This is a genomic window from Pseudomonas sp. B13(2017), assembly GCF_002113245.1.
Classification (GTDB): Bacteria; Pseudomonadota; Gammaproteobacteria; order Pseudomonadales; family Pseudomonadaceae; genus Aquipseudomonas; species Aquipseudomonas putida_Z.
Map to the genome: position 1 here is coordinate 342,382 of NZ_NEJX01000003.1, position 55,792 is coordinate 398,173.

50 protein-coding genes, 1 pseudogene and 1 riboswitch (2 of these 52 running past the window's edge) are annotated in these 55,792 nt (G+C 64.0%); of the genes and pseudogenes, 20 read left to right on the forward strand and 31 right to left on the reverse strand.

Annotation, left to right across the window (positions count from 1 at the left end; translation table 11 throughout):
- On the reverse strand, nucleotides 1-2,793 hold the 5' portion of the coding sequence (gene ptsP / locus CAG44_RS06860) for a phosphoenolpyruvate--protein phosphotransferase (RefSeq protein WP_085691832.1). The gene continues 60 nt to the left of window position 1, outside the view; only the first 2,793 of its 2,853 coding nucleotides appear in the window; the start codon lies at nucleotides 2,791-2,793; the stop codon falls past the left edge of the window.
- A gap of 284 nt (nucleotides 2,794-3,077) precedes the next feature.
- On the opposite strand from ptsP, the gene cra reads away from it, so the two are divergent.
- Together cra and CAG44_RS06870 are read left to right on the forward strand one after the other, a co-directional pair.
- The gene (gene cra / locus CAG44_RS06865; RefSeq protein ID WP_085691833.1) at nucleotides 3,078-4,073 is read left to right on the forward strand and encodes a catabolite repressor/activator; all 996 of its coding nucleotides are present in this window, start codon (nucleotides 3,078-3,080) and stop codon (nucleotides 4,071-4,073) included.
- A 2-nt stretch (nucleotides 4,074-4,075) separates the two neighbouring features.
- On the forward strand, nucleotides 4,076-4,852 hold the full coding sequence (locus CAG44_RS06870) for a TatD family hydrolase (protein WP_085691834.1): 777 nt from the start codon (nucleotides 4,076-4,078) through the stop codon (nucleotides 4,850-4,852).
- Nucleotides 4,853-4,978: 126 nt separating this feature from the next.
- Here CAG44_RS06870 and ampE read toward each other — a convergent pair whose 3' ends face one another.
- The 3 genes from ampE to CAG44_RS06885 all read right to left on the reverse strand — a co-directional run bounded on the left by ampE (nucleotide 4,979) and on the right by CAG44_RS06885 (nucleotide 8,734).
- A complete protein-coding gene (ampE, locus tag CAG44_RS06875) occupies nucleotides 4,979-5,809 on the reverse strand; it encodes a regulatory signaling modulator protein AmpE (RefSeq protein ID WP_085691835.1) in 831 nt (276 codons plus the stop codon).
- Nucleotides 5,806-6,378: a 1,6-anhydro-N-acetylmuramyl-L-alanine amidase AmpD gene (gene ampD / locus CAG44_RS06880; protein ID WP_025337723.1), complete on the reverse strand. Its 573-nt coding sequence runs from the start codon at nucleotides 6,376-6,378 to the stop codon at nucleotides 5,806-5,808. Before ampD ends, ampE begins: the two co-directional genes overlap by 4 nt.
- Before the next feature lie 208 nt (nucleotides 6,379-6,586).
- Nucleotides 6,587-8,734: a DUF1631 domain-containing protein gene (locus CAG44_RS06885; protein WP_085691836.1), complete on the reverse strand. Its 2,148-nt coding sequence runs from the start codon at nucleotides 8,732-8,734 to the stop codon at nucleotides 6,587-6,589.
- 242 nt (nucleotides 8,735-8,976) lie between these two features.
- Between CAG44_RS06885 and nadC the strand changes: the two genes are divergently transcribed.
- On the forward strand, nucleotides 8,977-9,825 hold the full coding sequence (gene nadC, locus CAG44_RS06890; protein ID WP_025337721.1) for a carboxylating nicotinate-nucleotide diphosphorylase: 849 nt from the start codon (nucleotides 8,977-8,979) through the stop codon (nucleotides 9,823-9,825).
- 162 nt (nucleotides 9,826-9,987) lie between these two features.
- Here the strand turns inward: nadC and trxB are convergent, their stop codons facing one another.
- Nucleotides 9,988-10,950: a thioredoxin-disulfide reductase gene (gene trxB, locus CAG44_RS06895; protein WP_025337720.1), complete on the reverse strand. Its 963-nt coding sequence runs from the start codon at nucleotides 10,948-10,950 to the stop codon at nucleotides 9,988-9,990.
- 327 nt (nucleotides 10,951-11,277) lie between these two features.
- On the opposite strand from trxB, the gene cysZ reads away from it, so the two are divergent.
- Nucleotides 11,278-12,006 carry a sulfate transporter CysZ gene (gene cysZ, locus CAG44_RS06900; RefSeq protein WP_085587379.1) on the forward strand — a complete coding sequence of 243 codons (729 nt, stop codon included), beginning with the start codon at nucleotides 11,278-11,280 and terminating at the stop codon, nucleotides 12,004-12,006.
- A gap of 123 nt (nucleotides 12,007-12,129) precedes the next feature.
- Here the strand turns inward: cysZ and CAG44_RS29265 are convergent, their stop codons facing one another.
- Complete coding sequence (locus tag CAG44_RS29265) at nucleotides 12,130-12,561, reverse strand: methyl-accepting chemotaxis protein (RefSeq protein WP_371262304.1); 432 nt, start codon at nucleotides 12,559-12,561, stop codon at nucleotides 12,130-12,132.
- A 156-nt stretch (nucleotides 12,562-12,717) separates the two neighbouring features.
- Nucleotides 12,718-13,563: pseudogene (locus CAG44_RS29270) on the reverse strand (PAS domain-containing protein); the annotation flags it as partial.
- Nucleotides 13,564-13,619: 56 nt separating this feature from the next.
- On the opposite strand from CAG44_RS29270, the gene CAG44_RS06910 reads away from it, so the two are divergent.
- Entirely contained in the window at nucleotides 13,620-14,810 is a 1,191-nt protein-coding gene (locus CAG44_RS06910) for a glycosyltransferase family 1 protein (RefSeq protein WP_085587377.1), read from the forward strand.
- A gap of 132 nt (nucleotides 14,811-14,942) precedes the next feature.
- Here CAG44_RS06910 and CAG44_RS06915 read toward each other — a convergent pair whose 3' ends face one another.
- Entirely contained in the window at nucleotides 14,943-15,425 is a 483-nt protein-coding gene (locus CAG44_RS06915) for a glutathione peroxidase (RefSeq protein ID WP_025337716.1), read from the reverse strand.
- Nucleotides 15,426-15,569: 144 nt separating this feature from the next.
- Nucleotides 15,570-16,055 (reverse strand): peptidylprolyl isomerase, encoded by a 486-nt coding sequence (locus CAG44_RS06920; RefSeq protein WP_085691837.1) that lies wholly within the window; start codon nucleotides 16,053-16,055, stop codon nucleotides 15,570-15,572.
- On the opposite strand from CAG44_RS06920, the gene CAG44_RS06925 reads away from it, so the two are divergent.
- Both CAG44_RS06925 and pta read left to right on the forward strand, forming a co-directional pair.
- Nucleotides 16,054-16,356 (forward strand): DUF3565 domain-containing protein, encoded by a 303-nt coding sequence (locus CAG44_RS06925; protein WP_015268965.1) that lies wholly within the window; start codon nucleotides 16,054-16,056, stop codon nucleotides 16,354-16,356. The genes CAG44_RS06920 and CAG44_RS06925 overlap by 2 nt on opposite strands.
- Before the next feature lie 31 nt (nucleotides 16,357-16,387).
- Nucleotides 16,388-18,475, forward strand: a complete 2,088-nt coding sequence (gene pta / locus CAG44_RS06930) for a phosphate acetyltransferase (protein ID WP_075043779.1) — start codon at nucleotides 16,388-16,390, stop codon at nucleotides 18,473-18,475.
- Between the two features lie 135 nt (nucleotides 18,476-18,610).
- On the opposite strand, the gene CAG44_RS06935 is transcribed toward pta, so the two are convergent.
- From CAG44_RS06935 to CAG44_RS06985, 8 genes are all read right to left on the reverse strand, one after another.
- The gene (locus CAG44_RS06935; RefSeq protein WP_085691838.1) at nucleotides 18,611-19,321 is read right to left on the reverse strand and encodes an OmpA family protein; all 711 of its coding nucleotides are present in this window, start codon (nucleotides 19,319-19,321) and stop codon (nucleotides 18,611-18,613) included.
- 108 nt (nucleotides 19,322-19,429) lie between these two features.
- Nucleotides 19,430-20,074: an MBL fold metallo-hydrolase gene (locus CAG44_RS06940; RefSeq protein WP_085691839.1), complete on the reverse strand. Its 645-nt coding sequence runs from the start codon at nucleotides 20,072-20,074 to the stop codon at nucleotides 19,430-19,432.
- Between the two features lie 1,343 nt (nucleotides 20,075-21,417).
- Nucleotides 21,418-22,110: a sensor histidine kinase KdpD gene (locus CAG44_RS06955; protein ID WP_025337711.1), complete on the reverse strand. Its 693-nt coding sequence runs from the start codon at nucleotides 22,108-22,110 to the stop codon at nucleotides 21,418-21,420.
- Nucleotides 22,107-23,714, reverse strand: a complete 1,608-nt coding sequence (locus CAG44_RS06960) for a response regulator (protein ID WP_025337710.1) — start codon at nucleotides 23,712-23,714, stop codon at nucleotides 22,107-22,109. The genes CAG44_RS06955 and CAG44_RS06960 overlap by 4 nt, the downstream gene beginning before the upstream one ends.
- Before the next feature lie 159 nt (nucleotides 23,715-23,873).
- Nucleotides 23,874-26,591: a LuxR C-terminal-related transcriptional regulator gene (locus CAG44_RS06965; protein ID WP_085691840.1), complete on the reverse strand. Its 2,718-nt coding sequence runs from the start codon at nucleotides 26,589-26,591 to the stop codon at nucleotides 23,874-23,876.
- 339 nt (nucleotides 26,592-26,930) lie between these two features.
- Nucleotides 26,931-28,295, reverse strand: a complete 1,365-nt coding sequence (locus tag CAG44_RS06975; RefSeq protein WP_075043774.1) for a DUF1329 domain-containing protein — start codon at nucleotides 28,293-28,295, stop codon at nucleotides 26,931-26,933.
- A gap of 25 nt (nucleotides 28,296-28,320) precedes the next feature.
- Nucleotides 28,321-30,240 (reverse strand): DUF1302 domain-containing protein, encoded by a 1,920-nt coding sequence (locus CAG44_RS06980; protein ID WP_025337707.1) that lies wholly within the window; start codon nucleotides 30,238-30,240, stop codon nucleotides 28,321-28,323.
- A gap of 331 nt (nucleotides 30,241-30,571) precedes the next feature.
- Entirely contained in the window at nucleotides 30,572-32,254 is a 1,683-nt protein-coding gene (locus CAG44_RS06985; protein ID WP_085587360.1) for a fatty acid--CoA ligase, read from the reverse strand.
- Between the two features lie 310 nt (nucleotides 32,255-32,564).
- On the opposite strand from CAG44_RS06985, the gene CAG44_RS06995 reads away from it, so the two are divergent.
- The 3 genes from CAG44_RS06995 (at nucleotide 32,565) to CAG44_RS07005 (ending at nucleotide 35,435) form a co-directional block, all read left to right on the forward strand.
- Entirely contained in the window at nucleotides 32,565-33,530 is a 966-nt protein-coding gene (locus tag CAG44_RS06995) for a 2-hydroxyacid dehydrogenase (RefSeq protein ID WP_085587358.1), read from the forward strand.
- 54 nt (nucleotides 33,531-33,584) lie between these two features.
- Nucleotides 33,585-34,583, forward strand: a complete 999-nt coding sequence (locus tag CAG44_RS07000; RefSeq protein WP_085587356.1) for a class I SAM-dependent methyltransferase — start codon at nucleotides 33,585-33,587, stop codon at nucleotides 34,581-34,583.
- Nucleotides 34,584-34,622: 39 nt separating this feature from the next.
- Nucleotides 34,623-34,762, forward strand: a riboswitch (yybP-ykoY riboswitch).
- A gap of 88 nt (nucleotides 34,763-34,850) precedes the next feature.
- Entirely contained in the window at nucleotides 34,851-35,435 is a 585-nt protein-coding gene (locus tag CAG44_RS07005) for a TMEM165/GDT1 family protein (RefSeq protein WP_013970934.1), read from the forward strand.
- 138 nt (nucleotides 35,436-35,573) lie between these two features.
- Here CAG44_RS07005 and CAG44_RS07010 read toward each other — a convergent pair whose 3' ends face one another.
- The 4 genes from CAG44_RS07010 to CAG44_RS07025 form a co-directional block, all read right to left on the reverse strand.
- Nucleotides 35,574-36,389 (reverse strand): M48 family metallopeptidase, encoded by an 816-nt coding sequence (locus CAG44_RS07010; RefSeq protein ID WP_025337703.1) that lies wholly within the window; start codon nucleotides 36,387-36,389, stop codon nucleotides 35,574-35,576.
- Nucleotides 36,390-36,588: 199 nt separating this feature from the next.
- Entirely contained in the window at nucleotides 36,589-37,209 is a 621-nt protein-coding gene (locus CAG44_RS07015; RefSeq protein WP_085587354.1) for an SOS response-associated peptidase, read from the reverse strand.
- A 15-nt stretch (nucleotides 37,210-37,224) separates the two neighbouring features.
- Nucleotides 37,225-37,485 (reverse strand): putative signal transducing protein, encoded by a 261-nt coding sequence (locus tag CAG44_RS07020; protein WP_025337701.1) that lies wholly within the window; start codon nucleotides 37,483-37,485, stop codon nucleotides 37,225-37,227.
- Nucleotides 37,485-37,667: a CPXCG motif-containing cysteine-rich protein gene (locus tag CAG44_RS07025; RefSeq protein ID WP_012270508.1), complete on the reverse strand. Its 183-nt coding sequence runs from the start codon at nucleotides 37,665-37,667 to the stop codon at nucleotides 37,485-37,487. The genes CAG44_RS07020 and CAG44_RS07025 overlap by 1 nt, the downstream gene beginning before the upstream one ends.
- A 125-nt stretch (nucleotides 37,668-37,792) precedes the next feature.
- Here CAG44_RS07025 and CAG44_RS07030 point away from each other — a divergent pair, with 125 nt between their 5' ends.
- Nucleotides 37,793-38,959 (forward strand): 1-acyl-sn-glycerol-3-phosphate acyltransferase, encoded by a 1,167-nt coding sequence (locus CAG44_RS07030; RefSeq protein ID WP_025337700.1) that lies wholly within the window; start codon nucleotides 37,793-37,795, stop codon nucleotides 38,957-38,959.
- Between the two features lie 131 nt (nucleotides 38,960-39,090).
- Here the strand turns inward: CAG44_RS07030 and CAG44_RS07035 are convergent, their stop codons facing one another.
- Together CAG44_RS07035 and CAG44_RS07040 are read right to left on the reverse strand one after the other, a co-directional pair.
- Complete coding sequence (locus CAG44_RS07035; RefSeq protein ID WP_012270506.1) at nucleotides 39,091-39,351, reverse strand: hypothetical protein; 261 nt, start codon at nucleotides 39,349-39,351, stop codon at nucleotides 39,091-39,093.
- Between the two features lie 197 nt (nucleotides 39,352-39,548).
- Entirely contained in the window at nucleotides 39,549-40,133 is a 585-nt protein-coding gene (locus tag CAG44_RS07040) for a YajG family lipoprotein (RefSeq protein WP_013970929.1), read from the reverse strand.
- A gap of 145 nt (nucleotides 40,134-40,278) precedes the next feature.
- Here CAG44_RS07040 and CAG44_RS07045 point away from each other — a divergent pair, with 145 nt between their 5' ends.
- Entirely contained in the window at nucleotides 40,279-40,512 is a 234-nt protein-coding gene (locus CAG44_RS07045) for a hypothetical protein (RefSeq protein WP_085587352.1), read from the forward strand.
- A 600-nt stretch (nucleotides 40,513-41,112) separates the two neighbouring features.
- Nucleotides 41,113-42,621 carry a malate dehydrogenase (quinone) gene (gene mqo, locus CAG44_RS07050; RefSeq protein WP_025337698.1) on the forward strand — a complete coding sequence of 503 codons (1,509 nt, stop codon included), beginning with the start codon at nucleotides 41,113-41,115 and terminating at the stop codon, nucleotides 42,619-42,621.
- Between the two features lie 113 nt (nucleotides 42,622-42,734).
- Here the strand turns inward: mqo and CAG44_RS07055 are convergent, their stop codons facing one another.
- The 4 genes from CAG44_RS07055 to CAG44_RS07070 form a co-directional block, all read right to left on the reverse strand.
- The gene (locus tag CAG44_RS07055; RefSeq protein WP_015268954.1) at nucleotides 42,735-43,025 is read right to left on the reverse strand and encodes a PA4642 family protein; all 291 of its coding nucleotides are present in this window, start codon (nucleotides 43,023-43,025) and stop codon (nucleotides 42,735-42,737) included.
- A gap of 68 nt (nucleotides 43,026-43,093) precedes the next feature.
- The gene (locus tag CAG44_RS07060; protein ID WP_025337696.1) at nucleotides 43,094-43,564 is read right to left on the reverse strand and encodes a hypothetical protein; all 471 of its coding nucleotides are present in this window, start codon (nucleotides 43,562-43,564) and stop codon (nucleotides 43,094-43,096) included.
- Nucleotides 43,565-43,751: 187 nt separating this feature from the next.
- Nucleotides 43,752-44,225, reverse strand: a complete 474-nt coding sequence (locus tag CAG44_RS07065) for a WbuC family cupin fold metalloprotein (RefSeq protein WP_085691841.1) — start codon at nucleotides 44,223-44,225, stop codon at nucleotides 43,752-43,754.
- A gap of 2 nt (nucleotides 44,226-44,227) precedes the next feature.
- Nucleotides 44,228-44,785: a hypoxanthine-guanine phosphoribosyltransferase gene (locus tag CAG44_RS07070; RefSeq protein ID WP_003256346.1), complete on the reverse strand. Its 558-nt coding sequence runs from the start codon at nucleotides 44,783-44,785 to the stop codon at nucleotides 44,228-44,230.
- Nucleotides 44,786-44,946: 161 nt separating this feature from the next.
- Between CAG44_RS07070 and upp the strand changes: the two genes are divergently transcribed.
- Together upp and CAG44_RS07080 are read left to right on the forward strand one after the other, a co-directional pair.
- On the forward strand, nucleotides 44,947-45,585 hold the full coding sequence (gene upp / locus CAG44_RS07075) for a uracil phosphoribosyltransferase (protein ID WP_011532223.1): 639 nt from the start codon (nucleotides 44,947-44,949) through the stop codon (nucleotides 45,583-45,585).
- Nucleotides 45,586-45,587: 2 nt separating this feature from the next.
- Nucleotides 45,588-46,862 (forward strand): uracil-xanthine permease family protein, encoded by a 1,275-nt coding sequence (locus tag CAG44_RS07080; protein WP_025337694.1) that lies wholly within the window; start codon nucleotides 45,588-45,590, stop codon nucleotides 46,860-46,862.
- Between the two features lie 132 nt (nucleotides 46,863-46,994).
- Here the strand turns inward: CAG44_RS07080 and hemH are convergent, their stop codons facing one another.
- Both hemH and CAG44_RS07090 read right to left on the reverse strand, forming a co-directional pair.
- Nucleotides 46,995-48,008, reverse strand: coding sequence for a ferrochelatase (gene hemH, locus CAG44_RS07085; RefSeq protein WP_085691842.1), 1,014 nt, complete (start codon nucleotides 48,006-48,008; stop codon nucleotides 46,995-46,997).
- Between the two features lie 13 nt (nucleotides 48,009-48,021).
- Nucleotides 48,022-48,927, reverse strand: coding sequence for a TIGR01777 family oxidoreductase (locus CAG44_RS07090; RefSeq protein ID WP_085587346.1), 906 nt, complete (start codon nucleotides 48,925-48,927; stop codon nucleotides 48,022-48,024).
- A 187-nt stretch (nucleotides 48,928-49,114) separates the two neighbouring features.
- Between CAG44_RS07090 and CAG44_RS07095 the strand changes: the two genes are divergently transcribed.
- From CAG44_RS07095 to CAG44_RS07115, 5 genes are all read left to right on the forward strand, one after another.
- Nucleotides 49,115-50,101, forward strand: coding sequence for an NAD(P)/FAD-dependent oxidoreductase (locus tag CAG44_RS07095; RefSeq protein ID WP_075043761.1), 987 nt, complete (start codon nucleotides 49,115-49,117; stop codon nucleotides 50,099-50,101).
- A gap of 100 nt (nucleotides 50,102-50,201) precedes the next feature.
- A complete protein-coding gene (locus CAG44_RS07100; RefSeq protein ID WP_085691843.1) occupies nucleotides 50,202-51,170 on the forward strand; it encodes a DUF523 and DUF1722 domain-containing protein in 969 nt (322 codons plus the stop codon).
- Nucleotides 51,160-52,059: a MerR family transcriptional regulator gene (locus tag CAG44_RS07105; RefSeq protein ID WP_085691844.1), complete on the forward strand. Its 900-nt coding sequence runs from the start codon at nucleotides 51,160-51,162 to the stop codon at nucleotides 52,057-52,059. The genes CAG44_RS07100 and CAG44_RS07105 overlap by 11 nt, the downstream gene beginning before the upstream one ends.
- Nucleotides 52,050-53,492 (forward strand): deoxyribodipyrimidine photo-lyase, encoded by a 1,443-nt coding sequence (gene phrB, locus CAG44_RS07110; RefSeq protein ID WP_085691845.1) that lies wholly within the window; start codon nucleotides 52,050-52,052, stop codon nucleotides 53,490-53,492. The genes CAG44_RS07105 and phrB overlap by 10 nt, the downstream gene beginning before the upstream one ends.
- Complete coding sequence (locus tag CAG44_RS07115; RefSeq protein ID WP_025337687.1) at nucleotides 53,489-54,190, forward strand: SDR family oxidoreductase; 702 nt, start codon at nucleotides 53,489-53,491, stop codon at nucleotides 54,188-54,190. Before phrB ends, CAG44_RS07115 begins: the two co-directional genes overlap by 4 nt.
- Nucleotides 54,191-54,490: 300 nt before the next feature.
- Here the strand turns inward: CAG44_RS07115 and CAG44_RS07120 are convergent, their stop codons facing one another.
- Both CAG44_RS07120 and murI read right to left on the reverse strand, forming a co-directional pair.
- Nucleotides 54,491-55,009, reverse strand: a complete 519-nt coding sequence (locus tag CAG44_RS07120; RefSeq protein WP_025337686.1) for an acyloxyacyl hydrolase — start codon at nucleotides 55,007-55,009, stop codon at nucleotides 54,491-54,493.
- 101 nt (nucleotides 55,010-55,110) lie between these two features.
- On the reverse strand, nucleotides 55,111-55,792 hold the 3' portion of the coding sequence (gene murI, locus CAG44_RS07125) for a glutamate racemase (RefSeq protein ID WP_085587334.1). It continues 116 nt past the right edge of the window; only the last 682 of its 798 coding nucleotides appear in the window; its start codon lies beyond the right edge, outside the window — the gene reads right to left on this strand; its stop codon occupies nucleotides 55,111-55,113.

Sequence of the window (55,792 nt, forward strand, 5' to 3'; positions counted from 1 at the left end):
CGCCAGGGCGCGGGCAGTCTGGTGATCGGCCTGGCGGACCAGGGCCTTGACTTCGGCAATGCTGCGCGCGGCGACGCTGAGTTCGTCCACGTCCAGGCCCAGCAGCACGGCCACCGCCTGCGGGTCGGCCGCCAGCTCGCCGCACACGCCCACCCACTTGCCATGGGCATGGGCGGCGCGCACGGTCATGTCGATCAGGCTGAGCACCGCAGGGTGCAGGCCGTCGGCCTGGGCCGAGAGGCTGGGGTGACCACGGTCGATGGCCAGGGTGTACTGGGTCAGGTCGTTGGTGCCGATGCTGAAGAAGTCCACTTCGCGCGCCAGCTGTGGTGCCAGCAGCGCTGCCGAGGGCACCTCGACCATGATGCCCAGCTGCAGGTCGGCTACCGGGATCTCGGCGCGCAGGCGCTCGACCATGGCACGCGCCTCGCGCCATTCATGCACCTGCCCGACCATCGGGAACATGATGCGCAGCGGGCGCTGGTCGGCCGCGCGCAGCAAGGCGCGCAACTGGTCCTCCATCACCTGCGGGCGCTGCAGGGTCAGGCGTACGCCGCGCACACCGAGGAACGGGTTTTCTTCGGCAGCGATCGGCCAGTACGGCAGCGGTTTGTCACCGCCGACATCAAGGGTGCGCACCACCAGCGGGCGCCCGTCGAGGCCATCGAGCACGCGGCGGTACTCGGCTTCCTGAGTCGCCACATCCGGGGCCTGGGTGTGGGCCATGAAAATCAGCTCGGTGCGCAGCAGGCCCACGCCTTCGGCGCCCTGCTCCACCACCTTGGCGATGCCGTTGCTCTCGCCGATGTTGGCAAACACCTCGACAGCGTGACCATCACGGGTGACCGCCGGCTCGAAGCGGTTGGCCCAGGCGGCCTGCAAGCGCTGCTCGCGCAGGTCGCGTTCGGCCAGGGCCCGTTGCAGTTCATCCGCCGGCGGCGCCACGCTGACCACGCCACGCTGGCCATCGAGCAGCAACGGCGTGCCAGTGTCCAACAGCAGTATCGACGCCCCCGCGCCCACTACCGCCGGAATGCCCAGGGCACGGGCGACGATGGCGCTGTGGGCGGTGGCGCCACCCTGAGCTGTGACGATACCGGCGACGCGGCTCGGGTCCAGCCGGGCGACATCGGACGGGCCGACTTCGGTCATCACCAGCACGTAGGGTTGCTCGGGTTCAGCCTGGGCCTGCACGCCACACAACTGCGCCAGCACGCGGCGGCCGATGTCACGCAGGTCGGCAGCACGTTCGGCGAGCAAGGCATCGTGCAGCGACTCCTGCTGGCGCGCCGCCGCCTCGATCACTGCCATCCAGGCTGCCGCGGCGCTTTCGCCCTGGCCCAGGCGCTGCTCCACATCATCGGCCAGGGCCGGGTCGGCGAGCATCTCCTGGTGGGTGACGAAGATTTCGCCAATGGCCTTGTCGCTGCGCTGGACCAAGGCCTGCAGCTCGCCATTGACAGTCGCAACGGCTTCACGCAGCTTCTGCCGCTCCAGGGCGCAGGACTCGCCGCGCAGGGGGTAGTCGAACTCACGCTCGACACACACATGCGCCGGGCCACTGGCAATGCCGGGCGCCGCACCCACACCGTGGATGCGGCTACCGGCCGCGGGCGCTTGCAGCACTTCGGCCGCTGCGCCGGCTGCGGTCGCCGCGCTCTGTGGCAGTGGCTCCACCTCTTCGCCCAGGCCTTGTTCGATGGCGGCCAGCAGCACCGGCAAGGCATCCGCGGCGATGGCTGGCTCAGCCACCAGTTCCAGCGCCTGGCCACGTCGAGCGCCGAGACTGAGCAGCTTGCTCAGGCTCTTGACCGACACCGCTGGCTGCGCGCTGTCGACCAGGCGTATACGGATTTCCCCCTCGAAACCTTTGGCCAGCTGCGCCAATACCTTTGCCGGGCGGGCGTGCAAACCGTGCGGGTTGGCCAGCACGACCCGCGCGCTGGGCCAGTCCGCCGGCGCTTCACCGCCCAGCACTTCCAGTACCGCGCGGCTGCTGGTGGCCTGGTAGAGCATCTGCCCACGGCCTTCGATCAGCACTTCGCACAGGCGCTCGAGCAAGGCCTGGTGGGCAGCACCGAGGCTGGCCAGGCAGAACAGGCCGTTGAGCGGCTGGTCGCGGTAACGCAGCGGCTGCTGCGGGGTGATGAAGGCCAGGCCCGGCTGGCGCACCTGGCGCTCGCTGTGCAGCCACCACAGGCCCTCACCCAGCGGCAGCGGTTCGGCCTGCTGCAGCACGGCGGCAAAACCGCTGTCGACGCAGTCGGCGCGCTGCAACAGGCGGGCACCGCGCCAGGCCAGCTCATCGAAGTCCTCGGCCGCCAGGTTCAGTCCGACCAGTTGTGCATCCAGCGCCAGTTCCTGCGGCGCGCCCTGCAACAGTTTCAGCAACGCCTCGGCGGAGCCGGCGCGGCGCAATGCTTCGGCCAGGTCGGTCTCGCCCAGGGCACGGGTCAGCAGTTGCAGCAGGCGCAGGTGCTCGTCGGAACGGGCGGCGATGCCGATGGCAAGGTAGACCATCTGGCCATCGCCCCAATCCACGCCCTCGGGAAACTGCAACAGGCGCACGCCGGTGGCGTACACCAGGTCACGGGTCTGCGGCGTGCCATGGGGGATGGCAATGCCCTGCCCAAGGAAGGTGGAGCCTTGTGCCTCTCGGGCCTGCAGCCCTTGCAGGTATCCCTCGGCGACCAGGCCATCGGCGACCAGCCGGTCGGCCAGCAGGCGCAATGCCTCGGCCTTGTCGGCGGCCTTCTGGCCCATGGCTATCTGCTCCTTGGCGAGCTCGAGCATGACCTTCTCCTTTTGCAGTTCCCGGTCGGGTACTGGAGTATTGTTGTGAAATTCACTTGAACGGCCAGTTCAACAGCCTTGCACGGATGGCAGCCGAGGCAGAAAATTCGGCAGCTGAAACGATTAATCTGACCAGACGGCCACGTTACTCGATAATCTGCCGAGGAAAAAGCCCCATCCTGTCGGACAATTGCGACAATGGTCGTCTGCGCGTGGCGCCCTCGCCGGGTCAAACTACCCGGTCAGGGCTCACAGCCAGCCCCGGTAATAACAAGGAAAATTCGGTGAAACTCAGCGATATCGCCCGTCTGGCCGGTGTGTCCGTGACCACTGCCAGCTACGTCATCAATGGCAAGGCCGAACAGCAGCGCATCAGCAACAGCACTGTCGAGCGGGTACGCGCGGTGGTCGAGGCCCACGGCTTCACCCCCAACCCGCAGGCCGCTGGCCTGCGCAGCCGGCATACCCGCACCCTGGGCTTCATTCTCCCGGATCTGGAGAACCCCAGCTACGCCCGCATCGCCAAGCAGCTCGAACAAGGCGCCCGCGCCCGCGGCTACCAGTTGCTGATCGCCAGCAGCGACGACCAGCCCGACAGCGAGCGCCAGTTGCAGCAGCTGTTCCGCGCCCGCCGTTGCGATGCACTGTTCGTCGCCAGCTGCCTGCCGCCAGAGGACGACAGCTACCGCGAACTGCAGGACAAAGGCCTGCCGGTGATCGCCATCGACCGCCGCCTGGACCCTGCGCACTTCTGCTCGGTGATCAGCGACGACCGCGACGCCAGCCGCCAACTGGCCGCCAGCCTGCTGTGCGCCGCCCCGCGCAGCATTGCACTGATCGGCGCACGCCCCGAGCTGTCGGTCAGTCAGGCACGTGCCGGCGGCTTCGACGAAGCCCTGCAAGGCTATGCCGGCGAAGTTCGCCGCTATCAAGGCGAAGCGTTCAGCCGTGAGTGCGGCCAGCGCCTGATGCAGCAGTTGATCGACGACCTTGGCGGCCTGCCGGATGCCCTGGTGACTACCTCCTACGTGCTGCTGCAAGGGGTGTTCGATACCCTGCAGGCGCGCCCTGCCGACTCGCGCCAGCTGCAGCTGGGTACCTTTGGCGACAACCAGTTGCTCGACTTCCTGCCGCTGCCAGTCAATGCCATGGCCCAGCAGCATGGCCTGATTGCCGCCACCGCCCTGGAACTGGCACTGGCCGCGATCGAGGATAAACGCTACGAACCTGGCGTGCATGCTGTCGGTCGAACGTTCAAGCAACGCATTACAGCGGCCTGAACATGCGCCTGATCGACACCCACACCCACCTGGACTTCCCCGACTTCGACGCCGACCGCCCGCGCCTGCTGGCCAACGCGGCGTCGCGCGGGATTGAGCGGATGGTGGTGCTGGGGGTGTACCAGGCGAATTTCCAGCGGGTGTGGGACCTGGCCTGTGCCGACCAGCGCCTGTTCGCCGCGCTCGGCCTGCACCCGATCTACCTTGACCAGCATCGCCCGGAGCACCTGGCGCAGCTGCGCGAGTGGCTGGAGCGCCTGCACGGCGACCCACGGCTATGTGCGGTGGGCGAGTTTGGCCTGGACTATTACCTCGAAGACCTGGACAAGGCCCGCCAGCAGGAGCTGTTCGAAGCGCAACTGCAGATGGCCTGCGACTTCGAACTGCCCGCCCTGCTGCACGTGCGCCGCAGCCATGCGCAGGTGATCGCCACGCTCAAGCGCTTCAAGCCGGGGCGGGCGGGGGTGATACATGCGTTTGCCGGCAGTTACGAAGAGGCCCGCGAGTACATCAAGCTGGGCTTCCGGCTTGGGCTTGGCGGTGCGGGTACCTGGCCGCAGGCCCTACGGCTGCGCAAGACCCTGGCGCGGTTGCCGCTGGACAGCGTGGTGCTGGAGACCGATGCGCCGGACATGGCGCCGGTCATGTTCCCCGGGGTGAGGAACAGCCCGGAGCACCTGCCGGAGATCGCCGAGGCGCTGGCACAGGTGATGGGTGTGGAAGTCGCGGAGCTGGCTGAAGCCAGCACCCGCAATGCTTGCGAGTTGTTTGGCTGGTAGCTGAAGTGCTGGCACCTGCATGGGCCTCTTCGCGGGCTTGCCCGCTCCCACAGGGACCGCGCAAATCGTAGACCGGCGCAGTACCTGTGGGAGCGGGCAAGCCCGCGAAGAAGCCAGCGAGCCAGTTCAGACAAGCACCGTCCACAGCGCAAACCCGGCATACCACAGCACCGCACAGCGCAGCAGCAGCTCCCACAGGCTGTCCAGCCGCCCCAGCCCGCGCTGGCTGTCTTCTTCCTCGGGAATGTCATCAGCAATGCGCCCGACCCGGGCCACCAGGTGTGCGGCGCTGATATGCCAGTTGAGCACCTCGTGCAGCATCACTCGCGTGACCGCGAGGAAGTTGCCGACCAGGGCAAAACTCAAGGCCAGCACCCGTACCGGCAGCCAGTCCATGATATGCCTGAGCTGCTCGGCACGAGCCTTCAACGTCGGTTGCTTGCTGTGTTCGCCGCACAGCGCCAACAGGCGATAGGCCAGGGCTGCACCCGGGCCCAGCACGAAGTACCAGAAGATCACCGCGAAAAAGCCCTGGTACACCTGCCACAGCAGGTTGCCCTGCACCCGCACCAACAGGCTGTGCGGTTCGTCGGCCGCCAGCCCCAGGTCGCGCTCGGCCACATGCAAAGCGGCCTGGTCATCACCGCGCCGCCAGGCATCGCGGAACGGCCCCAACGATGCCTTGGCATCGCCGCGGCCCAGGCTGTAGATCAGCACCAGCAGGTGCACCGGCAATGCCAGCAAGCCGTACGCCACCGGCTCCAGCACATGCAGCAGCAACACCAGCAGCGCTACCGGTGCCAGTACCAGGATGGCCAGCGTCCACCACGGGTGCACCTTGCCGCTGCGCTCCAGGCGCACCAGTTCGCCAAGGAAGAACCCATCGCGCTGCACCTGATGGCGCAGGGCCGAGAACTTCTCGACCCACAGCGCCAGCAACAACACCAGAAAACTCATGCCTTGTCCTCGTTTTGCTGCAGCGCCTGTCGGTAGCGCGGCCAGTCGAAGGCCGGGCCGGGGTCGGTCTTGCGCTGCGGGGCAATGTCGCTATGGCCCTGGATGCGGCCCAGGTCGATGGCCGGCCAGGCACCACGGATGTGCCGGGTAAGTTGCTCCAGCACCGTGTACTGGGCATCGGTATAAGGCAGGTCGTCGGTGCCTTCCAGTTCGATGCCGATGGAGAAATCGTTACAGCCTTCACGCCCGTCGAAGCACGACACACCGGCGTGCCAGGCGCGGTCGAGCAACGACACGAACTGGGTCACCGCACCGTCACGCTCGACGAACAGGTGCGCCGACACGGTCAGGTGGTTGATGCTGGCGAAGTACGGGTGTTCGTCGGGGTCCAGGCGGTTCTGGAAGAATTGCTGGACCTTGCCGGTACCGAAGCAGGCAGGCGGCAGGCTGATGTTGTGGATCACCAGCAGGGAAATCGATTCGCCTTCGGGGCGGGTATTGAAGTTCGGCGAGGGGCAGTGGGTGATTCCGATTCCGTGGAACCAGCCAGTGGCACGGTCCAATTGCATGGGGCAGATCCTGAAAACGCCGTGAACAGGTCAACAGTATGCCCTGCGGCCAACGGCGTTTGCATGTGAATCATTGTAATGCTGTGGGAGCGGGCGTGCCCGCGAACACCGGCGCAGCCGGTGCCATCCACCGCGGCGCTTGTTTCGCGGGCACGCCGCTCCCACAGAGATCGTGCCAGCTTGCAGATATTGCGCAAGACAGTTGTGCCTACCGCCGCAGCCTGTCGAGCACCGCCTCCAGCGCCCGCTCGAACAACAGCCCGTCATCCAGCACTCGCACGTCGCCTCGGTGCAGTGCCTGGGCCAGGCTGGCACCATTCCATTCACGCACTTTCATGCCGGTGCGGTTGGCGAACACCAGCCGGTCGCTGCTGTCGATGCGCGCCACCAGCTTGCAGCGCAACGGTTCGTCCTCGTCCAGCACCTCGACCCAGGTACCGATACGCAGGCGCTGCACCTGGCGCAGCGCCACAGCCTGCCCGTCGGCAAACTGCAACGGAGCACAAGCGGGTTCTTCAGCAATCGCCAGGACGATGTCCTCGTCCACCAGCACCTCGCTCAGGGACCGGCCCTCACCACCGGGCGGCACCGCGGTATCCGCGCAGGCACGCAGGTGCAGCTGCTCCAGTTGCAGGAAGAATTCGCGGGTCGCTGCCGAGTCCAGGGCCACGCTGGACAGGCCATCGCGCAATGCCTTGAGCAGGCCCGGTACCTGCTGCAGCAAGGCATGTGGCTCATGCGGCGGGGTGATGCTGGCCAGCAGCGTGTCCATCGTCTGCAAGGCGTCTCGCCAGGCCTGGGATGCCTCGCCCTGCTTGAGCCAGGCCAGCAGCAGTACCTGGCTCCAGGCCTGAACCAGCATCTGTACCACCACCTGCGGCAATAACCGGCCGCGCAGCCGCTGGTTGAGTGCATGCTGCACCTGCTGCCTGGCCTGCAGGGCTCGGGCACGCCCTTCTTCGGCGTCCCGGGTACGTTGTTCAAGCAGCTCGTTGCGCCGCCGCTCGTCCTGGTTGAAAGCGAGGAAGTCTTCGAGCAATTCGGCGAACAGGCTGGCATCTTCGGCAAAATCATTGAGCAGGCGCTGGACGATACGCTCCACCCGCAGGTGCAGGCTGTCGCGCATGCCGTCGCCGCCCCATTCCCAACCAATTGCAGCACCAGCAATCTCGTTGAGCAGCCGGCGGGCCGGGTGGCTGGCCCGACTGAACAGCCCCTTGTCCAGCAGGGCTACCTTCAGCAGCGGAATATGCAGACGCCCGATCAGCGCACGCAGGCTGGCCGGCAGGTTGTCGTCGTCCTGGATGAAGGCGAACAGCAGGCCAACCAGGTTGATCATGTCCTCGTCGGCTACGTCGATGCGCCGGCGTGTGCCGCTGCGCACGCTGACCCGCAGCAGCAGTTGTTCAAGCTGTTGGCCAAGCTCGAAATCATCGGCCTCGTGGGTAGCGGGCACGTAGTGCTGCAAATGCGAAAGCAGGCGCAGCAGGTCGGCGGTGCTGATTGGCTGGGCGGCGGCCACCGCCTGCAAACGAGGCGCGAACTGCCCACGCGCCGGGGCCAGCAGTGTTTGCAACGAGGCAAAGAACGCCTGCCCTGCCGCGTCCGCGCCCACCTCGTGCCCCAGGCTCGCCGGCCCGCGTCGTGCGTTCATGCGCCGGTCTTCGGCGCGCCGGCGCGGTGCCGTTGGCAACTCGGGCAACACACCGGCAGCGGCCAGCAACTGGTTGGCTTCGCCATAGATCACATCGGCATCGCGCAACACATAGCGCTCGAACAGTTTCAGCAGGACCAGCTTGACCCGCAGGCAAACCCCCAGGTTGCGGCCAGCGTCGAGGAAGTAGCCGCACAGCGCTGCGGGCCCCAGCGGGTTGTGCTGCTCGTGCAGGGGGCGGTCGAGCAGTACCTGCAAGCGCAGGCCCAGTTGCTGCAGGGCAATGCCGTCGCGTGACAGCACCCGCGCGACCATGCCTTCGATCGCGGCGGCCCGCTCCACCTGGGCCTTGCTGCGCAGGTTGCCCGGCTCGACCAGGTGCGCCAGCAGGTCGACCTGGCCGATACGGGCAAAGGCATCATAGAACGTGTCGAGAAAACCGCGCTCGATGCTCTTGCGCTTCAGGCGCAGGTCGCGCATGGCCTCGAAGTACAGGTTCTGGTCACTGCGGTCGAAGGCCTTGTCGGCCATCTCGAAGAGGGTGTCGTCGGCGTTGTCGAACAAGTCCTGCAGGCCCTGACGCAACTGCAAGGCGGCCTTGTCCCGCACCTGCAGGAGCAACACCGGAAGGCAAGGCAGAGGCGCACGCCCGCCTCGATCGATGGCTGCCGCCAAGGGCACCACCTTGCCTTCTTTTTGCATCCTGTACTCCTTGCAGGGTGTCTCGCCCGAAGGGGCTGAAGATCGTCAAAGTCATGACGCCAAATACTGGTCACCATTATCGGTAAAAACCCGCACAGCTGCCAGCGCCGTTTCACTGGCTGGCTAATGACCCTGATTTACCCCGCTTGCTCACACCGGCCGACCAAAGGTCATCGCCAAGGCGACTGTACACACCGGCCCCCTGCCCTATAATCGCCGGCATCTAGCTTGTGGAGCCGACCATGCCGAACCTACGCCTTGCCGACCTGACCGCTGAAATCGAAGCCAATGTGCGCCGTGCGCTGTTGGAGGACATCGGCAGTGGCGATATCACCGCGCAGCTGATCCCGGCGGAGCGCCTGGCCAAGGCGACCATCATTACCCGCGAAGACTGCGTGATCGCCGGCACCGCCTGGGTCGATGCCGTGTTCCGCCAACTCGACCCACGCGTGGCCGTCCACTGGCAGGTGGCCGATGGCGAGCGCGCCACGGCCAACCAGCCACTGTTCCATCTGGAGGGCCCCGCGCGTTCGCTGCTCAGCGGTGAGCGCAGTGCACTGAACTTCCTGCAGATGCTGTCGGGGGTTGCCACCCGTGCGCGCTTCCTGGCCGACCTGGTGGAAGGCACCCAGGTGCGCCTGCTGGACACCCGCAAGACCCTGCCGGGCCTGCGCCTGGCGCAAAAGTATGCAGTGACTTGCGGCGGTTGCGACAACCACCGCATCGGCCTGTACGACGCCTTCCTGATCAAGGAAAACCACATCGCCGCCAGCGGCGGCGTGGCCGAGGCCGTGGCGGCGGCGCACCGCATTGCGCCGGGCAAGCCGGTGGAAATCGAAGTGGAAAGCCTGGACGAACTGCGCCAGGCACTGGCCGCAGGTGCCGACATCATCATGCTCGACGAGCTGAACCTGGAGGAGATGCGCGAAGCAGTGCGCATTACCGCGGGCAAGGCCAAGCTGGAAGCCAGTGGCGGGGTCAACGAGACGACCTTGCGGGTGATTGCCGAGACTGGGGTGGACTACATCTCGATTGGTGCCATGACCAAGGATGTGAAAGCGGTGGACCTGTCGATGCGGTTGAGCCTGTGAGCTGATCGCAGGCATGAAAAAACCGGCCTCACGGCCGGTTTTTTCTTTGGGGGCGCTTTGCGCCCCTTTCGCGACACAAGGCCGCTCCTACAGAGATCGCATATCCCTGTAGGAGCGGCCTTGTGTCGCGATGGGCTGCGCAGCAGCCCCGGCGATTCAGAATCAGAACGAAGCGTTGGCCAGCCCGTCCAGGTAACGCTCGACATCCAGCGCCGCCATGCAGCCCGCACCGGCCGAAGTAATGGCCTGGCGGTAAACGTGGTCAGCCACGTCACCGGCGGCGAACACGCCCTCGACGTTGGTGGCGGTGGCATTGCCTTCACGGCCGCCGTTGACCACCAGGTAGCCGTCCTTGAGGGTCAGCTGGCCTTCGAACAGCGAGGTGTTCGGGGTGTGGCCAATGGCGATGAACACGCCGTCGACCTTGATTTCGTCGCTGCTGCCGTCGTTGTTCTTCAGGCGCGCACCGGTCACGCCCATGTTGTCACCCAGCACTTCGTCCAGGGTGGCGTTGAGCTTGAGCTCGATCTTGCCTTCGGCCACACGGGCGTGCAGCTTGTCGACCAGGATCTTCTCGGCGCGGAAGGTATCGCGACGGTGTACCAGGGTCACCTTGCTGGCGATGTTGGCCAGGTACAGTGCCTCTTCCACGGCAGTGTTGCCGCCGCCAACCACGGCAACCGGCTTGTTGCGGTAGAAGAAGCCGTCGCAGGTGGCGCAGGCCGAAACACCCTTGCCCATGAAGGTTTCTTCCGACGGCAGGCCCAGGTAGCGGGCGCTGGCGCCAGTGGCGATGATCAGCGCGTCGCAGGTGTACTTGCCGCTGTCACCCTGCAGGGTGAAGGGCTTGTTGGCCAGGTCGACGGCGTTGATGTGGTCGAAGACGATTTCGGTTTCGAAACGCTCGGCGTGCTCCTGCATGCGCTGCATCAGCGCCGGGCCGGTCAGGCCATGGGGGTCGCCCGGCCAGTTGTCGACTTCGGTGGTGGTGGTCAGCTGGCCGCCGGCCTGCATGCCGGTGATCAGCAGCGGCTTGAGGTTGGCACGGGCGGCATACACCGCGGCGCTGTAACCGGCAGGGCCGGAACCGAGAATGATGACGCGCGAATGACGTACTTCAGACATGTCGAACTCCTGTCGAGCGGGCCGCAGGGCCGGCATCGGTGCACCGGCTGCGCCAGCAGGAAATTAAAAAGGACCCACGCAGCACTTGGGGAAGGCTACAACGCGCAGGCCCAGAAAGCGGAAAGTTGAGCGCACTGTAGCGAGGTCGCAAAGATTAAGGAAATATCCTTCGACAATCCACCTCATAGGCATCGTCTATTCAGCGATTTCATCGATAGCCAAACCCTGCTGCTTTTGTTACAGCCCGTTTCCCGCCCGCTGCCCGCCTTTCGTCGGCGCGGCAAACTCGGTAAGGTCAGCGCGTTTCCTTCTCTGCGGAGTCTCTCGATGCAAGCCCCTGTCCTCTCTGGCCCCCAGTACCTGCGCGAAGGCCTGAAACTGGTGCTGAGCCCCAACCTGCGGTTGTTCGTGCTGCTGCCGCTGGCGGTAAACCTGCTGCTGTTCGGCGGCCTGATCTACTTCGCCGGGCATCAATTCGACCTTTGGCTTGATGCCCTGATGCCGACGCTGCCGGATTGGTTGAGCTTCCTCAGCTACATTCTCTGGCCGCTGTTCGTTGCCTTGTTGGTGCTGATGGTGTTCTTCACCTTCACCTTGGTAGCCAACATCATTGCCGCGCCTTTCAATGGTTTCCTGGCGGAAAAGGTCGAGGTGGTGGTGCGTGGGCAGGACAACTTCCCGGCGTTCAGCTGGGGCGAACTGGTGGCCATGGTGCCACGGACCTTCGGCCGTGAAATGCGCAAGCTGGGCTACTTCCTGCCACGGGCAATCGGCCTGTTCATCCTGTCGCTGATCCCGGTGGTCAACGTGGTGGCGGCGCCGCTTTGGCTGATCTTCGGGGTGTGGATGATGGCTATCCAGTACATCGACTACCCGGCGGACAACAACAAGATGAGCTGGCAGGACATGCTCGCCTGGCTGCGCCAGAAACGCTGGCAGAGCCTGGGCTTTGGCGGCATTACCTACCTGGCGTTGATGATCCCGCTGGTGAACGTGCTGATGATGCCGGCGGCGGTGGCCGGGGCCACGTTGTTCTGGGTGCGGGAACGGAACTGATCCTGTGGGAGCGGGCGTGCCCGCGAACACGGGCGAAGCCCGTGCCATCCACCGCGGCGCCTGTTTCGCGGGCGTGCCCGCTCCCACAGGAAACGCGCAGGCATTGAAAACTGGGTGACGCTCTTACTGCCCCAACCGGCTGGAAAACTGCCCCACCACATCCACCACCCGCTTGGCCCCGTCCTGGATCTCGACAATCACGCTCCCGGTCTCGTCCGCCAGTGCCAGCCCCTGCTCGGCCTGGCGCTTGCTGGTGTCGATGATCGCCACTGCCGCCTGGGCCAGTTGCTCGTTCTGCTGCACCACCCGGGCGATTTCCTCGGTGGCGGTGCTGGTGCGCGAGGCCAGCTGGCGCACTTCATCGGCAACCACGGCAAACCCCCGCCCCTGCTCGCCGGCGCGGGCCGCTTCGATGGCCGCGTTCAGCGCCAGCAGGTTGGTCTGCCCGGCAATGTCGCTGATGGTCTTGATGATCGAGCCAATCACCCGCGATTGGGTATCCAGCGCCTGGATGCCCTCTGCCGCCTCTTGCATCGAAGCTTCCAGCCCGCGCATCACGCTGACGCTCTGGGTGACCACATCGGTGGCCTTGCGGGCGCTGGCATCGGTACCCAGCGAGGTGTTGTAGGCAACATCCGCCGCCTCGGCCACCGCCTGCTCCTGGTTGACCTGCTCGGTGATGACGGTGGCGAACTTGACCACCTTGTACAGCACGTCATGGGCATCGAAGATGGGGTTGTACGAAGCCTCCAGCCAGACCACCCGGCCATGGGCATCGATACGCTTGAAGCGGTCGGCAACGTACTCGCCACGGCGCAGCTTGTCCCAGAACGCCTGATAGCCGGCCGAGTTGGCCTCCTCCGGCTCGCAGAACATGCGGTGATGCTTGCCACGGATCTGCTCCAGGCGGTAACCGACGGTGGCCAGGAAGCGTTCGTTGGCGGTAAGCACGGTGCCATCGAGATCGAACTCGATCACGGCGGTGGAACGCATCAGCGCCTTGATCAGGCTTTCGTGCTCGCGGGAGGTCTCGATGGTGCGGGTAAGGTCGCTGGAGTGCAGCGTGAAATACTTGATGCGCCCCTCGCTGTTCTTGACCGGCTGCAGGATCGACCGTAACCAGGCCTCCTGGCCATTCCCGCGCAGCAGGCGGAATGCACCGTTCAGGTGTTCACCGCGGCTGATCGCGCCTTTCATGCGCTGGTAGAAATCCAGCGTCTTCACATGGGCGGGGACGATGTCCTCGATGTTGCGCCCAAGCAATTGTTCGGCACGGTAGAGCATCTCGCTCTCGAAGTTGCCGTTGACCATCTCGATCCGCCCCTGGGGGTCGAGTTGCAGTACCAGCATCTCGCTGTCGAGGCTACTCTTGACCTGTTCGATGGACATCAGGTCTTCGCGCAATTGCCGGATTTCTTGCTTGAGCTTGTTGTTGAACATCACCGCTCTCCTGGAGCGCATCGTCGAATGCATCTTCATCGGCTGCCGGTGCCCCCTCTTGAGCACCCTTGCAAGGAAAAATTCACAAGGCGAAAAGCGTCGCCGATCAGGCGTCATCTGTACGTCACATGGCAGTCACATTGGCGCAATCCAGCAGGCGGACACTTTTTGTCATGAATACACCCGCCCTACGCATTACCCTGGTCAGCGAAACCTTCCCACCCGAGATCAACGGCGTGGCCAATACCCTTGGCCGGCTCAGCGAAGGGTTGCGCCAACGCGGCCATGAGATCGAAGTGGTGCGCCCGCGCCAGGCCGGTGAAGCCCCCCTGCACAACGACCCGAACCTGATGCTGTGCCGTGGCTGGCCCCTGCCTGGTTACCCGGGCTTGCAATGGGGCGAAGTGTCGATGCACAAGCTGTTGCGCCGCTGGCGCCGGCAGCGCCCGGATGTGCTGTACATCGCCACCGAGGGGCCGCTTGGGCTCAGCGCACTGCGCGCGGCCCGGCGCCTGGGGGTAGCGGTGGTCAGCGGCTTCCACACCAACTTCCCGCAGTATTCCGGCCAGTACGGGTTGGGCCTGCTGACGCGCCTGCTCACCAACTACCTGCGCTGGTTCCATCGGCGCACGGCGACCACCCTGGTACCCAGCCTCAGTCAGCGCCTGGAGCTAGAACGCCGCGGTTTCGAACGCCTGGAGCTACTGGCCCGGGGGGTCGATGCCTGCCTGTTCAACCCGGCCCGGCGCAGCCCCGTGTTACGGGAACGCTGGGGGCTCGGCCCGGACGACATCGCCGTGCTGCACGTCGGGCGGCTGGCGGCAGAAAAGAACCTGGGTTTGCTGCGGCCAAGCCTGGAGGCCCTGCAGAAAACTTATCCACACAAACGCCTGCGCCTGATCATGGTGGGTGACGGCCCGCAGCGTGCCGCCCTCGAACAGCAGGTACCGGATGCCGTGTTCTGCGGCGCCCAGCGAGGCGAGCTACTGGCCGAACACTATGCCAGCGGTGACCTGTTCCTGTTTCCGAGCCTGACCGAAACCTTTGGCAATGTGGTGCTCGAAGCCATGGCCTCGGGGTTGGCGGTGGTCGCCTATGACGAGGCGGCCGCCGCGCAGCATATTCGCCATGGCCATAGCGGTGCGCTGGCCATGCCGGGGGACCAGGCGGCTTTCATCGATGCAGCCTGCTGGTTGCTGGAGGAAGAAGAGACGTTACGGCGGGTGCGCCTGAATGCGCGAAAGCATGCCAGCCGCCAGGGCTGGCCGGCGATTGTCGAGCAGTTCGAGGGGTATCTGCATGCAGCCCGGAACCAGGCTGCGACTTCACCAGCTTCGAGGCTGGGTGCTACACGATCTGTGTAGGAGCGGCCTTGTGTCGCGATCGGGCTGCAGAGCAGCCCCTCGATAGTTGCGACAATGCTGATATCCGGGGGGCCGCTATGCGGCCCGATCGCGACACAAGGCCGCTCCTACAGAGAAACCGCGTCTGGCGCTTCAGGCCAAGGCTTTCTCGATAGCCTGTACCACCGCTGGATCATCCGGTGCCGTGCGCGGCGAAAAACGCGCCAGTACCCGCCCGTCCTTGCCTACCAGGAACTTCTCGAAGTTCCAGGTAATGTCCCCTGGGAACTCCGCCCCCTCACCTGCCAGCAGGCGGTACAGCGAGTGGCGCTGCGGCCCGTTGACCTCCAGCTTGCCACCCAGCGGGAAGCTCACCCCGTAGTTGAGGCTGCAAAACTCCTGGATTTCCTTTTCGCTGCCAGGCTCCTGGCCGGCAAACTGGTTGCACGGCAGGCCAAGCACGTTGAAGCCCTTGTCCTTGTATACCTGGTAGAGGTTCTCCAGGGCCTTGTATTGCGGCGTGAGACCACACTTGGAGGCAACGTTGACCACCAGCACCACTTGGCCCTTGAACGGTGCGAGGGGCAGCTCCCCGCCGTTCAACGCGTCCAGTTTCAGGTCGTGAAATGCACTCATGATGAATCCCCTCTCAGGTTCCCGGTTGCCGCGCAGGTGAATTCCGCCCACTAAAAAGGCGCTCGTCCAAACCGTCCACCTCCCGTAGGAAGGCAAATCGGCTTGCCCGAGCGCCTGGCGACTTTCTGAGCTTAGCGCAGAAAATCAGTGGTGATGGCCACCTTCACCGTGGATGTGGCGGTGAGCGATTTCTTCGTCGCTGGCATCACGGACGTTGACTACCTTGACCTGGAAGGTCAGGCGCTGGCCGGCCAGCGGGTGGTTGCCGTCGACGGTCACGTCGTCGCCGTCGATGTCGCGGATGGTGACGATCTGCATCTGGCCATCCGGCGCCGAAGCGTGGAACTGCATGCCCACTTCCAGCTCGTCGACACCTTCGAACAGGCTGCGGTTCAGGGTGCTGACCAGCTCGGCCAGGTACTCGCCGTAGGCATCTTCCGGCTCGATGGAAACGCTCAGCTCGTCACCGGCTTGCTTGCCTTCCAGGGCTTTTTCCAGGCCCGGGATGATGTTGCCGGCACCGTGCAGGTAAACCAGCGGTGCACCGCCGGCGGAGCTGTCGATGGTCTCCCCGGCGTCGTTGGTCAGGGTATAGTCGATGGAGACAGCCTTGTTGGCGGCGATCAGCATGGGGCAAGACCTTTTGCAAAAGTATGTAGAGCGGACAAGTGTAACCAAGCCATCGCCCGATTGCGAACGCACTGCGGACGAGCAACGGCCCATCAGTCGGATCACCGGCTTCCACCAGGACGAAGAGGGCCACTGGGTGGCCGAACTGTCCTGCGGCCACACCCAGCACCTGCGCCACCAACCGCCGTGGCAGGCACGCCCCTGGGTGCTCGACCCGGCCCAGCGCGCGCAACGCATCGGCCAGCCTTTCGCTTGCGGCTGGTGCGCACAAGGGGCCGATAGCGCTACCCTTGGCCGTTAATTTCTTGCACCGCTTATTTCGAGAAGCACGCATGCAGACATTTTTCATTGCGCCGACCGATTTCGGTGTCGGCCTGACCTCCATCAGCCTGGGCCTGGTGCGCACCCTGGAGCGCGCCGGGCTGAAGGTCGGCTTCTTCAAGCCGATCGCCCAGCCCCACCCGGGTGACACCGGCCCCGAACGCTCCACCGAGCTGGTCGCCCGCACCCACGGCATCAAGCCCCCGGTGCCGCTGAGCCTGGCCCATGTCGAGCGCATGCTCGGCGATGGCCAGCTGGACGAGTTGCTCGAAGAAATCATCCGCCTGTACCAGCAAGCCTGCATCGGCAACGACGTGGTGGTGGTCGAGGGCATGGTGCCCACGCGCCACGCCAGCTATGCGGCGCGGGTCAACCTGCACCTGGCCAAGAGCCTGGATGCCGAGGTGATACTGGTATCTGCACCGGAAAACGAAGTGCTCAGCGAGTTGTCCGGCCGGGTCGAACTGCAGGCCCAGCTGTTCGGCGGCCCGCGCGACCCGAAAGTGCTCGGGGTAATCCTCAACAAAGTGCGCACCGACGAAAGCATGGCGGACTTTTCCACCCGCCTGCGCGAGCACTCGCCGCTGCTGCGCGGCAACGACTTCCGCCTGCTGGGCTGCATCCCCTACCAGCCCGAACTGAACGCCCCGCGCACCCGTGACGTGGCCGACCTGCTCGGTGCCCAGGTGCTCAATGCCGGTGATTACGAGCAGCGGCGCATGAGCAAGATCATCATCTGCGCGCGCACCGTGGCCAACACGGTACCGCTGCTTACCTCGGGTACCCTGGTGGTGACCCCGGGCGACCGCGACGACATCATCCTCGCCGTCAGCCTGGCGGCAATCAACGGCGTACCGCTGGCCGGCCTGCTGCTGACCAGCGACGGCAAGCCAGACCCACGCATCCTGGGCTTGTGCCGCGGCGCCCTGCAGGCTGGCTTGCCGATCCTGTCGGTCAGTACCGGCTCGTACGACACCGCCAACCAGCTCAACTCGCTGAACCGCGAAATCCCGGTGGACGACCGCGAGCGCGCCGAATTCATCACCGACTTCGTCGCCAGCCACCTCGACGCCGCCTGGCTGCACCAGCGTTGCGGCACCCCGCGCGAACTGCGCCTGTCGCCTGCAGTGTTCCGCTACCAGCTGATCCAGCGGGCGCAGCAGGCCAACAAGCGCATCGTCCTGCCGGAAGGCGCCGAGCCGCTGCTGGTGCAGGCAGCGGCCATCTGCCAGGCCCGCGGCATTGCCCGCTGCGTGCTGCTGGCCAAGCCCGAGGACGTCGATGCCGTGGCGCGCGCCCAGGGCATCACCTTGCCGCCGGGCCTGGAAATCCTGGACCCCGAGGTGATTCGCGGGCGCTATGTGGAGCCGATGGTCGAGCTGCGCAAGAGCAAGAACCTCAATGCCCCAATGGCCGAGCAGCAACTGGAAGACCCGGTGGTGATCGGTACCATGATGCTGGCCCTGGACGAAGTGGACGGCCTGGTCTCGGGCCTGGTGCACTCCACCGCCAACACCATCCGCCCGGCCCTGCAGCTGATCAAGACCGCGCCGGGTTCGAGCCTGGTGTCGTCGGTGTTCTTCATGCTGTTCCCCGAGCAGGTGCTGGTGTACGGCGACTGCGTGATGAACCCGCACCCGAGTGCTGTCGAACTGGCCGAGATCGCCCGGCAGAGTGCCGAATCGGCGCAGGCCTTCGGCATCGCGCCACGGGTGGCGATGATCAGTTATTCAAGCGATTCGGCCAGCGACGAGGAAGTCGAGAAAGTGCGCGAAGCGACCCGCCTGGCACAGGGCGCGGCGCAGGAGCTGCTGATCGACGGGCCGTTGCAGTATGACGCGGCGGCCAACCCGGCGATTGCACGGGAGCTGGCGCCGGGCAGCCCGGTAGCCGGGCGGGCGACGGTATTCGTGTTCCCTGACCTGAATACCGGCAACACGACCCACAAGGCGGTGCAACGCAGCACCGACGGGGTCAGCCTGGGGCCGATGCTGCAAGGGTTGCGCAAGCCGGTGAACGACTTGCCGCGCGGGGCTCAGGTTGACGATATCGTGCATACCATTGCCCTGACGGCGATTCAGGCGAGCGTGGTGGGCTAAAAGCTGGGGCTGCTTAGCAGCCCATCGCCGGCAAGCCAGCTCCCACAGGATTTGCATAGCCCTTGAGCCTCGTGCAGTACCTGTGGGAGCTGGCTTGCCGGCGATGGGCCGCAAAGCGGCCCCAGGATTGATGCCTTACTGCTGAACCTGCCCCTGGTCATACTGCTGACCCGGAATCGGCTTCAGGTTCACTTCCACCCGGCGGTTCTGCGCGCGACCATTGGCGTCGGCGTTGCTGGCGATCGGCTGGTCCGGGCCCATGCCACGTACGGTGATGCGCGAGGCATCCACACCCTGCGAGGTCAGGTAGGTGCTGACCGCCTGCGCACGGCGCTGGGACAGGTCCATGTTGTGCTGGCGGCTGCCAGTGCTGTCGGTGAAACCGACCACTTCGATGGTGTTCTGGTTGAACTGCTTGAACGAGCCGGCCAGGTTGTTCAGCGGCGAGTAGAAGCTTGGCGCGATGTTGGCCGAGTCGGTGGCGAAGGTGATGTTGCCCGGCATGATCAGCTTGATCTGGTCACCCTGGCGCTGCACTTCCACGCCGGTGTTGGCCATCTGCGCGCGCAGCTCGGCTTCCTGCTTGTCGGCGTAGTAGCCATAACCGGCTGCGGCGGCACCTACGGCGGCGGCACCGATCAGTGCACCCTTGCCACGGTTGTTGTGGTCGATGGCGGCACCGGCGATAGCACCGGCCAGCACGCCCAGGCCGCCGTACTTGGCGGTCTTGCTCATCCCTGTGGAGCCCTGCGCCTGCCCTTGGCTGTCATAAGGGTTCTGCCCGGCACAGCCGGTCATCAGGGCAGCGGCGGTTGCGACGATAATCAGACGACGCATGGTGAACATGGACAAGCTCCTACTGAATTCATGAATGCGGCAGATCATAAAGGGATCTATGCCAGCCTTGGATTGCATCGGCAACAAAAAATTCCATGAAAGTGCCTTCATGTGCCATCAGGCACGCACGAAGGGGTTTTCGCGCATTTCGTCGCCCAGGCGGGTATCAGGCCCGTGGCCGGTCACCACGACGGCCTCCTCGTCCAGCCGGTACAGCCGCTCCTTGATCGAACGGACGATGGCCCGCTGGTCGCCACCCCACAAATCGGTACGGCCAATGCCACGGCGGAACAGGGTATCGCCGGCGATCAGCAGCTTGGCATCGGCAAACCAGAAGCTCATCGAGCCCGGCGTGTGGCCTGGCGTATGCAGGGCCACGCCACAACCGCAGGCCAGCTCCTCGTCATCCCCCAGCCAGCGGTCTGGCGCAGGTACCGGGGTGTAGGGCACGCCGAACATCTGGCACTGCATTTCCAGGTTGTCCCACAGCGCCTGGTCGTCCTTGTGCAGGTGCAGCGTTGCGCCGGTCAGTTCCTTGAGCTTGCCCGAGGCAAGGAAGTGATCGAAGTGAGCGTGAGTGTGGATGATGCTCACCAGCGTCAGCCCGTGGGCCTGCAGGCGGGCAAGGATCTTGTCCGGGTCACCGCCCGGGTCGACGACGATGGCCTTTTTGGTAAGCGGGTCGCCGATCAGGGTGCAGTTGCATTGCAGGGGGCCTACGGGGAAGGTTTCGCGGATGAGTGAAGACGGGGGTTGGGTCATTGACGTTCTCATGAGGAAAGCGCAGCGCGCTAAAAGCGTCGAGTCTATTTATTCAATCAAGCGCAGGCAGGTCGCCGGGATTACAAGCTGCCCCCTGAGGCAAACGAAAAACCGGCCAATAGGCCGGTTTTCAGACTAATACGAGTGTGCAGCAAGGCGCATATCCCAGGCCTGACGTGCTGTCGTTCAGGACGGGATTCCTGCCAGAGGGCCTGCGGGCTCAAGCTCTGCCCCCTTCGCCTTCGCGACCTGCAGGAACCGGAGCTGGTTACTGGAGACTCGACCAGCAAGACGTCTGGCTTCAGCTTCGAATCTTGCAATGGCAAGCAATTCTACCTGTCTCGTTTTGGATCGCATGGTTACCCCCAAAAGCTTGATCGACGCAATCGATGTTATTAGGGATCAACCTGGATCACAAGCCGACCCTCGGCGGTCCAGGTGAAGCCAAGCGCCTCATAAACTGACATTGCGCCCTCAATAGGGTCTTGTATTTCAATCTCTTGACAACCCAACATGCGAGCGTAGAAGTCTATCGATGTCAGCGCCAAACCAGCGATCTCTCCCCGGAGTGGATGCCACCTGCTGGGATTACCTTGGAGCAGAATGACCTTGATACATAAGCGACTCTTTCTAGGGCTTGCATAGCAGAGACCACAGAGTTCGCTTCCGAACCAGATGGCAAGATCGAACCCTTTGGGATCGCTATCCTTCCAGTCGACAATTTCCTCCCAAGGAAACATACACCCACTTGTCAGCCATTCCAGGCTAGCACTGACGGCCTCGTGAGTTATGGGCTCTATCCGGACTTGATCCAGCTCGACATCTCGGCTCAGTAGTTCTGGCTGCCGACACAGCAATTCATGAGTGAGGGTTCTGGCTTGGGATCGAAATATTTGGTATCGGAGTTTGCTGATTCGCCTTCTCATGCAAGCCCCGCATTCGAAATGGAGCCTCCGTCCATTTAGAACTCACGACCTACTGGTTGCATGCGGTCCCACACCCGCATGTCTTTCGGTTGCGGGGCATTGAAGTCGCACTGACCGAGGAGCGACGCAAGGTCATAACGGTTTGCGCCGAAGCCCGCATTCCTCTGATGCTCATTCGCTCGGAAGCTTTCAATCGGTGAGCAGTGGTTCAACTTCTGGGTAAATCTCTTCATAACCGCTCTGCTGGTAGTCATCGAAAACCGAATAATTACCAGCGTGAACGCCGATGAAAAAGAGCTCAAAAGCCCGTTTGGTTTAGATCAGATTGCTCCTACAACTCACGACGAAGCGTCGCCGCTGTACTAGCAGGAAGCGTTGCTTGATGTGTCAATACGGGCCGTGCTCTGCAAGCTTCTCTCAAGGCAAGAACAACCTGAACAACCCACCCCCAAGCGCCCCGCCATTGGAGATCTCGATCCGCCCGCGCACCCCGCCGCTTTCATGCAGTGCCGCGATCCGCGCGGCAAAATACAGGCCCAGGCCGGTACTGCCGCTGGTCGAGTCGATACCCTGAATGAATTCTTCCTGGCGTTCGAGCATGCGCTGTGGATAACCCGGGCCGTCATCGTTGACGCAGATGGCCAACTGGTTGTCTGCCTCTTCGATGGTGATCAACAAGGCATGCGCGGCAAAGCGGGTGGCGTTGGTGATCACGTTGGCGATCACCGAGGCCACCAGCTCGCGGTCGAAGAAGCCCAGCGGGTTGTCGGTGTCGATGCGCCAGGTGGCAAGGATGTCCTTGTGCTTGAGCACTTCCTCGTGCGCAGCCAGCTGGGCTTCGATGAAATCGTCCAGTTCGTGGTAGTCCGGGCACACCGGCAACTGGTTCACGCCCAGTTTGTACAACCCAAGCAACTGCACCAGCATGCCATTGAGGTGGCGAAACTCATGCTCCATCACCCCCTGCTCGGCACCACCGCGCAGTTCCTCGGGCAAGCGCTGCATCCACTGGTTGTGGGACTGGATCAACGCCGACAGGGAATTCTTCAGGTCGTGCACGGTGGAGGCGATCACCGTGGAAAAATCCAGCCCCTGGTTGTCTTGATTCATGCGCCGAACACTCGGATGTGCAGTTTGCGATAGCGGTCGTAGCGGTTGTCGCTGGCGGGGATGCCGGCCACGCTGGTCAGGGCGTCGCGGCACTCCTGCATGATCGCGGGCTGAGGGCTGTCTCCGCCGATGCGCAGCAGCGCCTGAGCAGTGTTGAGGGCGATGCTGATGTTCTTCGGCTGCAAACCCAGCGCCTTGCGGAACAGCTGCAACGCCTCGCCGAGCTGCCCCCCCTGGTAACTGCGCACACCCTGGCGATTGAGGGTGACCGCTTCGGTAATGGCGTTGAGTACGCTGGGGTCGTCCGTCAGCTTGCCGACCCTCTCCATGACCTTGGGGTCGTCGCCATAACTTTCCACACAGCTCCTCAGCACGCCGATGGCGGCGGCTTCCTGCCCCATGGCCTGCAACTGCGCGGCAACGGTCAGGGCCGAATCGACCGAGAAGAACTGGTTCATCTTGTCCAGGCGCTGGATCGCCTGTTCGGTCAGCTTGGCAGCCGTTTCAGGATCGCCGGCCTGCTGCAGGCTGGCGGCCTTCATCATGCGGGCACGCACCTGCAGGCCCTGGTCCTCGGGGTTTTCCTTGGCTACTTCGCTGAGCGTGCTGTTGATCTCGACCCGGGTGCGCGCATCCAGGCCAAAGCCGGCATTCCTGCTCATCAGCGCCTGCACCAGGCCCAGGTTGTTCTCGGGGTCCTTGTAGCGTGAGCTCTGGCCCTGGTTCACCGCATGGCGGAACGCTTTCGAGGCACTCTCGAAGTCTTCGTTTTCCAACGCCAGCTTGCCCAGCGTCGACTGCCGGCGCACCGACAGCGGCGACAGGCGCACGGCTTCTTCAAGCATGTTCTGCGCACGCCTGGTTTCGCCTTGGGCCACCAGCACCTCGGCCATGCCATCGTACAGGCCTGGCATGATCGGGAAGGCCTTGAGCGCCTGCTCGTACACGCCCTGGGCCTGGGCATTCTGGCCGCGCTTGTGCATCAGGCTGCCCAACGCCGAGTACACCCACGGCTGCGGGCGGCTGGCCAGAATGGCCTTGAGGAACTTCTCCAGCTCCTCGAAACGGTTGAGGTTGCGCAAGGCATCGGCCCGATAGCGCAGGCACAGCGGGGCCAGGCGTGGGTCGCGCTTGCACAGCTCGGCGCAGGCCGCCAGCACTTCGGCCGGTCGATTGCGATCCAGGGCCTGCAGGATCGGCTTGAGCAGGGTCTTGCGCTGGTACAGCTTCTCCACGCGCTGGGCCAGGCCAACCCGGTTGAACGGCTTGGTCAGGTAGGCATCAGGCTCGTGCTCGATGGCGCTGAGGACAATGGCCTGGCTGCTCTCGGCCGTGACCATGATGAATATGCACTCATGGCTGATGTGCTTGTCGAGGATCAGGTCTTCGAGCACCTGCTGGCCGTTCTTCTTGCCGTCACCCAGGTGGAAGTCCTGCAGGATGACGTCATAGCGCTTTTGCGCGCACATGCGCAGCGCCTGCTCGCCGCTGTCGGCGGTGTCCACGTCACGTACGCCCAGCTCGCGCAGCATGGAACGGGTCGACGTGCGAAAGTCGGTAAAGTCGTCGACGATCAGAAAGCTCTTTTGCCCGTACTGCAGCATCAACACGACCTGCCTTGGAATGATTGAAAAATCGCGCGAGGCGATGCCACCGATAGCTGTATCGGCAGCTGGTCGGGAAAGATGAGGATAGAGCGTTGGCGGCCACGGACCACGGCCTGGCGCCATCACTTTAGCGAGCTAAGCCCTGCAGGGCTATTGTCACGCCAGCATTCCCAGGGACTTGGCCTTGGCCACCGCCTGGGTACGCCGCTCCACCCCCAGCTTGCTGTTGATATGGCTGGCGTGGGTTTTCACCGTGTGCAGGGAAATGAACAGCCGCTCGCTGATCTGCTGGTTGGAACAACCCTGGGCAATCAGCTCGAGCACGGCCAGCTCGCGGCTACTCAGGGCTTCACCGCTGCCGGTGCTGGCGCTCGGCAGCGGTGGCAGGCGCTTGAGCAGCTCGGCCTGCACCGAGCAGGCGGCAACTGCCTGCAGCTGTTCGAGAAGCCACTGCGGGTGCTGCTCCAGCAAAGGCTGGAACGGTTGCAGCACGCCGCCTTCGGCTGCCTCCAGCAACCGTGGCAACAACTGGGCGGCCTGCTCGTCCCGGCCTTCGCCCAGCAACAAGCCAAGCCACTGGCACAGGGCACTGACGCTGAGCATCATGCCGCCACTGGCCTGGCCGCGCTCGACCAGGCTGGCCAGGCGTTGCGCCGCGTCGTCGCTATGCGACTGGATACGCTCGAGCGATGCCTGCTGCAAGGCGATGTGCAACGGCAGCAACGGGTGGAACTCCGGGGCCGCCGCCGGTTGCTCGCCGCCATAGGTCTGGCCCAGGCGCAGCAACCAGGACTCGGCCAGGTCGATGCGCCCCTGTGCCAGCCACAACTCGCATTTGACCAGGGTGATCATGGCCAGGTAGTAGACCGGCGGCACATCCCAGATGTGCATCAGCCGCTCGGCCTCGGCCAGTTCGGCAAAAGCCTCGGCAAAGTGCCCTTCCCGGCCATCGAGCGTAGCGATCACGCAGTGGCCGATGAGCACGCTGATATCGCGGCAGGCCCGCGCCTCGCCCAGCCCCGCACGCAAGCGGGCGCGGCCCTGGGACGGCTGCAGGCGCGATACCAGCAGGTAGCCTTCGTAAAGCGTCAGGCGGGCGCGCACGGCATACAGCCGCTGTGCCGACAGCCCTTGCAGGCGTTGCAGCCCCTCGCGCACTTCGTCCAGTGCGCGCAACACCTCGCCACGGGCATGCAGCACCCGCGCCCGGTCGTAATGGGCCAGGGCCTCGAACAATGGGTTGCCAACGCGCTGGGCCAGCTCCAGGGCCTCACGGTTCCAGCCGCGGGCCCGCCAGAAATCGCCATCGGCAATCGCCAGGTTGGACAGCGTCGACAGGCACACCAGGCGTTGGCCATAACGCTTGCTCGGCAGGCTCTGCAGCGCTTCGCCGCAATAGGCCAGGGTGCGCTCGCGGTCGCCACGGCCACGGGCGATCACACCACTCAGCGCCAGCCACTGGGCCAGCATGGACTTTTGCGCGGTCGCCGAGGGCGCGGGCAGGAAGCGGCTGAGATAACCCGCCAGCTCCTCGGCCGCGTCCAGCTGGCACGCCAGGCCCAACGCCCAGCTGTACAGCACGATCAGCCGCGGCGTGCTGATCAGCAGGCTGTCGGGCAGGTCCATCTTCCAGCGCAGCAACATGCCGACGTTCTGTTCGGCCAGCAGCTGCTCCTCGGACAGGCTCTGCACCAGGTCGGCGGCGACATCGAGGTGACCGGCCCGCAGCGCCTGCTCCACCGCTTCGTCCAGCAGGCCCTGGCTTTCGAACCAGCGGCAGGCACGCAACTGCAGGCCGGCCAGCGGCTCGCTGGCCTGGCGGCTGCGCAGCAGGTCGGAGAACAGGTGGTGATAGCGGAACCAGTGGCCATGCTCGTCCAGCGGCACCAGGAACACCTGGTGCGCCTGCAAGAAGCGCAGGATCGCGGCGCTGTCGTGGCGGCCGCGCACGGCATCGCACAATGGAGCGCAGAAACGCTCCTGGCAGGCCGTTTCGTACAGGAAGGCCTGCACATCGGCGGGCAGCATGTCGATGACTTCTTCCAGCAGATAGTCGCGGATCAGGCCCTCACCACCATGCAAGGCCTGTGGCAAGGCCTGCTCGTCAGAGGACTCGCTGGCCGCCAGTTGCCAGAAACGCAACCCGGCCACCCAACCGTCGCTGCGCTGGATCAGGTTGTCCAGGGCCTGGCCACGCAGCCCGGTGGGTTGGCGACCGATCACCGCCAGCGACTCGTCAGCGGTAAGGCGCAAGTCCTGTTCGTTAAGCTCGACCAGTTGCCGCGACAGGCGCAGGCGCGCTAGGTGCCAGTCTGGGCGCTGGCGGCTGGTGACCAGCAGCACCAGGCCGGGGGGCAGGTGATTGAGGAAGAACTGCAGGCAGCGGTCGAGCACCGGCCCCTGGGCCAGGTGATAGTCGTCCAGCACCAGCAACAAGGGCGTATCGGCTTGCAGGTACAGCGCCAGCTCGTCGAGCAGGCCGTCGAGCCATTCCTCGAAGGCGAACGGCTGGTGGCGCTGGCGCATTTTCAGCAGGCCCATGGCCTGGCCGCCCAGCGCCGGGCAGTACTGCTGCAGGCCTTCGAGCAGGCGTTCGAGGAAGCGGCCAGGGTCGGCATCCCGTTGGCTCAGGCCCAGCCACAGGCTACGCCAGTGCTCGGGCAGCGCTTCGCAAAATTCGATGGCCAGGGAGCTTTTGCCGAAACCCGCCGGGGCATTGACCAGCAACAGCCGCCCGCCGAGGCCGGCTTGCAGCCGCTGGCACAGGCGCAAGCGCGGCACATGGCCGTCCGGCAAGGGCGGCCGGAAGAAACGCCCGTCCAGCAGGCCCAGGGCCTGGCTGGCGAATCCATGCGTACGGGACAGATCTGTCATGGCCGGCTCGTTCTGGTTGGAAGACTACGGCGGTATGGATGCTTGCGAGACTAGCGGGTAACGCTGCGCATTTGAAGATGATGGGCGCAATTCCCCTGGAAAAGACTGCGACAAAAAGCAACATGGCTGATGGACAGGGGCTGGGGCGGGGATTTGGGGAGGTATTCAGCAGATTTATTGCCTGTTCCGGCCTCTTCGCGGGCACGCCCGCTCCCACAGGGATTTCGCAGGCTTCCAGGCCAGCGCAGTACCTGTGGGAGCGGGCGAGCCCGCGAAGGGGCCGGTACAGGAAAATGAAACGCCCCGGACAAGCCGGGGCGCTCCGAGGTTGCGCGATACTTAGCGAATACCCGACTGGCGCAGTGCCGCTGGCTGGAAGTCCGCCTTGCTGGCGCTGAAGCCGAAGTCGTAGGCGCGCTTCTCTTCGTTCTTCATGCCCAGAGCCAGGTAACGGCCCGACTGCAGGTCGTAGATAGTCTCCAGGGTGTACCACGGCACTTCCACATTGTAGTACGGCTGGGCATGTGCCTCGGACACGCGCCACAGCTGGCCACGGCCGTCGTACTGGTCGATCACCGCAGCCTGCCAGGTGTCCTCGTCGATGTAGAAGTCACGCTTGGCATAGATGTGCCGCTGGCCTGGCTTGAGGGTCGCAACCACGTGCCACACGCGGCGCAGCTCGTAACGGGAAAGGTCCTGGTTGATGTGCCCGGCCTTGATGATGTCGGTGTACTTGAGCTTGGGGTCGTCGAGCTTGAAGGCGTTGGACGCGATGTACATCTCCTTCTTGCCTTCCAGCTTCCAGTCATAGCGGTCCGGCGCACCGTTGAACATGTCCAGGTTGTCCGAGGTGCGCAAACCGTCGGCGGCGGTACCCGGGCCGTCGTACGACACTTGCGGTGCCTGGCGCACACGGCGTTGGCCTGCGTTGTAGATCCACGCCTTGCGCGGTTCCTTCACCTGGTCGAGGGTTTCGTGCACCAGCAGCACGGTACCGGCCAGACGCGCGGGCGCGGTCACCTCCTGCTTGAAGTAGAACAGGATGTTGCCCGGGTTGTTCGGGTCGTAATCCTTCATCTTGTCGCGGAAGACGAACTGGTCGGAGAAGTACACAGGGTTGAAGGAGCCGTTCTGCTGTGGCGTGGCCTGGGTCACCAGGCGGCTGACGCTGCCACCCCGGTAGCGGGTGATGTGGTTCCAGATCACCTCCAGGCCGCTTTTGGGGATCGGGAACGGTACAGCCGTGCGGAAGTTGCTCAGGCCGTTGCCGCCTTCGACCAGGGTGGTCTTGGTGGCGTTCTCCTTGATGGCGGCGAACACGTCGGCCGGCACCGTGGAACCGCGATGGGTCTTGAATACCGGGATCTTGAAGGTGTCCGGGTAGCGCTTGAGCATGGCCAGCTGGCCCGGCGAGAGCTTGTCCTTGTACTGGTCGGCGTTCTGCGCGGTGATGGTGAACAGCGGCTTGTCGCTGCCGTACGGGTCGGACAGGAAGCCCTTGCCGTCGGCACTGCCCGCGCTCTTCGACAGCGGCTCCCACGGGCCGATCGAGCCATCGGCGTTTCCGGCCTTTTCGGCGCCCATCGGGGTCAGGGTACTGCCCAGCTTGGCCGCCTCGTCGGCGGATACTGCAGCCATGACGCTGGTCGCCAGCAGGGACAGGCCCAGTACACCGGCTTGCAGCAGACTTCTGGTCTTGTTCATGTCGTGTCGTCCTGGATCTGTATGCTTAGAAGTTCACACCGAAGCTGAGGGCGACGAAGTCGCGGTCATCCACGGTGGTGTACTTGCCGTCGAAGAAGTTGGTGTACGACAGGCTCGCCGTGTAGGTTTGCTGATACTCGGCATCCAGGCCCAGGCTGATCGCCTTGCGACCTTCCTCGAAGTTGCCGCCAGGACCAGGTGAGTAACCGTCGACGTCGTGCGACCAGGCCAAGCTCGGGCGCAGGTTAATTCCGGCAAAGACGTTGTTGTAGTCCCAGATCGCGCGGATGCGGTAACCCCAAGAGTCGGAAGTGGTGTAGCCATCGTTCTCGCAGTAGCGCGACACGTTGTTCGCGTTGGCGGTACCCAAAGTATTGGCGTTGAGCGTCTCGCACTGGCCATTTGGAAGCGGCCCCGGACCAAACACCGGGTCGCGCCCGTAGCGCAGCTTGGACGTGCTTTCCAGGCCGCCAACGTGCGTCCATCCGACTTCCCCTACCATGGTCAACCGCTCGGCCCCCATCACCTGATCGAAGAAGTGGGTGAAGGTTGTCTGCAGCTGGGTAATTTCCTTGCGACGATAACCTGGCTGGTCGGTGCCAGGCTTGCCTTGCAATACCGATACATCCGGGTTGAGCGGTGTCAGGCCGGAAAAGAGAATATCGGTAGTATTCAACTGCACGGGTGCGTTCGGACGGTAGCTGATCTCACCGCTCCAGGCAGTGCCAGTAGGCAGCGTCGTGGAGAAGCTCAGCCCGTACAGGCGGATATCTTCTGGGTATTCGACGTAATAGCTGGAGTTACCTGCCACCTGCAACGGCAACAGACTGGGCAACAGATTACCCAGCGCCGCCGCTGGTACTCCTGCGCTGACCAGCGCTCCCGCCAGGCCTGTGGCACTGTAATACTGAAGATCGGCCCCGCGACCGCTGAATATTGGTGCGCGGCTGTGGTAGTTCATGAAGTAACCACCAAACTCGGTGTTCAACGGTTCGAACATGTAGCGCAGCGAAACGCCAAATTGGCCACTGTCACGTGCATCACGATCCGGACCGCGGCTTACGATCACCCCCTCGTCAGGTGAGCCATGAGTCACGCCTTGCGCAGCCAACGCGGCCGCTACACGAGGGGACAGCGGCCCAAGCCGGCTGGCCAGCGAGTTCTGGGTGGCCAGAACGGCCAAGTTGTTGTTGCAGCCATCGGCGATCACATCAGGCTGGGAGAAGAAGGTGCCGCAGTTGTCGACGACCGTCTGGTCCCATTCGATCTGGTAGAAGGCCTCGGCCGACAGGTTGTCGGTCAGGCTCTGCGAAACGTAGAACATGTTGACCGGAATCAGGCCTTCCTTGATCTCGGCCCCCGGGCGGCGGAATGCCGACACGTCGATCGGGTTGATCGAGTTGATGCCGCCACCGATGAAGGTACTTTCACCCCAGCTCACCACCTGCTTGCCCAGGCGCACCGAGCCTGGCTGATCGCCGATGGAGTAGTTGTGGTAGACGAACGCGTCGAGCAGCTCGGCACCGGACGATTTGGCGCCTTCCTTGCGGTTGGAGTCGCTGATGTCCTTGAACTCGCGGCCTTCGTCCTTCAGTTCGAAGTCATACCAGTACTTGCCGCGGACGAACACGCCGGTGTCGCCGTACTTGAGCTCCAGGTCATGGATGCCCTTGAAGATCTTGGAGAAGGTTTCGCCCTTCTTGAAGTTCAGGTGGCCATCGTCGGATGTCTGCGACAGGCCCTTGCCGCCGTTGTTCACCCCGATCAGGTTCTTGTTGGGGTTGGCCGTCGACCAGCTGGCGCCGATGGAGAGCGACGAGTCGAACTGGCCTTCGATTTCACCAATGTTGAAACTGACAGCGAAAGCAGGACTTGCGAGCGTGGAAGCAAGGCTGACAGCCAGGGGCAACTTGGCCCGGCGCCAGAACAGGTTTGCAGATTTCATCGACGCTACTCCATGTACTTTTTTTGTTATGGCAGTGAGTCCTTTCAAGAACGGCCCGAGCGACCGGTTTGCAGGCTTGCGCCCGCGGCGACACGGCTTGCGCATGTCGCCTCCCCCATTCCTGAAAATCCCCTGGCCCCGACTATAGCCAGCAAGGCACAGGCGCTTGATCCCTCTAAAGTGTGATTTGCGCTCCGTGCGGCCAACTCGCTGCCATGTTGCCTCGGCTGCGCGCTGGCAGTGCTAAAGGATGGCGTATTTCTGCCGTTTGGCAAGGCTGCACCCCTCTAGCATGCGGGTCGCGTGTTGCGGTACGCGACCCGCATGGCGGTTACAGCGTGGAGAGGAACGCGCTGTTGCTGGCCTGCCACTGGACGATGTCCTGGCGGATGCGTTTCTTGTCGAGCTTGCCGACACTGGTCTTGGGAATTTCAGTAACAACGGCGATCTGGCTTGGAATCGCCCACTTGTTGATGTGCCCTTGCTCGACGAAGGGCTTGAGGTGTTCCTTCAGCGCCTTGGCGTCGATGACCTGGCCTTCGCGCACCACCAGCAGGGCAAACGGGCGTTCGCCCCACTGCGGGTCGGCCACCCCCACTACCGCCACTTCACGCACGGCCGGGTGGCGGCTGATCAGGTCCTCGAGGTCGAGCGAGGAAATCCACTCGCCACCGGTCTTGATCACATCCTTGATACGGTCGCGGATGTCGATGTAGCCCATGCCGTCGAGCGTGGCGACATCGCCGGTGTGCAACCAGCCACCCTGCCACAGCTCCTCGCTCTTCTCCGGCTCCTTGAAGTAGCCCATGGTCAGCCACGGCGCACGCAGCACCAGCTCGCCCTGGGTTTCACCATCGGCGGGCAGGAAATTGCCGTCGCCGTCGACGATGGCCGCCTCGACCAGCGGCACCGGCACGCCGGCCTTGATGCGGTAGGTGACGCGCTCATCCTCGCTGCCGGCCTGCAGTTCGTCGTTCAGGTGGGCGGCGGAAATCAGCGGGCAGGTCTCGGACATGCCATACGCGGCGGTCAGCTGGATGCCGCGTGCCAGGGCGGCCTGGTACAACGAGCGGTTGAGTGCGCTGCCGCCGATGATGATCTTCCAGCCGCCGAAGTCTTGACCTTGGGAGGTCGGGCAGTTGAGCAGCATCTGCAGGATGGTCGGCACGCAATGGGAGAAGGTGACCTTCTCTTCGCGCCACAGCTTGACCAGCATGTCCGGCTCGTAGCGCCCCGGATACACCTGCTTCATGCCGAGCATGGTGGCGGCGTAGGGAATGCCCCAGGCGTGCACGTGGAACATCGGCGTGATGGGCATGTACACGTCGTTGCTGCCCAGCAGGCGCACGCTGTCGATGCTGCCGGTCACCGAAGCTTCGGCCAGGGTATGCAGCACCAGCTGCCGGTGAGTGAAGTACACCCCCTTGGGGTTGCCGGTGGTGCCGGTGGTGTAGAAGGTGGTGGCCACCGAGTTCTCGTCGAAGTCCGGGAAGTCGTAGCGCGGGCTGGCAGCGGCCAGCAGTTGCTCGTACTCGCCCACCAGGTTGGGCAGCTCGGCTGTCTTGTCCGGGCCGTCGGTCAGCAGCACGGTCTTGTCGACGGTGGTCAGTTGCCCCGCGATGGCCTGGTACAGGCCGACGAAGTCGCTGTTGACCAGCACCACGCGGTCTTCGGCGTGGTTCATGGTGTAGAGAATCTGCTCGGGCGACAGGCGCACGTTGATGGTGTGCACCACCGCGCCGATCATCGGAATGGCGAACATGCATTCCAGGTAGCGGTGGCTGTCCCAGTCCATCACCGCCACGGTGTCACCGGCCTTTACCCCGGCTTCGGTCAGCACGTTGGCCAGGCGCGCGATGCGCTCGTTGAGTTGTGGGTAGGTCAGCCGCAACTGGTCGCGGTAGACGATTTCGCGGGTTTTTTCATAGCGGCTGCCAGACATCAGCAGGCGCTTGATCAGCAGGGGGTAGGCGTAGGCGCCCTCGGCGGGCTTGATGATGCGGGTCTGCAACATGGGTATCCCTTTTCTGAAAAGCGGGCCGGACAAGTCTGGGAACTACTGTAGTTCGCCAATGTGACGGCTAAATCAGCCGAAGGAATGATTTGCATGATGAAGGTATGAGTGGCGGGCGTTGACGGGCGGCAAGGTTGAACTAGACACTGCGGCGGCAGCTTCAGGATTTGTGCTGGAGCCAAAGGCCCTTTCGCGGGCACGCCCGCTCCCACAGGTACTACACACCCCGCAGGTTGGTGGGGTCCTGTGGGAGCGGGCATGCCCGCGAATGGCCACAACACCGAAATCCCGCCCAGCCTCGGAGAACTTCATGCCCAGCCCGCGTCGCGCCGTGTTTCTCGATCACCAGTCCCTGGACCTGGGCGATCTCGACCTCTCGCCCCTGAAGCAGCAGTTCGATGAGTTCGAACTGTTCGCCGCCACTCACCAGGAGCAGGTCGCCGAACGCCTGCAGGGCGCGGTGGCGGTAGTCAGCAACAAGGTCATGCTCGACGCCGCGACCCTGGCCGCCAACCCGCAACTGAAGCTGATCCTGGTGGCCGCCACCGGCACCAACAATGTCGACCTGGCGGCCGCGCGCGCCCAGGGCATCACCGTGTGCAACTGCCAGGGCTACGGCACACCGTCCGTCGCCCAGCACACCCTCGCCCTGCTGCTGGCCCTGGCCACCCGCCTGTGCGACTACAACCAGGCGGTAGCCGACGGCCAGTGGGCCAAGGCCAGCCAGTTCTGCCTGCTGGACTTCCCCATCGTCGAACTGGAGGGCAAGACCCTTGGCCTGCTCGGCCACGGTGAACTGGGCGGCGCGGTGGCGAGGCTGGCCGAAGCCTTCGGCATGCGCGTGCTCAGCGGGCAGCTCCCCGGCCGCCCGGAACGCGCCGACCGTTTGCCACTGGACGAGTTGCTGCCGCAAGTCGACGCCCTGACCCTGCACTGCCCGCTGAACGAGCACACCCGACACATGCTCGGGGCCCGCGAACTGGCCCTGCTCAAGCCCAACGCGTTGGTGGTCAACACCGCCCGCGGCGGCCTGATCGACGAGCAAGCGCTGGCCGACGCCCTGCGCAGTGGCCACCTGGGCGGTGCCGCCACCGACGTGCTGAGCGTGGAACCGCCGGTCAATGGCAACCCGCTGCTCGAACCCGGCATCCCGCGCCTGATCATCACCCCGCACAGCGCCTGGGGCGCAGTGGAATCGCGCCAGCGCATCGTCGGCCAGCTCAGCGAGAACGCCCAGGCCTTCTTCGCCGGGCAGCCACGCCGCGTGGTCAGCTGAGCCCGACGCCCGCCTCTGCTACACTGCGCCACTTTTTTCCAGGAGGCGTCGTCCATGGACCCGCGCAGTGAAGTGTTGCTCCGCCAGGCAGAGCTGTTCCAGGGCCCGCTGCTGCTCGCCGGCGCCCCCGCCGACGGCCTGCTCGGCCAGTTGCCCCAGGCCCGGGCCTGGACCTGGCATGCGGGCGACCAGGCCATGCTCGAGAGCCGCTTCGCCGGGCGCAGCCACTATGCAGTGGAGCCCCCTGAAGTGGCTTTCGACAGCGCCGTGCTGTTCCTGCCCAAGTCCCGCGAACTGGCCGCCTACCTGCTCAACGCCCTGGCCTCGCGCCTGGCTGGCCGAGAGCTGTACCTGGTCGGCGAGAAACGTGGCGGCATCGAGGGCGCGGCCAAGCAGCTGCAGGCCTTTGGCAAGCCACGCAAGCTCGACAGCGCCCGCCATTGCCAGCTGTGGCAGGTGACCATCGAGCACGCGCCAGAAGCCAAGCCCCTGGAAAGCCTGGCCGAACGCTTCGAGCTCAGCCTGGAAGACGGCCCACTGCAAGTGGTCAGCCTGCCCGGTGTGTTCAGCCATGGTCGCCTCGATCGCGGTACCGCCCTGCTGCTCAAGCACCTCGACGGCCTGCCGAGCGGGCATGTGCTGGACTTCGGCTGCGGTGCCGGGGTGCTGGGCGCCACGGTCAAACGCCGTTATCCGCAAAACCGGGTGACCCTGCTGGACGTGGATGCCTTCGCCGTGGCCGCCAGCCGCCTGACCTTGGCCGCCAATGGTCTGGAAGGCGAAGTGATCAGCGGCGACGGCATCGACGCGGCGCCGACCGAGCTGAGCCTGATCCTGAGCAACCCGCCGTTCCACACCGGGGTGCACACCAACTACCAGGCATCGGAAAACTTGCTGAAAAAATCGGCCGTTCATCTGCGAAAAGGTGGCGAAATGCGCCTGGTTGCCAACAGCTTCCTGCGCTACCAGCCACTGATCGAAGGGACGCTGGGCAACTGCCAGGTACGCGAGGAGGCGGACGGTTTCCGCATCTACCAGGCAACACACGGATAAAAACAGCGCTTGCCGAAAGCGTTTTGCCTAGGCAGAATCCGCACCGTCCTAGGGGAGTAGTCTCCCGCGAGCGCCCAGCTCGCCCGGTACGCGTCAACATACTTGGTCCACAGACCATGGCGCGTGCGACCCACCATGCCAGCCTGCATGGCGAGATCCGCATAGACGGATCCAGGGTTTGACAAGACCTATGACACGCACACCTTACCCGGGGCGGGGAGGCTGTACGTGTCATAGCCGTGTCGACCCGCCCCCGTAGGAATCCTGATGCTGGAATCTCTGTTGGTCCCCACCGCCATCGTTGCCCTCGCCGAAATCGGCGACAAGACGCAATTGCTCGCGCTCATACTCGCTGCCCGCTTCCGCAAGCCCTGGCCGATCATCGCCGGCATCATCGCCGCCACCCTGGCCAACCATGCCGCGGCTGGTGCCGTGGGCGCGTGGGTCGGCAGCTTCTTCAGCGACTCGGCACTGCACTGGATCCTGGCTGCGAGCTTCACCGCCACTGCCCTGTGGACCCTGGTTCCGGACAAGATGGATGACGACGAGAACCCGGCGCGCCGCTTCGGGCCGTTCCTGACCACGCTGATCGCGTTCTTCCTGGCTGAAATCGGTGACAAGACCCAAGTCGCCACGGTGATGCTGGCAGCACAGTATCCGTACCTGATCATGGTCATTATCGGTACCACCCTGGGCATGCTGATTGCCAACGTGCCGGTGGTACTGGCGGGTAACTTCGCGGCGGACAAACTGCCGCTGACGCTGATCCGTCGCCTGGCGGCCACGGCGTTCTTCGTGCTGGCGATCGTGGCCGTGTATTCGGCAATGAAAGCCAGTGGCTGGGTGGGCTAACTGCTGACGGGGGCCGCTCTGCGGCCCAATCGCCGGCAAGCCAGCTCCCACAGGGTGCTCTATCGGCCTCAAGGCCTGTGCAATACCTGTGGGAGCTGGCTTGCCGGCGATTGGGCTGCAAAGCAGCCCCTTACGGTCTTACTTCTTGGCCGCCTGATACAGCGGCATCACCTTCGGAATGGCCGCCTGCAACGAAGCAATGCGGCTCTGGGACGCCGGGTGAGTGCTCATGAACTCAGGCGGTGCGCCTTCGGAAGCCTGGCTCATCTTGTTCCACAGGGTGATCGCGGCATTCGGGTCGTAACCGGCACGCGCCGAGAGCTCCAGGCCGATCAGGTCGGCTTCGTTCTCGTTGGCCCGGCTGTTGGGCAGGGTCATGGCATAGTTCACCACGGTATCGGCCATGGCCATGCTGCCCTGGCCGAGGCCAAAGAGGGCACCGGCGCCCTGGCGCGCCATTTCCACGCCATACGCCTTGGACATCGCCTCGCGGCTGTGCTCACGCAGGGCGTGGGCGATCTCGTGGCCCACCACCGCAGCAATTTCCGCATCGGTGAGCTTGAGCTGATCGATCAGCCCGGTGTAGACGATGATCTTGCCGCCAGGGCCGCAGTTGGCGTTGAGCTCGTCGCTCTTGATCACGTTCACTTCCCAGTTCCATTGCGCGGCATCCGGGCGGAACTTGGGGGTCTGGGCGATCAGGCGGTTGGCAATTACCTGCACACGCTTGGCAACAGCGCTGGACTTGTCGAGCACGCCTTTGTTCGATGCTTCACCCAGGGTCTGCTGGTACGACTGGGCGTACATCTGGTTGACCTCATCGGTCGAGAGCATGCTGAACATGTACTGCTGGCGCTCGACGCCGACAGCACCGCCGCTGGTGGTATTCACCGCCTGGCAGCCAGCTAGCAGGATGCCAGCACTCAACAGGCTGACGACAAAAGACTTACGCATGAAAACACTCCCTTTCTACATGCGCCGTATCCTAGGCCGAGTCGCCGGTGGGCCGCCATAGCCGCACGGAAGAATTTATTTGCCTGCACCGGCCTCTTCGCGGGCACGCCCGCTCCCACAGTGAATACAGTAAACCTGAAGGCAGTGTAATACCTGTGGGAGCGGGCATGCCCGCGAAGGGGCCGGTACAGGCAGCCCCTCAAGCCGGGGTCAGGCACTCCGGCGCATCCAGCTTCGGGTCATTGACGAAATGCGCCAGGGCCCGCTCGCGCAGCGTCGCCGGCGGGCTGGCCAGCAACTCATGCAGGCGGGCCAGCGGCGTGTCCGGGTCAAGCCAGGCCGCCTGCCCCGCCTCGTCCAGTATCAGCGGTCGACGCTGGCTCATCGCCGCCTGGGTCACCACCGCACAACTCAGCCAAACCTGGTCCTGCACCGGGTAGGCCTCCCACACGGCGGCGAAGTACAGCGATGCGCCCTCCCCCGGGGTCAGCCAGTACGGGCGCTTGCGCACGCTACCGCGCCATTCGTAAAAGCCGTTGGCCGGCATCAGGCAGCGGCGCTGGCGAAACGCATCGCGAAACATCGGTTGCTCGGCCAGGGTTTCGGCGCGGGCATGGGCGGGAGTACGAGACAGGTCGGTGAGCCAGGCCGGGGTCAGCCCCCAGCGCGCCTTGGCCAGTTGCAGCTGGCCGTCGAGCTGGCGCTGGATCAGCACCGAAGCCCCGGGCGAGATGTTCCATTGGGCTGGCTGGCCAACGGGAAAGCCCGGCAGACTGGCAAGAGCCTGGGGCCAGCGAAACAGGGCGTAACGTCCACACATGGGCGAATTCAGAACCTAGCAGATCAAGGTACCGGGGAAACTCTCCGGTTCGTCACCAACCAGTGGCTGGGCGTCATTGTACGCATCGATCAGCTGCCGTGCGTACTCGGCCTGCTCATCAGCCACGGCAAGCCCCAGCAAACCCTGCATCGGCAGCTCACCGGCAGCACCGACCAGGTCACGGCCAACCAGGTGTGCCTCGATCCCCTCGCTGGCGAGCATGCCCGCCAGCATTTCAGCCTCGAGCAGGCTTTCCGGTTCGTAGATACGCTGCATCAGTCATTCTCACCGAATACATCCAGCATCCACTCCTCGCCATGAACTTGCAGCACGAAGCGGATAGGCTTGCAGCATACCTGGCAGTCCTCGATGTACTCCTGATCGCCACCGGACAGGTCCACCGTGGTTTCGACTTCTTCGCCACAATAGGGGCAATCGTAGATAGCAGTTTCCAGCATCGCGGCCTCCGGGGTGACTTATGCGTATAATTGCCGGTCTGTTTACAGGGCCTGTGTGTGTCCGAGCCGTTTTTCGGAGCCCGTCCCTACCTTATTACCCTAGCCGTTTCCAACAAGAGAGCATGATGGGCGAATTCGATGCCATCCGACCGTACGACGACGCTGAGGTCCCTGCCGTTCTGGCACGCCTGCTCAGCGACCCGGCATTCCTCGATATCCTCACCCACTTCCGCTTCCCGCGTGCGGCCGGTGCTCTCGGCTGGTTGCTCAAACCGCTGATCGCCCGCCGCCTGCGCAAGGAATTCGCCGGTGTCACCTGTGTCTCGACCTTGCAGGACAAAGTCGAGTACTACGTCGACCAGACCATCGACCGCGCCACCGACGGCGTCACCTATTCGGGCGTGGAGCAGCTCAAGGCCGGCACCGCCTACCTGTTCCTGGCCAACCACCGTGACATCGTCATGGACCCGGCCTTCGTCAACTACGCGGTGTACCACGCCGGCCTGCCCACGCCGCGCATCGCCATTGGCGACAACCTGCTGCAAAAGCCGTTTGTCAGCGACATGATGCGCCTGAACAAGAGCTTCATCGTGCACCGCTCGATCAGTGGGCGCCGCGAAAAGCTGGCGGCCTACCAGTTGCTCTCGGCCTACATCAACCATTCGATCCGCAACGACGCCACGTCGATCTGGATCGCCCAGGCCGAAGGCCGGGCCAAGGACGGTGACGACCGCACCGATTCGGCGATCCTCAAGATGTTCCACATGAGCCGCAAGGACGAGCCGTTCGGCGCGGTGATCCAGAGCCTGAACCTGACACCGGTTTCGATCAGCTACGAATATGACCCGTGCGACCAGGCCAAGGCCCGCGAGCTGTACATCCGCGCCACCACCGGCACCTACAAGAAGGCGCCGGGCGAGGACGACAACAGCATCGCCAAGGGCATTACCGGCTACAAGGGCCGGGTGCACATCAACTTTGCCCCGCCGGTGACCGAGTACCACGAGGACACCAAGCAGCTGGCAGTGGAAATCGACCGGCAGATCCTCGGTGGCTACCGGCTGTTCCCAGTGCACTACCTGGCCTATGCGATGTGGGATGGCAAGGATGAGGCGCTGCAGGTGCCGAGCGCCGAGAAGGTGTTCCCGGCTGATGAGCTGGCCCGGGCCAAGGAAGAATGGCAACGCCGCCTGGATGCCTGCCCCGAGGAGCAACGGCCGTACCTGGTGTTGCAGTATGCGACGCCGGTGCGCAACCAGTACCAGGTAAGGCAGCAGGCACCGGTTGCCTGAGCGAATGCCGGGGCTGCTTTGCAGCCCATCGCCGGCAAGCCAGCTCCCACAGAGACCGCATTTCCCTCAGGCTTGTGTAATCCTGTGGGAGCTGGCTTGCCGGCGATGGGCCGCAAAGCGGCCCCGGAATCTCAGACCCAGGTACTGAACCAGGACAACAGCAGCGCCATCGCCAGGCACGAAAACCCAAGAATGTAGAAGTACCGCGGTACCCGCAGGTCGAACGCGTCCACCACCCCCTCGTCCACCGCCATGTATTCGCGGGTCTCGGCCTCGCGCCGCCGCGCACTGTGCAGCAGCAACCCACCCGGGCAGGTCAGCAGCAGCGCCAGCAGATTTATCAGCTTGGTCGGGTGGGCGGCCAGGAACCCCCAGAGCACTTGCAAGGACATCACGCAACCTCGGTATGAGCGACGGCAAAGGCCGGCATTCTACCCAAGTCGTGCCCAGACGCCCGGCCCAGGCGACAAAGTGTCATCAAATTTCATCTGGCATGGCATGAAGATTTGCCGGCCTCTTCGCGGGCACAGACAACAAAAAACCCGCTGCCTGGAACACAGGCAGCGGGTTTTGTTTTACAGCTGAAGCCTTACTGCCCCAGCACCTGACCGATGGTCGGGTCCTTGAACATGCGGGTCAGGGCATCGCTCAGCACATCGCCCACCAGCTGGGTGTTGGTTTCCTGGTTCGGCGCCATGCCGAAACGCTGGTCCAGCGAAGCGCCGTAACGGCCACTGTAGCGGCGGCCGCCATTGGACACGTCGGCACGGAAGGTGGCGCCGATGGTAGCCTCGGTCACGTACAGGTTGTCTTTCGGCGACTGGTACTTCAGCTCCGCCAGGGTCACGGTCAGCTGCGGCGCGTTGTAGGCGTTCGGCGTCGGGGTGAAGCCGAGCAGGCGCACGGCGGCTTCGGCCTGGGCCTGCAGCTTGGGCACGATGTCGTTACCGCTGACGCTGATGGTGCTGGTCTCGGGGTACATGCCACCGCGAGTGCCCAGGGACTGCGAGGCCCGGCCGTCAACCACCCGGACCACTACCGGCTGGCCATGGCCGACCGGGGCGAGCTGGGCCTTGAGCGTGGGTTGCGGATTGAGTTGTTGCGGGCTGTGGGCACAACCGACCAGGCTGAGGCTGGCCACGGCGATCAAACCGAACAACAGACGTTGCAACATGCGCGTTACTCCAGAAAATGCGGCGAAGGCCCACAGTATACCTAGCCACGCATCGACCAGTCATCGGTCCGGCCCGCTTGTCACAATCGTTTCATCGCCGCGCCCTTATCCTTGCGCCAAGCCCTAACGCACAGGACTCGCTGCCATGGCCTCGCTCTGGACCCTGCTCTTCCAACGCCCGCGCCACAACACCTATGCCCGCCTCGACGCGAACGGCAAATGCCTGGCCTTCAAGCAATGCAGCCAGGCGCCCAGCGGCAGCGGCTGGGTCCAGATCAGCGAAATCCAGCTCGCCTGGCTGGGCCGCGAACTGCCCGCCAGTGCCCGGGTTTGCGCCCGCGCAAGCCGCCGCTGGCACCAGCGCATCCTCGCGGCCTGACAAACGCTGCAATAAAAACCACGAATGGCGACATTTCTGCCCGCGACATCGCTATAATCTCCCCCCGATTATAAGGACGTCTCCTGATCGGGCCCCGCACTCGCCGATTGACCCCGGCAACTTCAACGCTTCGCCCACAGAGAGCCTTCCACTCAGGTCTTGCATCGGCTGTCGTGCCTGCTTTTCCGGCCCTTCACACTGCATGAACCTGCGGGTTGCCATCGCGCAGTCCCCTTTTGAGGTTCACGTCTCCAAAAGAGCGTGAAAAAACGGTTTTCACAACTTCACAAGAGTGTGGCGAGCAAATGAACAGTCTGGCATGTGCAAAAGCGGCAGATGTGTCCCGAACAGCCCTGAACAGGCGGCAAATGCGCTCATCCCGTATGAGTGTCTGAGCCGTTCCATAACGCACGCACGACACCTTGACCATAAGTCGAATTGCCGCACCCGTGGCAAACCGCGTTCAATACGCGAACCCGAAGACTGATTGGCGGTGTCCGCGGAAGTTGCAAGAACTGCGAAAAGTCGGACATGGCGACCCTGGCGAACCCAGGTCCTATGCTGTCAATTAGGTAGCTGTAGATTGTGGAGACGCGTTAAATGGCGCAGAACGAATCGGTTGATGTGGTACTGGTAGGCGCGGGCATCATGAGTGCCACCCTGGCCGTACTGCTCAAGGAGCTCGACCCGACCCTGAAGCTTGAGGTCGTGGAGGCGATGGACTCCGGAGCCGCGGAAAGCTCCAACCCCTGGAACAACGCAGGCACCGGCCACGCCGGCCTGTGCGAGCTTAACTATACGCCCCAGGCCGCCGATGGCAGCATCGACATCAAGAAGGCCGTGCACATCAACACCCAGTTCGAGGTTTCGCGCCAGTTCTGGGCCTACCTGAGCAAGAAGGGCAACTTCGGCTCGGCACGTGCCTTCATCAACCCTGTCCCGCACCTGAGCTACGTCGAGGGTGACAAGGGTGTTTCCTTCCTCAAGAAGCGCTATGAGCTGCTCAAGCAGCACCATGCCTTCGCGGACATGGAATACACCGAAGACAAGGCCGTGATGAATGACTGGATGCCGCTGATGATGCCAGGCCGCCCAGCCGACCAGCACATCGCCGCCACCCGCGTGCTCAAGGGCACCGACGTCAACTTCGGCGCCCTGACCAACAAGCTGCTGAAGCTGCTGGGCGACTCGCAGGATGCTCAGGTCAAGTACAGCAAGAAGGTCGTCGGCCTGCGCCGTAACGGCAAGGGCTGGACCGTGAGCATCAAGGACGTCAACAGCGGCGGCAGCCGTGAAGTGGACGCCCGCTTCGTCTTCCTCGGCGCCGGTGGCGCGGCCCTGCCGCTGCTGCAGCTGTCGGGCATTCCGGAAAGCAAAGGTTTCGGCGGCTTCCCGGTCAGCGGCCAGTGGCTGCGTTGCGACAACCCGGAAATCGTCAAGCAGCACCAGGCCAAGGTCTATAGCCAGGCTGCGGTCGGCGCCCCACCGATGTCGGTACCGCACCTGGATACCCGCGTGGTCGATGGCAAGAAATCGCTGCTGTTCGGCCCATATGCCGGCTTCACCACCAAGTTCCTCAAGCACGGTTCGCTGATGGACCTGCCGCTGTCGGTGCGCATGGGCAACATCGGCCCGATGCTGGCCGTGGCCCGTGACAACATGGACCTGACCAAGTACCTGGTCAGCGAAGTGATGCAGTCGATGGAGCAGCGCCTGGAAGCCCTGCGTCGCTTCTACCCGCAGGCCAAGGCCGAAGACTGGCGCCTGGAAGTGGCTGGTCAGCGCGTGCAGATCATCAAGAAAGACCCGAAGAAAGGCGGCGTTCTGCAGTTCGGTACCGAGCTGGTCTCGGCCCAGGACGGCAGCCTGGCTGCACTGCTCGGCGCATCGCCGGGTGCTTCGGTAACCGTGTCGATCATGCTGGAACTGATCGAGCGCTGCTTCCCCGAGCAGGCCAAAGGTGCCTGGGCTGCCAAGCTCAAGGAAATCTTCCCGGCTCGCGAGAAGACCCTGGCGACCGATGCTGCCCTGTACCACAAGATCAGTGCCGACAACGACGTGGCGCTGGACCTGGTGGAAAGCAGCCCGGCGGCCAAGCATTACGCCTGATTCGGCCGGTAACGAAAAAACGCCCCTCGGGGCGTTTTTTTGTGCCTGGTTGCTCATTCACCTGTGCCGGCCTCTGCGGGCATGCCCGCGAAAGGGCCGTCACAGGTTAAAAATCAGCCACGGGCCTTGGCGATGATCTCGATGTAATCCGACGCATTGCGCTGGTCGGCAATCTGCTCGACAAAGGTCTTGCCGTGCTCATCCTTGCCATCCAGGTCCAGCCCAGCCTCGACGAAGAAGCCGACAAAACGCTCGAAATCGTCGATGCGCAGGCCGCGGTAGGCCTTGACCAGCTTGTGCAGCGACGGCGAAGTCACGCCATCGGCCGGCTCGAACTGAAGGAACGACTTGATGTAGTCGTCGCTGATCTCGTCACCGATTACCTGTTTCTTGTCTTTACGCATTGCCGACTCCAACTGGACCATCACGAAATTTCGAAGGCCGGCAGTGTACCCCCCGCAGGCCGGGCGCCTCAACGCGTACGTACGGTACCGGTGTGCAGGTCGGCCCAGACGTGGCCGTTGCCGTACGTGAGGAACTGCACATACAGCGTCTCGTTGCGCAGCAGGTCCATGATCACGCGGTAGTCGCTGAGCGGGTAATTCAGGCTCAGGGTCCGGGTTTTGTCGTCGTATACGGGTTTCTTCAGGCTTTTGGCCGCTTCACCGTCAAAGGTCAGCAGCACCTGGGCGATGGTCGCGCCCTTGCTCAGCGGCTTGCCCTTGAGGCGCACCTGCAACGACGAGGTGATCGGGATCGGCTGCTGGTCGGACTGGCGCTGGGTACCCACTACCACCGAGTAGTCGGTCACTTGCAGCAATTGCTGGCCGGTCGGCGCTTCCTGGCGCAGGGACTGGTCATCAGGTGGCAGGAACTGGCTGTGCAGCGGTGCGGCGGCGAGTGGCAGGCTGACCGCCAGCAGGAGGGGAAGAAACGCACGCATGTGAGGCTCCTTGAATGAAGGAGCACTCTAGCACGGCCTGCACAGGCTCTTGTAGGAGCGGCCTTGTGTCGCGATGGGCCGCAAAGCGGCCCCGGCCATGTTGGTGGCGAAGCTTCAATCGAGGGGCTGCTGCGCAGCCCGATCGCGACACAAGGCCGCTCCTACAGTTGAGTGCGCCGGCCTGACATCAATCGAACTGCGCGCGCATCCAGGCCTGGTACTCGGCCACGCCTTCTTCACCTTCGCGCGGAGCCCAGTGCGCATGCTCGCCTTCACCCACCGGCCGATACGGCCCGGCCTTGCACTCGAACATGATGCTGTCCGGCTCCAGCACCACCAGCCCATGATAAATACCAAGTGCCAGGTCCACACCCAGGCAATCACCCCCCGCCTTCAGCACTCGCTTGTCGGTCACCGCCCCCTGCTCGTCGAAGAGCAGCAGGCCCAGGCAACCCTTAAGCACGACCAGCGTTTCGGCTTTGTCATCGCGGAGGTGCCGATGCGGAGGGATGTAGGTGCTCGGTTGCAGCCCGACCGCCATGCGGTGGCAAGGCTCTTCCATCTCATGGAAATTGTGATGCTGCCGCCCGCGTGGGTTGGCGGCAGCCTGTGCAGCCAGCCCGGCGAACAGCGATTGGTCGATGAACGCAGGCTGGCGCATGATCACAGCCCCTTTACGGCGAAGATGCCGTTGGCGTTGCGCCAGTAGCCTTTGTAGTCCATGCCGTAACCGAAGATGTAGCGGTCGACGCAGGGCAGGCCCACGTAGTTGGCCTTGAGCTCCGGGCTGGCCTTGCGGTCATGGTCCTTGTCGATCAGTACCGCGGTGTGCACCGAGCGCGCGCCGGCATGCTTGCAGAACTCGATGATGGCGCTGAGGGTGTGGCCTTCGTCGAGGATGTCATCGACGATCAGTACGTCACGGTCGATGAACGACACTTCGGGCTTGGCCTTCCAGAACAGCTCGCCGCCGCTGGTCTGGTTGCGGTAGCGGGTGGCGTGCAGGTAGCTGGCTTCCAGTGGGAACTGCAGGTGGGTCAGCAGTTTGCCGGAGAAGATCAGGCCGCCGTTCATCACGCAGAACACAACCGGGTTCTTGTCGTGCAGGTCCTTGCAGATCTGCTCGCCGACTTTGGCGATGGCCGCTTCGACTTCGGCTTCGGTGTACAGGCAGTCAGCTTCACGCATGACTTGACGGATATGCTCGAGATCGGCGGACATGGCGCTCTCCGGGGGTGCATTTTGGAAAAGCGGGCAAAGGTACGCATCCGCTCGTCACAGATCAAGCATTTATGGACTAACGTCCAGAATGACCAGACGACAGCACAGGCTGAATAGATTAATCTAGCGCGGTTTTTTTGCCCGCCTTTCGGAGCCCCCCTATGCCCACTCGTGAGATCCGCCATCCGCTGATCCGCCACAAGCTCGGCCTGATGCGCCGTGCCGATATCAGCACCAAGAATTTTCGCGAACTTGCCCAGGAAGTCGGCGCGCTCCTGACCTACGAAGCCACCCAGGACCTGCCGCTCGAAACCTACGAGATCGATGGCTGGTGCGGCAAGGTGCAAGTTGAAAAAATCGCCGGCAAGAAGATTACCGTGGTGCCGATCCTGCGTGCCGGCATCGGCATGCTCGACGGCGTGCTCAGCCTGATCCCGGGTGCCAAGGTCAGCGCCGTCGGCGTTGCCCGCAACGAGGAAACCCTCGAAGCCCACACCTACCTGGAAAAGCTCGCGCCGGACATCAACCAGCGCCTGGCCCTGATCATCGACCCGATGCTGGCCACCGGCGGTTCGATGGTCGCCACCATCGACCTGCTGAAGAAGGCCGGCTGCAAAGAGATCCGCGCCATGGTCCTGGTCGCCGCGCCAGAAGGCATCGAAGTGGTGGAAAAAGCCCACCCGGACGTGCAGATCTACACCGCCTCGATCGACCAGCGCCTGAACGAACACGGCTACATCGTGCCGGGCCTGGGCGATGCCGGTGACAAGATCTTCGGCACCAAGCAAAAGGACGCCTGACCATGCAGGACGGCTTCAACGACCCGCTCTGGCGCCAGGTCGTTTCGGGCGCGCAGATGCTCTTCGTGGCATTTGGCGCGCTGGTGCTGATGCCACTGATCACCGGCCTCGATCCGAACGTCGCGCTGTTCACCGCCGGTATCGGCACCCTGCTGTTCCAGCTGGTCACCGGCCGCCAGGTACCCGTGTTCCTGGCCTCGAGCTTTGCCTTCATCACCCCGATCATCCTCGCCAAGGGCCAGTTCGGCCTGGCCGAGACCATGGGCGGCGTGATGGCCGCAGGTTTCGTGTACACCTTCATGGGCCTGATGGTGAAAATCAAAGGCACTGGCTTCATCGACCGCATGCTGCCGCCGGTGGTGATCGGCCCGGTGATCATCTCCATCGGCCTGGCCATGGCGCCGATCGCCGCCAACATGGCGATGGGCAAGGCCGGTGACGGCAGTGTGCTGCTGCCCTACAAGACCGCCATGATGATCTCGATGCCAGCCCTGCTGACAACGCTGATCGTCGCCGTGTTCGGCAAGGGCATCTTCCGTCTGGTGCCGATCATTGCCGGCGTGCTGGTCGGCTTTGCCCTGTCGTTCGCCTTTGGCGTGGTCGACACGGCCAAGATCGCCGCCGCACCGTGGCTGGAGCTGCCCAACTTCACCGCGCCAGCGTTCAACTGGCAGGCCATCCTGTTCATCGTCCCGGTTGCCCTGGCACCGGCGATCGAGCACATCGGCGGTGTGATCGCGGTCGGCAGCGTGACCGGCCGCGACTACCTGAAGAAGCCCGGCCTGCACCGCACCCTGCTGGGCGACGGCCTGGCCACCACCGCAGCCGGCCTGTTCGGCGGCCCGCCCAACACCACCTATGCCGAAGTGACCGGCGCGGTGATGCTGACCAAGAACTACAACCCGAAGATCATGACCTGGGCGGCGGTCTTCGCCATAACCCTGGCCTTCATCGGCAAGTTCGGCGCACTGCTGCAAAGCATCCCGGTACCGGTGATGGGTGGCATCCTGTGCCTGCTGTTCGGCTCGATCGCGGCGGTGGGCATGAACACCATGATCCGCCACAAGATCGACCTGGCCGAAGCCCGCAACCTGGTGATCGTGTCGGTGACCCTGGTGTTCGGTATCGGCGGCGTGCTGATCGGCAGCGGTGACGGCCCGGATGACTGGGGCCTGAAGGGCATCGCCCTGTGCGCCATCGTGGCTATCGCCCTGAACCTGATCTTGCCGGGCAATGATGGCTGGAAGCACAAGAAGCTGGATGATCAGTTGCCTTGATTCGGCTTTAGCCTGACCTGGCCCTATCGCCGGCAAGCCAGCTCCCACAGGTACCCCACAGATTTCAAGAACTGTGGAATACCTGTGGGAGCTGGCTTGCCGGCGATAGGGCCAGTACAGGCAACCTGAAAGTCAGGCCTTTTCGCACATCCCCGCCAGCGCCTTCACCCACTCCGGGTGATCATTCAGGCAAGGCACCAGCACCAGCTCCTGCCCGCCGGCCTCGACAAACTGCTCGCTCCCGCGCATGCCGATCTCTTCCAGGGTCTCGATGCAATCGGCCACGAACGCCGGGCACATTACCAGCAGCTTCTTCACCCCGGCCTTGGCCAGCTCGTCCAGCCGCGCCTCGGTATAGGGTTCGATCCACTTGGCCCGCCCCAGCCGTGACTGGAACGACACCGACCATTTGCCATCGGGTATGCCCATTTTCTGTGCAAAGGCCCTGGCCGTTGCCAGGCACTGCCCGCGGTAGCACACCGCACGCATATCGGCACTGGCATCCTTGCAGCAGTCGGCCGCCTGGAAGTCATGCTTGCCGGTCGGGTCCAGCTTCTTCAGGTGCCGCTCCGGCAAGCCATGGAAGCTCAGCAACAGGTGATCGTAATCCTGCTCCAGGTAAGGCCGGGCGCTGGCCGCCAGTGCCTCGATGTAGTCTGGGTGATCGTAGAACGGCTGCAGCACGCGCAGCTGCAACGGCAACTGGCGTTCACTGACCGTCTGCCTGGCCTGCTCCACCACAGTGGTCACCGTGCTGTCGGCGAACTGCGGGTACAGCGGCGCCAGGGTCACCTTGCGCACACCCTGTGCCACCAGGCGCTCCAGTACCTCGGGCAAGGCCGGCTGGCCATAGCGCATGGCAATCTCCACCGGGCCATGGGGCCAGTGCTCGACCATCGCCGCCTGCAGGCGACGGGTCAGCACCACCAGCGGCGAGCCCTCCTCCCACCAGATCGAGCCATAGGCGTGCGCCGACTGCTCCGGGCGCTTGACCAGGATCAGCGACACCAGCAGGCGCCGCACCGGCCAGGGCAGGTCGATCACGTACGGGTCCATGAGGAACTGGTTGAGGTAGCGGCGCACATCGGCCACCGAGGTGGAGGCCGGGGAACCCAGGTTGACCAGCAGCAGGGCGTGATCGGTCATGCAGCGTCCTATGTCAGAGGCGGCTGGACAGGTTGTCCAGGGCCGATTGCAAATCGTTGAAGCGGAAGGTGAAGCCTGCCGCCAGCAAGCGTACCGGGCGGGCGCGCTGGCCGCCGAGCAGCAGGGTCGACAGCTCACCCAGCCCCGCTTTGAGCAGCAGTGCCGGCACTGGCAGCAGCGCCGGCCGGTGCAAGGTGCGGCCAAGGCGCCTGGCGAACTCGCGGTTGCGCACCGGCTCCGGGGCGCAGGCATTATAAGGACCGCTGGCATCCTTGTGCTGCAAGAGAAAATCAATCAGGGCGACCTGGTCGTCTATATGGACCCAAGGCATCCACTGCCGCCCGTCGCCCAAAGGCCCGCCCAGCCCCAGTTTGAAGGGCAGGCGCAGGCGCGACAAAAAGCCGCCGTCACTGGCCAGCACCAACCCGGTACGCACCAGCACCACGCGAATGCCCTGAGCCTGCGAACGCATCGCTGTCTCTTCCCAGGCAATGCACAGTTGGCTGGCGAAATCTTCGCGCACCGGCGGTGAAGCCTCGGTCAGCTCACGTTCGCCACCGTCTCCGTACCAGCCCACCGCAGAGCCGGAGATCAGCACTTCCGGGCGCTGTTCGCGGCTGCCCAGCCAGGCCAGCAACTGCTCGGTGAGGGTGACGCGGCTGGCCCACAGCAGGTTGCGCCGGGCCGCCGTCCAGGGCCGATCGGCAATCGGCGCGCCGGCCAGGTTGATCACTGCGTCCAGATGATCATCCGCCTCCAGTTGCTCCAGGCGGGCAATGCCACGCACGCCGTTCCCACAAATTTTCGGCACCTGCTCAGGTCGCCGGCTCCATACCGTCAAGCGATGACCCTGGCCGAGCCAGTACTGGCACAGGTGCTTGCCAATCAACCCGGTGCCGCCTGTCAGCAATATATGCATGGCTGTGTCCTCGCAGAATGCGGCGGTGGTCTATTTTTAACATCAAGGCACTTTTTTGACCCGACGCTCTCGGATAAACATAGGCCAACCTGCCTGCCAACACGGAATAACCTTATACAAAATTTGAGCATTGTACAGGTTTGCCTGACAGCGTAGTCTGCTTACAGCAAGGTTTGAAGAGGCCATCATGACAGTACCTATTGCCATCATCGGGGCCGGTATCGCCGGTCTGTCAGCCGCCCAGGCCTTGCAGAAGGCCGGGCAATCCGTGCATTTGTTCGACAAGGGCCACGGCAGTGGCGGTCGCATGGCCAGCAAGCGCAGCGAAGCTGGCGCGCTGGACCTCGGCGCCCAGTATTTCACCGCCCGTGACCGGCGCTTTGTCGAGCAGGTACAGCAGTGGGTTGCCGCTGGTTGGGCCGAGCAATGGAAGCCACAGCTGTACAATTACCGCGATGGTGAACTCACCCCTTCACCCGACGAGCAGACACGCTGGGTGGGCGTGCCGCGCATGAGTGCAATCACCCGCGGCCTGCTCAAGGACGTGACGGTCAACTTCGGTTGCCGCATCGCCGAAGTGTTCCGCGGCAAGCAGTACTGGCACCTGCAGGACACCGAAGGATGCAGCCACGGCCCCTACAGCCGCGTGGTGATCGCCGTGCCGGCACCACAGGCCACGCCGTTGCTGGCCGCTACCCCGAAGCTCGCTGCCGTGGCCGCCGGTGTGCAGATGGAGCCCACCTGGGCCGTCGCCCTGGCCTTCCAGACCCCGCTGGAAACCCCGATGCAAGGCTGCTTCGTGCAGGACAACCCGCTCGACTGGCTGGCGCGCAACCGCAGCAAGCCCGGGCGTGACGAGCAGCTCGACACCTGGGTACTGCACGCCACCTCGGACTGGAGCCGGCAACACATCGACCTGCCCAAGGAAGAAGTGATCGAACAGCTGTGGGGCGAGTTCGCCGAACTGGTCGGCTGCGTGGTGCCGGCACCTACTTTTGCCTTGGCCCACCGCTGGCTTTATGCCCGCCCGAGCAGCAACCATGAATGGGGCGCGCTGGCCGATGCTGACCAAGGTTTGTACGCCTGCGGTGACTGGTGCCTGTCCGGCCGTGTCGAAGGCGCCTGGCTCAGCGGTCAGGAAGCGGCGCGTCGGCTGCTCGAACACCTCGAGTGATGTAGGGTTATACAAAAAAACTGGTTTGCATAACTTCCGGGCTGTGCTGGAATGAACCTGTACAACTTTTTAGTCTCGTACAGGTTTTGGGAGGCAGCACATGCACGACTCATTTGCCCACAGCAAGCCGCGTATCGCCATCAGCGCCTGCCTGACCGGGCACAGCGTGCGCTATAACGGCGGCCACAAGGCCTCCGACCTGTGCCGTATGCAACTCGAGGAACATTTCGACTGGTTGCCGGTGTGCCCGGAGGTGGCCATCGGCCTGGGCGTGCCGCGCGACCCGATCCGGCTGGTCGGCGACCCCGAGCAGCCGGAAGTGGTAGGCACCCGCAACCCCGGCATGGACCTGACCGGCCCGCTGCGCAACTACGGCGAGCAAATGGCAGCCGAACTCGACGATATCTGTGGCTACATCTTCATGCAGAAATCGCCTTCCTGTGGCCTGGAGCGCGTCAAGGTGTACCAGGACAATGGCCACCCGGCCTTCCACGGTGGGCGGGGCGTGTATGCCCAGGCGTTCTGCGCACGGCGCCCGGACCTGCCGGTGGAAGAAGAAGGCCGCCTGCACGACCCTGTGCTGCGCGAGAACTTCATCAGCCGCGTGTACGCCTACGCCGACTGGCAGCGCCTGCTGGCCGAAGGCCTGAGCCGTGGCGCCCTGGTGCGGTTCCACTCGCGCTACAAATACCTGCTGATGGCCAACAACCCGCAGGCCTACCGCAGCCTCGGGCGCCTGCTCGGCAACATGAGCAAGGACGATGACCCGCAAAGCATCGGCCCGCGCTATTTCAGCCAGCTGATGCAGGCCCTGCGTCGCTGTGCCAGCCGTGGCACTCATTGCAACGTGCTGCAGCATCTGAGCGGCTACTTCAAGGACACCCTCACACAGCAGGACAAAGCCGAGCTGCAAGCCATCATCGGCCAATACCAGCAAGGCGTGGTACCGCTGGTAGTGCCGCTGACCCTGCTCAAGCACCATTTGCGCAAGCACCCCGACCCGTATCTGCAGCAGCAGGCCTACCTGCAGCCGCACCCCGAGCGCCTGGGCCTGCGCAATGCCGTCTGAAATCCTGTTGCCCATCGGCGAGCTGGCTCGCCGCACGGGCGTCAATCCCGTCACCCTGCGCGCCTGGGAGCGCCGCTATGGCCTGCTCAAGCCCCAGCGTACCGCCAAGGGCCATCGCCTGTATCCGCTGGAGCAGGTCGAACGCGTCGAGGCGATCCTCGCCTGGCTGCAACGCGGCGCCTCCGTCGGCCAGGTACGCGAGCTGCTCGACAAACCGGCCAGCACGCCACCGAAAGGCGACTGGCAAGCCCGGCAGTTCCAACTGGTCGAGGCCATCGCCACGCTGTCGCAGCGCGCCCTCGACCAGCAGCTCAACCAGGCGATGGCCCTTTACCCGGCTGTCACCCTGTGCGAGCAATTGCTATTGCCGCTGCTCGACCTCCTCGACCTGCGCTGGCGCAACTATTTCAATGCACGGCTGGAGCAGGTGTTTTTCCACAGCTGGCTGCGCAGCAAGCTGGGCGCCCGGGTCTACCACGACAACCAGTTGCTGCAAGGCCCTGCCATCTTGCTGACCGAACACAGCGAACACACCTTCAGCCCCGGTTTGTGGTTGTGCGCCTGGCTGTTCACCAGCAACGGCCTGCCGGTCGAAGTACTGGAGCACACCATTGCCGGCGCGCACCTGCAACGCGCCGTCACCATGCTCAAGCCGCGCGCCGTGCTGCTGCACCTGGGGCCACGCATCGATGACAAGGCGCTGCAACGCACCCTGTCCAACCTGCCCGTACCGACCCTGGCCGGCGGGCCGATGCTGGCGCTGCACGAAGCCCGGCTGCGTGCCCTCAGGCTGCCCAACCTTGCCCTGTTCGATACCCCTCAGGCGGCATTGCGTTTGCTGCAAGCCCATGACCGCCAGCCTGGAGAGATGACCGCACCATGCACCTGACCTGGCTGCGCAGCGACCTGCGCATCGATGACAACACCGCGCTCAGCGCCGCCTGCGAACGCGGCCCGGCCCTCGCCCTGTGGCTGGTCAGCCCCGGGCAATGGCTGGCCCACGACGACGCCGCCTGCAAAGTCGACTTCTGGCTGCGCAACCTGCGCGACCTGCGCCAGGCGCTGGAGCGCCTGAACATCCCCCTGCTGATCCGCAGGATCGACACCTGGGACCAGGCGCCACAGGCCGTACTCGATGTCTGCCGCCAGCATCAGGTGCAAAGCGTGCACTGGAACGAGGAGTACGGCATCAACGAGCAACGTCGCGACGACGCCACCCGCGCGCTGCTGGAAAAGTCGTCCATCCAGGCCCACAGCCACCTCGACCAGCTGTTGTTCCGCCCAGGCACCATCCTTACCCGCAGCGGCGACTACTTCCAGGTGTTCAGCCAGTTCAAGAAGAACTGCCTGGAGCACCTGCACCGCGGCCTTCCCGCCCTGGCCCAGCGGGTGAAACGCCAGGCACCGCTGCAGGTCAGCAGCGACCCGATCCCCCAGCACGTGGACGGCTTCGAAAAACCCGCGCAAACACTGCGCGACCACTGGCCGGCCGGCGAAGCCGAAGCGCAGGCGCGGCTGACCCGTTTTCTCGACGAAACCATCGACGACTACCAACAGCTGCGCGACTTGCCTGCCAAGCCCGGCACCAGCCAGCTCTCGGCCTACCTGGCCGCAGGCGTGATCTCGCCGCGCCAGTGCCTGCACGGCGCCCTGGCCAGCAACCGCGGCGAGTTCGACAGCGGCAGCAGCGGCGTGCAAACCTGGATCAACGAGCTGCTCTGGCGCGAATTCTACAAACACATCCTGACCGGTTATCCACAGGTCTCGCGTCACCGCGCCTTCCGCGCCCAGACCGAAGCCCTGCCCTGGCGCGATGCACCGGCCGACCTCGAAGCCTGGGAACAGGGCCGGACCGGCTTCCCGATCATCGACGCCGCCATGCGCCAACTGCTGGATACCGGGTGGATGCACAACCGCCTGCGCATGATCGTGGCCATGTTCCTCAGCAAGAACCTGTTGATCGACTGGCGCAAGGGCGAGCGGCATTTCATGCGTCACCTGATAGACGGCGACCTGGCCGCCAACAACGGTGGCTGGCAGTGGAGCGCGTCCACTGGCACCGACGCAGTGCCCTATTTCCGCATCTTCAACCCGGTTTCGCAGTCGCAGCGTTTCGACCCGCAGGGGCGTTTCATTCGGCACTGGCTGCCGGAATTGCAGGGGCTGGATGAAAAAGCCATTCATTTCCCCGTGAAGTCGGCCGATCTTTTTGCTAGATATTCCTATCACAGTCCAATTGTCGATCTCGACAGCAGTCGTCAGCGCGCACTGGAGGCATTCAAGAACCTCCCGCGCCGGCAGGATCAGAGGGCAGCATCTTGAACAACGCACGCAGTATCTGGGTGACGGGAGCAGGCAATGGACTTGGCCTGGCGTTAGTGGAAGGGTTACTCGAGCAAGGACACCGGGTAGCTGCAAGCGCCAAGCATGGCGAGGCACTGGATGCCCTGGCTGCACGCTATGGCAGCCAGCTGTTGCGCTTGCCGTGGCAGTTGCACGAAGAACACCAGGCGGCCCAGGCCAGCCAGCAGATATGCCATGCCTGGTGCGCGCTGGACGGTTTGATCATCAATGCCGGTACCAGCGACTACCTGGCGGACGATGTGGCGGACAGCGAGTTGTTCGAGGCGATCGTCACTGACAACCAGTTGGCCGGCGAGCATTGCCTGGCCAAAGCGCTGCCTTTGCTGGCGAAGGGTGACTCACCGCAGGTGATGGCGGTGTTCAACCGTTATTCGGCGCTGCAGCTGCATGCACCGACGCAGGCGCCTGCGGGCTGGAACAACATGCCGCAGTGGATGCGCGAGCAGCGTCAGGCGTTGAAGGCGCAGGGGGTCGAGCTGACCGTGGTGGGGCCGCAGTCGTTGAAGACACCTGTGACACCGGCGCAGGCGATACCGGAGGCGTGGACGCCGCAGAATGCGGCAGAAGAGCTGCTGCGGCGGTGGCCGCAGAGGGAGCCCGAGCTTGTGCTGGAGGCTTTGGATCTGACTAGCCTGTGGCCTTTGCCACTCAAGTAATCGATGTGGTGACCGTTCCGGCCCTATCGCCGGCAAGCCGGCTCCCACCTCGACCGCATCGGCTTGAAGTCATGCGCATAACCTGTAGGAGCAGCCTTGTGCTGCGAAGAGGGCAGTAGGGCAGCAGATGTTCTTCTGCAGCAATGGCTTCTTCGCAGCACAAGGCTGCTCCTACAAGGTGATGAGGTAGCCTGAGTAATGGAGCAAGACAGTTGCTCCTCCAGGTACCTCATAGATCTCAAGCTATGTAAGCCCCCTGTGGGAGCGGGTTCACCCGCGAAGAGGCCGGCACAGGAGAGCTCAGAGCGCCATGCGGTAATGCAGGCTATAGCTCTCCACCCCATCGTTGGGCTGCTTGATGCCTGCGTTGGAATAGTGAATCGCCCGCACGCCAATCTCATGCCCACCGGCAAAGCGCAATCCAAAGCCGATACGGTCCTCGAACTGGAATGCCGAGCCCAGCTCGTTGTCTTCCAGCTCGGTGCTGGAGAATGCCGCCACGCCAATCCCCGCCTCTATATAAGGCTTCACCGACTCCCCGGCAAACTCGTAGACGAACACCGGCGCGAACGACAGGCTATGGTTGCTCGCGGTCTCGTCACCATCCCAATAGGTGTAGGCCCCATCCCAGTACCCCGTCAGGCGCCCGACGCTGGTCTGCCACCAGCTCGCATCCCAATTCGATTGCAGCCCCAACCGATAGACCATGGTCGAGTCACCGGTCTGCCCCACCGAAAACGAAACGTCGGCAGCCTGCGCCGCCAGTGAGTGCCCCAGGGTGAAGACGGCAGCCGCCGCCAAGCCAAGCAGCTTCTTCATGAGCAACATCCTTCTTTGCTGTTATTGGTATCCGCCTCATGTCAGGCAAAGCGATAGAAAACGGCAGTGGTACGATAGTTCAGCTTCTTTTCACGTTTTTTTCACAATGAAAAGCTTTGCACACTGTCGGACTTATGCCACAGCAAAGGTAGGATTTTTCTGAGTGATTGCGGATCGGCGCTGGTCCAGAAGCGGGTATCCCGGGCTGGCCCATCGGCCAGCAGGTCATCCGCGCCCAGCAGCCGCTGCAGTTGGCGCGCCACTGCGGCACCGGTGTCGATGATGGCCACGTCGGCTGGCACCATGCCGGCCAGCAACGGGCGCAGGAAGGGGTAATGGGTGCAGCCGAGGATCAACGTGTCGCAGCCAGCGGCCAGCAACGGCTGCACATAACCTTGCAGCAACTGGCGCAGCGCCGGACTGGCCAGGTCGCCGGTCTCGATCAGCTCGACCAGCCCCGGGCAAGGTTGGGTGATGACCTGCACGTCATTGGCAAAGCGGTCGAGCAAGGCGGCGAACTTGGCGCTCTGCAGGGTACCTGTGGTGGCCAGCACACCGACCACGCCCGAGCGCGTGGCGGCGGCAGCAGGCTTCACCGCCGGCTCCATGCCCACCAGCGGCCAGGTCGGGTACAACTCGCGCAGGTCGGCCACCGCCGCCACCGTGGCGGTATTGCAGGCCAGTACCATGGCCTTGGCACCCTGTTCATGGAAGAACGCAGCAATGCGTCGGAGACGCTCACGGATATAGTCCGGCGACTTCTCGCCGTAGGGTATGTGCCCG

Excerpts from the sequence above, each read along its gene's own strand:
- CAG44_RS06870 (WP_085691834.1), top strand. The coding sequence starts at position 4,076 with ATGCGCCTGATCGACACCCACACCCACCTGGACTTCCCCGACTTCGAC.
- ampE (WP_085691835.1), bottom strand. The coding sequence starts at position 5,809 with ATGAGTTTTCTGGTGTTGTTGCTGGCGCTGTGGGTCGAGAAGTTCTCG.
- ampD (WP_025337723.1), bottom strand. The coding sequence starts at position 6,378 with ATGCAATTGGACCGTGCCACTGGCTGGTTCCACGGAATCGGAATCACC.
- CAG44_RS06885 (WP_085691836.1), bottom strand. The coding sequence starts at position 8,734 with ATGCAAAAAGAAGGCAAGGTGGTGCCCTTGGCGGCAGCCATCGATCGA.
- nadC (WP_025337721.1), top strand. The coding sequence starts at position 8,977 with ATGCCGAACCTACGCCTTGCCGACCTGACCGCTGAAATCGAAGCCAAT.
- trxB (WP_025337720.1), bottom strand. The coding sequence starts at position 10,950 with ATGTCTGAAGTACGTCATTCGCGCGTCATCATTCTCGGTTCCGGCCCT.
- cysZ (WP_085587379.1), top strand. The coding sequence starts at position 11,278 with ATGCAAGCCCCTGTCCTCTCTGGCCCCCAGTACCTGCGCGAAGGCCTG.
- CAG44_RS29265 (WP_371262304.1), bottom strand. The coding sequence starts at position 12,561 with ATGCGCGGGCTGGAAGCTTCGATGCAAGAGGCGGCAGAGGGCATCCAG.
- CAG44_RS06910 (WP_085587377.1), top strand. The coding sequence starts at position 13,620 with ATGAATACACCCGCCCTACGCATTACCCTGGTCAGCGAAACCTTCCCA.
- CAG44_RS06915 (WP_025337716.1), bottom strand. The coding sequence starts at position 15,425 with ATGAGTGCATTTCACGACCTGAAACTGGACGCGTTGAACGGCGGGGAG.
- CAG44_RS06925 (WP_015268965.1), top strand. The coding sequence starts at position 16,054 with ATGGGGCAAGACCTTTTGCAAAAGTATGTAGAGCGGACAAGTGTAACC.
- CAG44_RS06920 (WP_085691837.1), bottom strand. The coding sequence starts at position 16,055 with ATGCTGATCGCCGCCAACAAGGCTGTCTCCATCGACTATACCCTGACC.
- pta (WP_075043779.1), top strand. The coding sequence starts at position 16,388 with ATGCAGACATTTTTCATTGCGCCGACCGATTTCGGTGTCGGCCTGACC.
- CAG44_RS06935 (WP_085691838.1), bottom strand. The coding sequence starts at position 19,321 with ATGTTCACCATGCGTCGTCTGATTATCGTCGCAACCGCCGCTGCCCTG.
- CAG44_RS06940 (WP_085691839.1), bottom strand. The coding sequence starts at position 20,074 with ATGACCCAACCCCCGTCTTCACTCATCCGCGAAACCTTCCCCGTAGGC.
- CAG44_RS06955 (WP_025337711.1), bottom strand. The coding sequence starts at position 22,110 with ATGAATCAAGACAACCAGGGGCTGGATTTTTCCACGGTGATCGCCTCC.
- CAG44_RS06960 (WP_025337710.1), bottom strand. The coding sequence starts at position 23,714 with ATGCTGCAGTACGGGCAAAAGAGCTTTCTGATCGTCGACGACTTTACC.
- CAG44_RS06965 (WP_085691840.1), bottom strand. The coding sequence starts at position 26,591 with ATGACAGATCTGTCCCGTACGCATGGATTCGCCAGCCAGGCCCTGGGC.
- CAG44_RS06975 (WP_075043774.1), bottom strand. The coding sequence starts at position 28,295 with ATGAACAAGACCAGAAGTCTGCTGCAAGCCGGTGTACTGGGCCTGTCC.
- CAG44_RS06980 (WP_025337707.1), bottom strand. The coding sequence starts at position 30,240 with ATGAAATCTGCAAACCTGTTCTGGCGCCGGGCCAAGTTGCCCCTGGCT.
- CAG44_RS06985 (WP_085587360.1), bottom strand. The coding sequence starts at position 32,254 with ATGTTGCAGACCCGCATCATCAAGCCCGCCGAGGGCGCCTACGCCTAC.
- CAG44_RS06995 (WP_085587358.1), top strand. The coding sequence starts at position 32,565 with ATGCCCAGCCCGCGTCGCGCCGTGTTTCTCGATCACCAGTCCCTGGAC.
- CAG44_RS07000 (WP_085587356.1), top strand. The coding sequence starts at position 33,585 with ATGGACCCGCGCAGTGAAGTGTTGCTCCGCCAGGCAGAGCTGTTCCAG.
- CAG44_RS07005 (WP_013970934.1), top strand. The coding sequence starts at position 34,851 with ATGCTGGAATCTCTGTTGGTCCCCACCGCCATCGTTGCCCTCGCCGAA.
- CAG44_RS07010 (WP_025337703.1), bottom strand. The coding sequence starts at position 36,389 with ATGCGTAAGTCTTTTGTCGTCAGCCTGTTGAGTGCTGGCATCCTGCTA.
- CAG44_RS07015 (WP_085587354.1), bottom strand. The coding sequence starts at position 37,209 with ATGTGTGGACGTTACGCCCTGTTTCGCTGGCCCCAGGCTCTTGCCAGT.
- CAG44_RS07020 (WP_025337701.1), bottom strand. The coding sequence starts at position 37,485 with ATGCAGCGTATCTACGAACCGGAAAGCCTGCTCGAGGCTGAAATGCTG.
- CAG44_RS07025 (WP_012270508.1), bottom strand. The coding sequence starts at position 37,667 with ATGCTGGAAACTGCTATCTACGATTGCCCCTATTGTGGCGAAGAAGTC.
- CAG44_RS07030 (WP_025337700.1), top strand. The coding sequence starts at position 37,793 with ATGGGCGAATTCGATGCCATCCGACCGTACGACGACGCTGAGGTCCCT.
- CAG44_RS07035 (WP_012270506.1), bottom strand. The coding sequence starts at position 39,351 with ATGTCCTTGCAAGTGCTCTGGGGGTTCCTGGCCGCCCACCCGACCAAG.
- CAG44_RS07040 (WP_013970929.1), bottom strand. The coding sequence starts at position 40,133 with ATGTTGCAACGTCTGTTGTTCGGTTTGATCGCCGTGGCCAGCCTCAGC.
- CAG44_RS07045 (WP_085587352.1), top strand. The coding sequence starts at position 40,279 with ATGGCCTCGCTCTGGACCCTGCTCTTCCAACGCCCGCGCCACAACACC.
- mqo (WP_025337698.1), top strand. The coding sequence starts at position 41,113 with ATGGCGCAGAACGAATCGGTTGATGTGGTACTGGTAGGCGCGGGCATC.
- CAG44_RS07055 (WP_015268954.1), bottom strand. The coding sequence starts at position 43,025 with ATGCGTAAAGACAAGAAACAGGTAATCGGTGACGAGATCAGCGACGAC.
- CAG44_RS07060 (WP_025337696.1), bottom strand. The coding sequence starts at position 43,564 with ATGCGTGCGTTTCTTCCCCTCCTGCTGGCGGTCAGCCTGCCACTCGCC.
- CAG44_RS07065 (WP_085691841.1), bottom strand. The coding sequence starts at position 44,225 with ATGCGCCAGCCTGCGTTCATCGACCAATCGCTGTTCGCCGGGCTGGCT.
- CAG44_RS07070 (WP_003256346.1), bottom strand. The coding sequence starts at position 44,785 with ATGTCCGCCGATCTCGAGCATATCCGTCAAGTCATGCGTGAAGCTGAC.
- upp (WP_011532223.1), top strand. The coding sequence starts at position 44,947 with ATGCCCACTCGTGAGATCCGCCATCCGCTGATCCGCCACAAGCTCGGC.
- CAG44_RS07080 (WP_025337694.1), top strand. The coding sequence starts at position 45,588 with ATGCAGGACGGCTTCAACGACCCGCTCTGGCGCCAGGTCGTTTCGGGC.
- hemH (WP_085691842.1), bottom strand. The coding sequence starts at position 48,008 with ATGACCGATCACGCCCTGCTGCTGGTCAACCTGGGTTCCCCGGCCTCC.
- CAG44_RS07090 (WP_085587346.1), bottom strand. The coding sequence starts at position 48,927 with ATGCATATATTGCTGACAGGCGGCACCGGGTTGATTGGCAAGCACCTG.
- CAG44_RS07095 (WP_075043761.1), top strand. The coding sequence starts at position 49,115 with ATGACAGTACCTATTGCCATCATCGGGGCCGGTATCGCCGGTCTGTCA.
- CAG44_RS07100 (WP_085691843.1), top strand. The coding sequence starts at position 50,202 with ATGCACGACTCATTTGCCCACAGCAAGCCGCGTATCGCCATCAGCGCC.
- CAG44_RS07105 (WP_085691844.1), top strand. The coding sequence starts at position 51,160 with ATGCCGTCTGAAATCCTGTTGCCCATCGGCGAGCTGGCTCGCCGCACG.
- phrB (WP_085691845.1), top strand. The coding sequence starts at position 52,050 with ATGCACCTGACCTGGCTGCGCAGCGACCTGCGCATCGATGACAACACC.
- CAG44_RS07120 (WP_025337686.1), bottom strand. The coding sequence starts at position 55,009 with ATGAAGAAGCTGCTTGGCTTGGCGGCGGCTGCCGTCTTCACCCTGGGG.